This is a genomic window from Salinigranum rubrum (assembly GCF_002906575.1).
Classification (GTDB): domain Archaea; phylum Halobacteriota; class Halobacteria; order Halobacteriales; family Haloferacaceae; genus Salinigranum; species Salinigranum rubrum.
This window is the reverse complement of the sequence record NZ_CP026309.1, coordinates 3,512,937-3,568,170: the sequence shown is the minus strand read 5'-3', so window position 1 is coordinate 3,568,170 and position 55,234 is coordinate 3,512,937. Positions and strand designations below refer to the sequence as shown.

Here is a 55,234-nt window from a genome sequence, read left to right as displayed (position 1 = left end):
GACGATGTTCTCGATGCCGATGATGTCGAGCGCCATCAGGTGCTCTTCCGTCTGCGCCTGGGGGACGTTCTCCGTCGCGGAGACGACGAGGACGGCACCGTCCATCAGCGCCGCCCCCGAGAGCATCGTCGCCATCAGCGTCTCGTGGCCCGGCGCGTCGACGAACGACACCGTCCGCAAGACCTCGCTCTTCGACCCGTCAGGGCACTCCTCTTCCACGGTGTAACAGTCGGGCGCGTCGACGCCAGGGCACTCGCGGAACGTCGCGTCCGCGTACCCCAGTCGGATGGAGATGCCGCGCTTCATCTCCTCCGAGTGCTGGTCGGTCCACGAGCCAGACAGAGCCTGGACCAGCGTCGTCTTCCCGTGGTCGACGTGGCCGACGAGTCCGATGTTCACCTCCGGTTGCTGTGTTGTGTCTGTCACCATTGACCTCCTGAGAGTAATCTTGGGGAAGTTTCGCCCCGAACGACTGATAAATGTGCTGTTCTCGCCCTCTCCGTGGGGTGACGTACCGCGGTCGTCGACCACGGCCGTGAGGGCCAGCCTCGACCGGCGTGTGGTCCTCCGGCCGGTGTGGTTTTGTCCGCTCCGCACTCACTCTCACCCGTGCGGGAGTACGCCTTCGAACTCGCGCTGTGTGTCCACCTCGAAGCGACGACCGAGTGGGTCGTCGCCCGTCAGTTAGGGGGAAGCGTCGCCCATCCGGGCGGCCGCATCGTCGACGTCGTCGGCGTCGTCCCCGGCGCGGGGTTCGACCGCCGCGCCGCCATCACCGCCGAGACCATCCCGCCGCTCGCGCTCGAAAGCGACGTCGGCGTCGGCGCCGCCGTGCGACCGGAGCGCGCCTTCCACTGTTCCTCGCAGGTCGCCCGGCGGGTCGCCGACCGCGCAGTGGAACTCGGCTTCTTCGAGGCCGAACACCGCGGCGGGCACCGCCGCGTCCGCCGCGCCGTCCGCTACCCCGACGACTGGTTCGCCGAACTGGTCGCCGTCGAGAACAAGCCGGACCTCGGGTCGCCGGGCGACCTCGAATCGCAGCTCAGAACCGACGCGAGCCTCGGACTGTTCGACCGGGTGGTGCTCGCGACGGAGAGTTACGTGACCCGCGCTCACCTCAACCGCATACCCGACGCGGTCGGTGTGTGGCGGTTCGACCCCGACGAGAGGGAGACCGAAGTCGTCCGCGAACCGGAACCGCTCTCGCCGACGGCTACCGGCGTGGAACCCGTCGACTCCCACCCGCTCCGGACCGATGTCGCGTTCGTCTCCCCCGAGGAGAAAGCCCGCGTCAGGCGTCGGGTGGCGGAGCGCGCCTACGGCAAGGGGTGGCGACCCGAACCGCCGGGCTGTGTCCACGGTGCGGTGACCGCGGACGGGCGACCGTACTGCGAGCAGTTCGCACGGGTCGTCGACCCCGGCGCCGACTGTGGCGAGGGGTGTTCGGCGTTCGCGGCGGCCGACCCTCCCGCCGTCGACCGCCGCGCTCTCCGGGACGCACGGACGCCGTGGGTCGCCGACCCCGAGGGCGTCGCCCGGACACAGAGCGGGCTCGACCGGTTCTCCTGAGCGCGAACTCACTCGCGGCTGTACAGGTAGCCCACCGCCGAAACGACGCCGAACGCGAGGACGAACAGCGCCCCCTGCAGGAAGTCCGGCTCCGACCCCGTCGCCACGGCGAAGACCAGCCAGACGACGCCACCGACGACGGCGCTCGGAACGGCGGCACGGAGTGTATCGAAGACGTCGGGCATCGGTGTCGTGTCCGCGGCGCGGACGCGTAACCCTTCGGACGTCGTCGACCCCCGCCACTCAGAGGTCGTACTGCTCGCCGTCGACCGCCAGCGGTTCCTCGAACGCCTCGTCGGCGGGGTAGAAGTGGGCGGTGTGGACGAGTCGCGTCTCTCGGGCGCCGAGTTCGCGTGCGAGGTCGAGCGCCCCCTCGCGGGTCATGTGCTTCGACCCGAACGTTCGCGGAACGCCCGCTTCGTTCTCGTGCTTCCCGCCGAGCGGGTGGTACTCACAGAGCGAGGCGGGGACGATGGCGTCGGCGAGGAGGAGGTCCGGGTCCGACAGCACCGTGCGGGACTCGTCGGGGACGCCGTAGCTCGTATCGCCCGTCAGCGACAGTTTGGCCCCGGTCTCGGGGTCCTCGACGGCGAGGCCGTAACAGACCAGCGGCGGGTGGTCGACGGGAACGAGCGTACACTCGAACCCGCACGCCGAGAACCGCTCGAAGGGAGCGTGGTCTTCGACGGTGATGCGGTCGAGGTAGTCGTACTTCCGTCTGATGGTGTCGGCGACCGACTCTCCCGTGACAGGGTCGACCTCGCTCGCCGCGTGGACGGGCAGGTCGTCGAAGACGCGGTAGGCGTTTCCGAGGCCGTCGAGGTGGTCGAAGTGGATGTGTGTGACCACGGCCTCGTCGGGCAGAGAGACGTCGTGGGTGAGAAACTGCTGGCGGAAGTCGGGGCTGAGGTCGACGAGGAGACACTCCCCCGTTCGGGTGTTCTCGACGTGGACCGAAAAGCGCGAGCGCTCGACCCCCAGTTCGCGGGCGCGAGCGCAGGTGTCGCAGTCGCAGCCGACGGTGGGAGTGCCGGTCGTGTCGCCGGTGCCGAGGAGGGTGACCCGCATCTGTTCGGGAGCAAGAGGCGACGATGCTTAAGCGTGGGCGAAGCGTCACCGCGGGCGCCGGTCTCACTGTTGGCGCTGCTCGAACGCTCTCACCCACACCGGGACCGTCGTCTCGTACTCGCGGCCCGCGAGCGAGACGGTGGTCTCGACCCACCGTGGGGCCGCAGCCACGAGGTCCTCGAAGGGAACGTCGGTCGCCGAGACGCGGTTTCCCTGTCGGTCGTAGGTGATCGTCCGCGCGACCGTGACGGTGGGCACCCCTCCGCGCGACGTGATGCCCACGGACGCGTCGAGTTCCGCGTGCCCGAGTCTGTCGGCGGTCGTCTCCGCCACCGTACTGGCCGCGACGCTCGCACACCGCACGCGACCCCAGCGCTCGAACGGCACGGTGTCGTACACCGGTTCACGCTCGGGTGCGGAGCCGTTCTCGACCGCCTCGTGGTTCGTGTGGCGGTACGCGGAGACGTACTCCACCGCGTTCTCCTCGGGGAGGTAGGTGTACTCCTCGCCGTCGACGTACGCCTCCCGCGTCGAAATCGGCTCGCCCCGTGGACGGGTGGGTTCGGGCATCGTCGGTCCGGACGGCTGTCGCGTCGTGGTGGTCGGGTCCGACTTCGCTGTCGTCGCGGTCGACGGCGTCGACTCCGCCGTCGCCGCGGCCGGCGGGTCGACGCTCGTGCCGCCGAGACACCCCGCGAGGGTCGCCACGGCGACGCCGACCGTGTGGAGGAGGGACCGTCGGCTGGTGGGGGACATACGTCGGACCAGCGCAGCGACTGGTAAATCTCTTCTTCGCGTAGAACGAGTCGACAGCCCCGACGCCGCGTCCCGGCGTCGGTTCAGTCGTGGCTGTGGGTGTGCCCGTGGTCGTGCCCACTCTCCGCTTCGGAGCCGCCGTCGCCGGCGATGAGCGTCTCCTGGTCGCCGTCGATCATGTCCATGTTCTTGAGGTTGTCGCGCTCCTCGAAGTCGGCGACCGCATCCAGAATGTCCTCCTGCGTGAGGCTCATGCGTTCTTCCGTCAGGGCTTCGAGGACGGCCTCGCGCAGGACGAGGCGGAGGTCGCTTCCGGTGAGCCCTTCGGTCTTCTCGGCGACGGCCTCGGGGTCGAACTCCGCGATGTCCATCCGTCGGGTGACGATGCGGAGGATGTCGGCGCGCATCTGGTAGTCGGGCTTGGGGAAGTTGACGATCTCGTCGAAGCGCCGCCACGCCGCCGAGTCCAGTTGGTCGGGGTGATTCGTCGCCCCGATGAGGAGCACGTCGTCCCTGATGAGCGATATCTCGTCGATACACTTCAGCAGGGTGTTGACGGCGCGCTTCAACGCGGCGTGTTCGTCCGATCTTCGAGTTTTGGCGACGGAGTCGAACTCGTCGATGAAGAGGATACACGGCGACAGGCGGCGGGCGACCTCGAACGTCTTGTCGACGTTCTTGGCCGTCTCGCCGAGGTACTGGCTCGTGATCATCGAGAGCTTCACCTCGACGAACGGGAGGCCGAGTTCGTGTGCGAGCGCCCGCGACACCGTGGTCTTTCCTGTCCCCGGCGGACCGACGAACAGCAGCTTCCCGATCTCGCGGAGGCCGATCTCGGCGAGGTAATCGCGGTGTTCGATGGCCTTGACGATCTTGTCGATCTCGCCCTCCTGATCGGCGGTGAGCACGAGGTCGTCGAGCGTCATCTCGATTTCCTCGGGCGCCCGCACGGAGACGAGGTCGAGCATCTCGGCGTCCTCCTCGTCGTCGAAGTACGAGTCGAGCAGGCTGTCGATCCAGACCCGGTCCGCCTGGATCGGCCGGTTCGACCGCCGCGCCTCCTCGTGGGTCACGTCGACGTCGACGTCGTCGCGGTCCTCCACCGCGGCCGCGATAGTGGGGTTCGTGGCGAACCGCTCGCGGTCGGCGCGCTTGACGAGCCACTCGAGCGCCATCTCCGGTTGCGTGAGGGTGATACGTCCCGCGAACTCCTCCTTCTGGGTGAACATGAGGTCCGAGACCGCCCCCCAGGGGTCGTCGACGCCCGTCGCCTGTCGCGCCGTCTCCTCGGTCGCCACCAGCGGCCGCTCGACGCCGCCGACCTCGTCCTCTTCGTCGGATTCAGCCCAGAAGACACGCCGATACCGCGGCGGGAGGTCGTTCGCGTCCAGTTGCCGGTTCTCGCTGTAAATGTGGGCAGTCAGAAGGAACTCAACCACGTCGAGGGCCCGGTCACTCATCCGTTCTTCGTTGCTACCACAGGCGCATAAGACCGTCGAAGCGCGTCCAGTCCGCGCGCCGGCACGCGTCCGTGAGCGACGACGGAGCGATACGGGCAGTCCGGCGGGTGGACGAACGAACAGTTATTGATCGAAAAATATGGCCCTTACGCGGCTTAATACCTTATATTCCACTGGGAATAGCTAATCTGTCCGGTAGTGTGTTCTACAATTTTACTTTCACAACGGTCAGAGTTATATCCTTCCGCATATCCACGTTTTGGCGAACACATGAATCGGAAGCACGTCGATATCGAAGACAGATGAACACGTTTCGGGCTCCGACCCGCGTGGGTGTTCTCGCCGGATGAGCGACCCCGTCCCGACGACGTGCATGCGGTGTGCCGTCGGCTGCGGGCACGTCCAGCAGGGTGTGGACGTCGGCTACGGACTCGACACGGTTCGTGGCGACCCGGCACACCCGGTGAACCGCGGACTCGCCTGTGGCCGCGGGGTCAGCGAGTCGGCCGACCCCGACGGGGAGTGGCTCACCCGCCCGCTCGTCCGCGAGGACGGCGAGTTGGTGAAGACGAACTGGACGGACGCGCTCTCGACGGTTCTCAAGCGCGTGGTCACCGAGGCGACCCGCGACCCCGACTCGGTCGCGGTGCTGGGGAGCGGACAGCAGACGAACGAGGCCGCCTACGCCCTCGGCAAGGTCGCTCGTGGTGCCATCGGCACTCGACACTACGACGCGAACACGACGCTGTGCATGGCGTCGGCCGTCACGGCGTACTACGACGCCTTCGGGAGCGACGCGCCCCCGCCGACGTACGACGACATCCCCGACGCCGACACTCACCTCGTCTGGGGTGCCAACCCGGCCGTCGCACACCCGGTCATGTTCCGGTGGGTCGCCGATTCGAGTGAGCGCGGAGAACTGATCGTCGTCGACCCCGTCCGCACGGAGACGGCCGACGTCGCGGACACGCACGTCCAGCCCCGTCCCGGCGGCGACTACGCGCTCGCCCGCGCCGTCCTCGCGCGGTGTGTCGAGACGGGACGCATCGACGAGGCGTTCGTCGACAGGCACACCGCGGGGTTCTCCGACCTCCTCGCCGACCTCCCGTCGGTCGCGGATGCGGCGGCCGACGCCGGCGTCCCGGTCGACGCCGTCGACGACCTCGCCGCGTCGCTGTCGAACCCGACGCTCCTCTACTGGGGAATGGGCATCAACCAGTCGGTGCGAGGGACGGCCACCGCGGGCGCGCTCGTCGACCTCTGTCTGGCGACGGGTAACCTCGGACCCGGCACCGGCCCGTTCTCGTTGACGGGGCAGGCCAACTCGATGGGTGCGCGCGTCTGCTCGTCGAAAGGGACCTGGCCCGGCCACCGTGACTTCGAAGCCCCCGACCACCGTCGGGCCGTCGCCGAGACCTGGGACGTTCCCCTCGAGACGCTCCCCGACGACGCCGGTCCCGGCCCCGTCGGTATCGTCGAGTCGGGCCCCGCGGTCGTGTGGACGGTCGCGACGAACCCCGTCGCCGGCCTCCCCGACGCCACCGCGGCGCGCGAGGCGCTCGACGAGGCGTTCGTCGTCGTGCAGGACGCGTTCCGCTCCGAGACCTGCGAGGTGGCCGACGTGGTGCTCCCGGCGGCGACGTGGGGAGAGTGCGAGGGAACGACGATGAACATGGAGCGGACGGTCTCGCGGGTCCGCGCCGCGACCGAGACGCCGCCGGGCGTCTGGACCGACCTGCGCATCATCGCGACGGTCGGCGAGTCGCTCGTTCCGGGGCTGTTCGGCTCGGTGGACCCCGCACCACGGGAGGTGTTCGACGAGTTCGTCTCGCTCACCGCGGGCACGCCCGCGGACTGCTCGGGCCTCTCCTACGACCGGTTCGACGCCGAGTACGCGGTCCGCTGGCCCGCTTCGTCCACGGATGACGTGGGCGGCTACCGCTACCTCGTCGACGCCGACGCCACCGACGACGGGGACGGGGAGGAGCGGTGGTCGTTCCCGACGCCCTCCGGGAACGCCCGTTTCTCCGCGCGGACGCCCACCGAACTGCCCGAACCGGTGGACGACGACTACTCGCTCGTGCTCACCACCGGCCGGGAGGCGGACGGGTACAACACCGGCGTCCGCTCCCGGTTCGACGACGACCTGGTTCGAGCGCGGGTCAACCCCGAGACGCTCGAAACGTACCGCGACGCGGTCGCCCCTTCGGACAGTGACGACCGTCGAACCACCCTGGTCTCGCGGCGCGGGCGCGTCCCCGCCCTCCTCGTCTCCGACGCCGCCGTGCCCGCGGGACTCGTCTGGCTTCCCATCCATCACCCGATGACGAACCACCTCACAATCGACGCGGTCGACCCCGACTCCGACGAACCGAACTACAAACAGTGTGCGGTCCGTCTCGCGGCGCCCTCTGCGCGCGAGTCGCACTCGGAACCGGCCGCCCGCGCCCACCCGGACGGCGTCGTCGACGGGGGACTGCCGGGCATCGAGCCGAGCGACGACTGACGATGTCGGCGATAAAGGCGGACACGGGACGGGCCGGCATCGTCCTCGCCGGCGGCCGGTCGACGCGCTTCGCGGACGGCGACAAGGCGCTCGCCCCACTCGGTGGACGGCCACTCCTCACCCGCGCCGTCGAGGCAGTCTCGCCCGTCGTCGACGAGGTCATCGTGAGCTGTCGGGCGGACCAGCGTCCCGCGTTCGAGTCCGCGCTCGCGGGAGAGAGCGTCTCGTTCGTCGTCGACCCCATCGACGGCCTCGGCCCGGTCGCCGGCCTCCGGACGGCGCTCCGCGAGACCGAGCGGCTCACAGCCGTCGTCACGGCGTGTGACCTCCCGCTCGTCCCGTCGGCGTTCCTCGGTCACCTGCTCGACCGGGTCGAGCAGTCGACGACCGCCGGCGTCGTCATCCGAACCGGGGGCCGGACGCAACCGTTCCCGACGGCGGTCAACGTCCGCGCCGCCGCCGCCGCGGCGACCGAGGCACTCGACACCGGCGGCAACCTCCGCGACGTCGTCGAGTCGCTCGCGCCGGTCGTCATCCCCGAGCGCCACGTCGCCGCCACCGTCGGCATCGAGCGACTTCTGGACGTCGACACGCGCGCCGACCTCGCCCGCGCCGAGGAGATTCTCGCTCGCGGTGCTCCCCGCGGCCCCGCGGACGAACTGCCGCCGGGAGACGGCGGGATGCGACCGAACAGCCGACGATCATGACCACCGACGCGCCGTCCGAATCGACCGGGACGCCCGACAACGACGCGTCCGACAGCGACGACCTCACCACGTCGCGAGTCGACCGGCGACGGCACGCTTCTGCCGACGTCGCGCCCGAACTGTTCTGCGGCCGAGACGCCCGCGACGAGACTCCGGGACCGCTTATTCCCCGCAGGCGACGGTTTCCCCATCTGCCGCGTCCCGCGGGTCGACGACCGCGAGTTCCGCCGTCCCGACCCGGAGCGCCCGGTCGCCGACGAAGTACGCGGCCGTCGCCACGTGCCGCTTCTGAAACCCGGTCGCCGTTCCGCTGCTCGTATGGACCTCGTTGCCGTACGTCAACTCGACGCGCGCACCGACGAGGAATCCCCGTTCCACCGACCGGACGTCGGTCGACTCGTCCGAATCGAGTCTGACGTACGAGATGGCCGGTTCGAGTATCCGGACGCGGTTCCGCTGGAGCGCCTCCTCGAATTCGAGCGCGAAATCGACAGCCAGCGCCGGCGAGTCGACGGCCCCGAGCGGCGGATACGGCGGGCCGAATTCGGTCGTCGGGAGGTCGGCGTCGACTGCACAGGACGGGACGGCCGTCGTGGACCGCGACTCCGTGGTCGCCGTCGCCGTGACCGCCGGATTCGTCGCTGTCGACGACGCCGTCGCCGGCTCCGACCCGTCGTTGTCGTCGCCGAGACACCCGGCGAGCGCGACGGCCCCGACCCCGGCGAGGAGTCGGCGTCGCGTCAGGATGGAGGGCAGGGGCATACGGGCGGCCTCACCGGCCGAAGGCAAGTGCCTTGTGACGGCACAGTCGCCGTCGTCGGCGTTCGATCAGGCGACGGTCGAGCGGTCGCCGCCCGGATTTATACGCGCCGACCGTCGACACTTCGGTATGTCAACGCCCGTCGTCGCGGCCGCCTACCGAACCCCGCAGGGAAAAGACGGTGGTGTCCTCTCGGAGGTCAGGAGCGAGGACCTCTCGACGACTCTCGTCGACCACCTCCTCGACGTCACCGGCTTGGACCCCGCCGTCGTCGACGACCTCATGTGGGGCTGTGCCCAGCAGCGCGGGGAACAGGACGCCAACGTCGCCCGCGTCGTCGCGCTTCTGTCGGAACTGGGCGAGGGGACGCCCGCGACGACCATCAACCGCTGGTGTGCGTCGTCGATGCAGGCGGTCATCTCCGCCGCGGACGCCGTCGCGGCGGGGAACCGCGACTGTGTCGTCGCCGGCGGCGTCGAGAGCATGTCGCGCGTCCCCCTCTCGTCGATGCCGTACGACGAACTCCACCCGCGGCTGGCGAGCGAGTACGACCTCGCCGACCTGGAGATGGGCGCGACGGCCGAGAAGGTCGCCGAGGTGTACGACGTCTCCCGGGAGGCGCAGGACGAGTACGCCCTCCGGTCGCAGCAGCGGGCCGCCGACGCGACCGACTCGGGCCGGTTCGACGACGAACTCGTCCCCGTCGAAGTCGGGGCGGGGACGGTCACTGCGGACGAGGGAATCCGGCGCGACACCTCGCTGGAGGGGCTCTCGAAGCTCCCGCCGGCCTTCAGCGGGGGGGGAACGGTGACGGCGGGGAACGCCTCGCAGATATCGGACGGCGCGGCGCTCGTTCTCGTCACGAGCGAGTCGTTCGCCGCCGACTACGGCCTCGACGTCCTCGCCCGGGTCGGGACGAACCACGTCGCCGGCGTCGACCCGACGGTGATGGGTATCGGGCCCGTCCCGGCGACGCGCGGGCTCCTAGAGCGGGCCGGCCGGGACATCGACGACTACGACCTCGTCGAACTGAACGAGGCGTTCGCCTCTCAAACCATCTACTGCCGCCGCGAACTCGGCATCGAGGCGGAGAGATTCAACGTCAACGGCGGCGCAATCGCCATCGGGCACCCGCTCGGTGCCTCCGGGGCTCGACTCCCGGTGACGCTCGTCCACGAGATGCGGAAGCGAGGGGCTTCGCGAGGGTTGGCGACGCTCTGTGTCGGCTTCGGACAGGGCGCGGCGGTGGAGTTCGCGCGGTAGCGGTATTTTGGCCGAGCTTTTGGAGCGACCGAGCGGAGCGAGGGAGCGGGTAAACGGTCGTCGTGGGAGGGCGCGGCGGTGGAGTTCGCGCGGGAGTGAGACTCGAGCGGGGCTCCCGACCACGTCGACGAGCCTGCGGTCGGTCCTCAGCAGGCTCCGGTGGACGGACAGACGGCCGCAGAGCCGAACGCTCGACCGAGTGCCGCGCGCAACTCGCGGAGCTCCTGCACGAGTCGGGTGAACAGTTCCGGCTGTGCGGCGGTCGTCGTCGGCGTCGACTGCTGGTAGTCGACGAACCGGACGCTCACCGTGACCGGCCGTCCCGTGTCCTCGGTGATTCGCGTCCGCAACCGCTCTGCGAGCGCCTCGTACTCCGCGTCGCTGGACGAGCGACTCACCGTGACCGTCACGGACTCGGCCCGCCCGAACAGGTTCCCGTCGCTGTAGCCCGTCTCGACGCTGATGAGTTCGAGCGAGGCGTACTGGTCGGAGCCGATGACCGACTCGACGTCCTCGTTGACCGCCCGCTCGAACGCGATGTGCTGGCTCGTCGCGGCGACGGTGACGACGACGAGCACGAGGAACACCACGAGTATGAGCGCGTACGCGCCGGTTCGAGCGGAGACGGACACGTTCTCGCGGAGGCTTCCGAGGATCGACGACCGGTAGCCGAGCGAGACGAGGCCGATGTACGCGGCGAGGTTGATGAAGACGATGTTCATCAAGAGGAGAACGACCGCGCCGGCGAGCATGAGCGGCTGCCCCCAGACGATGCTGATGCCGGCCGTCGCCGCGGCGGGGACGATGGCGGCGGCGACGGCGACGCCGGCGATGGACACCGGCAGGTCGGTCGCCAGCGCGAGCGCGCCGGCGAACCCGGCGGCGACAGCGATGATCAGCGTTAGCAGGTTCGGCGTGGCGAAGGCGGCGACCTGGTCGATCCGGCTGACGACGAGCGACGCCGGGACGAAGCCGGTTCGCTGGAGGGTGACGCCCATCAGCACCGCACCGCCCAGCGCGATGACGAGGCCGACCGCCTGTGACGTGAAGCTGTCGACGACCATCTCGCGGTCGCTGATGACCGCACCGACGCTCGCAGAGAGCGTCGAACCGGCGAACGGGGCGATCACCATCGCCCCGACGATGACGATTGCCGAGTTGAGCAGGAGGCCGCCGACGGCGACGATGGCGCTCAACGCGGCGAACGCGATATACGTCGCCGTCTCCGGCTTGAGGTCGCTCGCCCGCTCGCGTATCTCGGGGTGGGAGATGGCGGCACTCCCGCGCGGGCCTTCGACGTACCGCTCGGTCAACTCGTCGACGTTCGACACCGTCGTTCGATCGGCGTCCGTCACCACGGTGTAGGTCGACTCATCGAGCCCTGCGTCGTACAGGGTTTCGAGCACCGCGTCGACGGCCCCGGAGGGGACCGGAATCTGGGCGAGGACCCCCTCGTCGGGCCCGGCTTCGTCGACGAGGACGTGGTCGACGTCGCCCTCCGAGAGCGCCCCTCTGACGGCGGGGAGGTCGTCGTTCGGGACGTGGATCTGAATGAGTCGCATTCACGTTCGTGAGCGCCCCCACCGGGATTATTAGTCGGCTGTTACACCAATTAACGAGAGATTCACCGGCGTCTCCGGCCATCGAGCGTCGCCCACCGCCGACGTGTGGTCTCCTCTTTGGTGTGCAAGCAGCAGTTGCTTTGGACGGAGTCGCTACTCATCACGCATGCGCGACCGGTGCCGTGAGAGTCACGACGCAGTGTCGAACGAGTGGACGCGACGGGGCGTACTGGCGGCGACGGCCGCCGCCGGAGTCGGTGCGGCGACCGGCGTCGCGGGTGCCCAGAGCGAGGGGGCCGAGATCACGACCTCGCTCGTCGTCCCCGACGATACGTCGAAACTGGGCAACGACGACTTCACCGGGCTCTTACTCCAGGTGATCGACCAGGGGAAAACCGACGCGAGCGACACCGACGTCGCCAGCTGTGACTCGCTCGAAGCCGACCGGATCATCTCGTATCAGCTGGCACTCACGGACGAGCGGGACGACACCGAAGAGTCGGTCGAAGCGACGGGATTCGCCTCCCGCTCGAACGACAACGTCCGCCCCGACCAGGAGTTCATCGTGAGCAACCAGGAAGCGTGCGGCGACGGCTACCTCGACCTGAGCCTCGAAGAGGTGACCCGAAGCGGCATCGACGTCGGTACCGAGTCGACGTCCACGTCGACACCGACATCGACGTCCACGTCGATGCCAGGGTTCGGCGCCGCGACGGCCGTCGCCGGCGTCACCGTCGCGGCCGCAGGCGCCGTCTGGCGGTCGATTCGGTCCTGACGACTGCGGACCGAGGTGTTCGCTCCGCGGGCTCTACGCTATTCTCCCCTAATCGTCGGCCGGTGCGGCACCGCCGGACCCGGCGAGCCGTCCGTCCGGGACGGTTCCCTCCGCGGTCCACCCGCGGGCCGTGTAGTAGTCGTCGAGCGCCTCCTCGATGCCCGGGAGTTCGTAGGGGAGGGTGTCGGCGTCGCGGTCCAGTCCCCGCTGATTGTTGAAGTGACGTTCGAGGTCGACGATGCGCGAGCCGACGGCCATCAGGTCGTCGAACTCCTCGCCGAGCAGTTCCGCGAGGCGCTCGTCGGTGACGAACCCGCGCGAGAACTTGCAGACGACGCCCGAATCGAGGACCGCGTGGTGGTTCTCCCGGTCGATGAGTCGCTGGGGTTTCGCGTCGAGTCCCGAGGGGTCCATCGCCTGGTCCTTGTCGACCAGCGGGTATTCGAGCGCGTAGAAGGTGGCGTACATGTGGTCCGCGCCGCGGTTCGCGACGGCGAACGAGAGGCCCTGACCCTGAAGCGTCCGACCGTCGTGGCCGGGGAACTCCAGCCCCTTGACGCTCCAGTTCTCCACCCCGAGTTCCTCGTGACAGCGGGCGACGCCCTCGGCGAGGAGGTCGCCCACGCCCTCGCGGTGGGCGATCTTCTCCACGGTCTCGTGGACGAGTTCGACGTTGCCGAACTCGTCCTCGCTCGCGAGGTACGCCGCGACCGTGTCCCCGGCGGAGATGGTGTCCATCCCGAGTTGGTCGCAGAGTTCGTTCGACTGCATCACGTCGACGATGTCGTCGACCGCACAGTTCGACCCGAACGACATCACCGTCTCGAACTCCGGCCCTTCGGTCTCGACACCCCGTTCTTCGTCCTTCGTCGGGAGCTTGCACGCGAACGCACACGCCGAGCAGGTCCCCTTCTTGAACTTCTTCTCCTCCACTCTGTCGCCGTTGATCCCCTCGACGCCCTCGAACTGCAGTTCCGAGAAGTATCTCGTGGGGAGGGCGCTCACCTCGTTGCCGAGGTCCGTGACGGAGGTGGTGCCCTGTCGCTTCATGATGTGGTCGTCCGTGGCGGCCTCGCGGTGGACGTCCATCTGGATCGGCGGGATGTCGACCTCTTGGGTCGAGTCCCCGTCGAACGTGATGAGTTTCACGCCCTTCGCACCCAGCACGGCACCGAGGCCGCCGCGGCCGAACGCCCGAGACTCGGAGGTCATGATGGACGCGAAGCGGACCTCGTTCTCGCCCGCGGGGCCGATGTTGGCGACGTGTTCCGCTTCGAGACCCTGTGACTCCTCGACGTACTCGACCGTCTCGGAGGTCGTCGCGCCCGCGAGGTCGGGGACGGGTTCGAACTCCACGCCCTCGTCGGTGACGTGAAGCGCGAGGAGTTCGTCGCTCGCACCGCGGAGTTCGACGGCACCGTAGCCCGTCGCGGTGAAGTTCCGCGACATGAAGCCGCCGGCGTTCGACGAGAACAGCCCGTCCGTCAGCGGGGAGACCGCCGTCGCGTTCATCCGCCCGGTAAAGGACATCTGCGAGTGCTGCATCGGCCCCGTGGTGAAGTACAGTCGGTTCTCTTCACCCAGGGGGTCGGCGTCGAACGGAACGCGGTCGTGGGCGAGTTTCGTTCCGACGCCCCGCCCGCCGATGAACGACGCGAGCACGTCGGTGATATCCGCCTCGCTCGTCGTTCGGTCTGTGAGGTCGATCGAGAGGAGTGGGCCCTTGGCGTGGCGCATGGTTTCAGTTGTCGGGAGCGGGCGATAAAGGTGGCGTCGTGCTTCCACCCTCCGTTCGTCGTGAACCGGTACGAATATGTCGGCAAGTGCACAATCAGGCGGGCATGAAGCGTCTCGTCGCCGTCGGAGTGGCGGCCGCCCTCGCGGGTGTCGGGATGGCGGCCGTCGAGGCCGGCCTCGTCGGCCAACCCGCGCTGGGCGACCCCGTCTGGCTCCTCCTCGGCGGGCTCGTCGTCGGCTACTGGGCCGTCTTCGTCCGCTGGGCCCGGTCGCAGTCGTAGTCGTTCTCCCGTGTTCTCTCGCCTCCGACCTCGGGGGTCAACGCCGACTTCGAACTCCCCCCGCACTGCTTGCTGCGAACGCGTTCGGAACAGTGCGGACAGCGACGTGTCGTGTGGTGAGACTCGCGGACCTCGAAGGCGTCGAGACGAGCGGAGAGCGCATCACCCGACGAGCGGAGATTCGACCGTGCCCCGTGCGGTCTACGTACCAGTCCTTCCCGGATGCACCGTTTCACTCACGGAACACGCTCGCTCGGTAGCTCACTCGTCCCGAACACGGTTCTCTCGGCCTTCGTCGACCCTCTGGCCCCGCCCGACGTGTGGCTTCCGCGAGAACTCGACTACTCGACTCGGTTTCGCTCGATATCAGTTCTCGGGGTGGACGAACGTCATCGCCTCGCGGACGTTCTCGCGTTCGCCGAGAATGGTGATACGGTCGCCGTACTCGACGGTGAAGTCGTCCACCGGGACGCGCGCGTCGTCGTTGCGGGCGACGAGCGCGATGAGCACGCCGTCGGGGAGTTCGTCGCTGATCTCCTCGATGGTCATCCCGATGAGTTCGTCGGCCGTGAGTTCCACCTCCTGGACGTCGCCGGAGCGGCCGATTTCGCCCATCCAGTTCATCATCGCGGGGCGCTCGATGTAGTTGTCGAGCGCCTGCGCCGTCGCGAGCGTCGTCGAGATGGTCCGCACCCCGAGTTCCTCGAACGCCTCGACGTTCGAGGGGTTGTTGACGCGCGCGAGGATTGTCTCGGGCGCGAACTTCGAGTTCGACAGCTGTGCGACGAGGAGGTTCACGTCGTCGTCGCCGGTGGCGGCGACGACCACCTTCGCCTTCTCCGCGCCCGCGGAGCGGAGGACGTCGGTGTCGGTGCCGTCGCCGAAGTGGACGGCGAAGCTCTCGTTGCGGGCGGTCTCGACGGTGTCTCGGTTGTTCTCGATCAGTACGACGTTCTCTCCGCGGTCTTCGAGGCGCTCGGCGAGCGTTCGGCCCACCTTACCGCCTCCGATGACGAGTACACGCATTGGAATCACGTCCAGGTATTCAGCGATCCGTCGGGCGAAGCCTCCCTCGAAGACGACGGTCATGAGGATGACGAGGAAGACGGTGCCGACGAGGAGGTCCGCGGCCTCGGTGAGCCCCTGCGCTCGGAGTTCGATGGCGAACAGCGTCGCCACCGACGCGGGGATGATGCCGCGCGGGCCGACGAAGCTCATGAACCACTTTTCGGGGGTCGTAAAGCGGTCGCCGATACACGAGGCGAACACGACGACCGGGCGGATGACGAGCGCGACGGCCACCACCACCCCGAGACCGGCAGCGCCGAGTTGAATGAGCGTCGAGAACTGCAAGAGCGCCGCGAGCGCGATGAAGACGAACGAGAGGACGATGAGGGTGATGTCGCCTTTGAACTCCGAGATGTCGTGCTCGTAGGGAACGTCGAGGTTGCCGAGGAGGACGCCCGCGGTGGCGACGGCGGCGATGCCGGCCTCCGTGACGATGGCGTCCGCGGCGCCGTACGCGACCAGCGCGCCCGCCAGCACGAGCAGTCGCGCGTTCTGCGGGGCGTTCCCCGGCGAGAGGTCGACGTACTGTAAGAGGTAGTAGACGACGGCGGCGACGATGACGCCGACGAGCATCCCGATTCCGAGTCGCTCGGCGAACAGGGTCACGAAGACGCCGGCGCCCGTCTCCTCGGCGATGAGCGCCTCGAAGATGACGACCGCGAGGATGGCGGCGGTGACGTCGTTGACGATACCCTCCGTCTCCAGCGCCGCCTCGACGCGGTCGCGCGCCGGGACGACTTCGAGGATCGGTGCGATGACGGTCGGCCCCGTCGCGACGAGGAGCGCGCCGATGAGGAAGGCGACGAGCCACGCCGCTCCGAGCAGGTAGTGGACGGCCGCCGCGGTTCCGACGAGCGCGATGGCGGCCCCGACGGTGACGAGTCGCACCGTCGCCGCCGGTGCCTCCCGGAGCTTCTCGATGCGGAGGTGGAACGCCCCCTCGAAGACGATGATGGCGACCGAGAGGCCGACGATGTCCGAGAGGCCGCTCCCGAACACGTCCGGGTTGACGACACCGAGCACCTCGGGGCCGAGCGTGATGCCGGCCGCGATGAGGAAGACGACGCTCGGGACTTGGAACCGGTCGGAGAGCACCTGCGAGATGACGCCGATACCGATGATGGCTGCGACGATGGGGATGAGGCTCACTCCGCCACCGGTTGCCATTCACTTCGCCTCCATGTACGGCGGTCCAAGCCCCCCTCGGACATAAAGCCATAGATTGTCCGTGGCAGGCGGTTCTCAGGTGCCGGGAGTCGCGAGGAAGTATAACTCGCTCGACATCCTCTCTCCGGTATGTACCGCACCGTTCTCATCCCGACCGACGGAAGCACCGGTGCAGGCCGTGGCGTGACCGCGGGCGTCGACATCGCGAAGCAGTACGGAGCGACGGTTCACGCGCTGTACGTCGTCGACGAACGCATCTACGGGCAGACGCCCGCGCTCTCCGACATGGAGTTGCGATTCGAACAACTGGAGGCCGAAGGTGAAGGCTACCTCGAAGAAATCGTCGCCCGCGCGACCGAGGCGGGACTCGACGTCGAGACGAGCGTCCAGCGCGGGATGCCACACGAGATCATCACCACCTATGCCGACGAGAACGACGTCGACCTCATCGTGATGGGTCGACACGGCGCCTCGGCGCACCCGGCCCCGCACATCGGCTCCTGCACCGACCGCGTCCTCCGGACGGCCCCCGTGCCCGTCCTCCCGGCGTGACCGGTCCGACGCACCGCACTCACGGCGCTCGGTTCGATCGGGTCGCTCCGGCTACGTCTCGCCGACGTAGTCGAGATAGCCCAGTACGCCCTTCGTGTTGAGGCGCTCCTCCGCACGGGCCTTTTCTGGCCCCCACACGTCGACCATGTCCGTGTGGTCCATGAAGTAGTCGATGACCGCCCCGTCGTCTGCGAGTTCGATGCGCTTCGAGCGGACGGCCTCGACCCACTCGACGAGGGTGCGTTTGTACTCGTCCATCACGCCCGCCTCGTACGCGCGTGCCCCGAAGTGGCCGTAACACAAGATGTCGGGGTCGAGCGCGGTGATGGTGTCCGCGTCGGCGAGACTCTTCTCGAGGTGAAATTGTGCGGGCGGCGACGTCGGTCGGACGTCGCCCGTCTCGGGGACGAAGATGCCCGCGGCGTCGGCCGTGAAGACGACGTCGTCGCCGTCGTCGTGGAGGAAACAGTGGTGGGGGGCGTGTCCCGGCGCGTGGTGGACGGTGAGCGCCCGGTCGCCCAGGTCGAGAACGTCCCCGTCGGTGAGGCCCTCGATACGCTCTTCGGGCACGGGGAGCGGTTCGTCGTAGTACTTCCACTGGTCCTCGACGGCCGCTTTCGTCCCCGCGACCAGGCGCGAGGGGTCGACGAGGTGCTCGACGCCGCGTTCGGGCGTCACGACCGTCGCCTCGGGGTACCGCTCGGCGAGGTAGCCCGCGCCGCCGGCGTGGTCCAGGTGGACGTGGGTCGCGACGATGTACTCGGGGTCGGCCCCGAGTTCGTCGAGCAGGTCGAAGACGTACTCGCGGTTCCGCCCGAGTCCGGTGTCGACGACGGCCGGGCGCTCCGCGTCGACGACGTACACCGTCCCGTACTCCGGGACGCCGTACGCGCCGACGTCGACGTAGTAGAGGTCGGTGCTGTCGGGGACTTCGAACCTGTCGCCGATGGCCATGGCCACAGGAGGGCGGCGGCGTGGCAAAAGGGTTCGGTCGCCGGCACGCCGCGTTACCGCCCCGGGCCGTGGACCGTCTCGACGGCCACCGACACCGATACGACCGCCGCCGATGAACAGGACGGGTGTGACCGCCTGCACCTACTGCGGCTGTGACGTCGAGATGCACGACCCAGTGGTCGTCTCGGAGGGCCTCGGTGACGACCGAGAGGTCGCCGGCCGGTTCTGCAACTACGGCTGTCTCGCAGCCCACATCGAGCGGGAGGGGCTGGCGACGGGTACGACCTGCCGGGTCGACCCGTGACGCCTCTCGCGGACGCCGGTCGAACGACACGGTTTTGCCGCCGCCGTCTGAACTCGAATCAAATGCTGAGCAGGCAGTACCTCCGCGAGCACCCCGACGAGGTTCGGGAGTCGCTCGAAGCGCGCGGGTACGACACCGACCTGGATCGACTCCTCGAACTCGACGACGAGTGGCGCAGCCTCAAGAGCGAGGGTGACGAACTCCGTCACGAGCGCAACGAGGTCTCGTCGAAGATCGGACAGTTGAAAGGAGAGGGGAAGCACGACGAGGCCGACGCGGCCATCGAGCGCTCGCAGGAACTCAAATCGCGAATCGGGGAGGTCGAAGCGCGCGCGGACGAACTCGAATCGGCGTTGGAGCAGCGACTGCTCGAACTCCCGAACGTCCCCCACGAGTCGGTTCCCGTCGGGGAGGACGAAGCGGACAACGTCGAGGTGGACCGGTGGGGCTTCGAAGACCTCCGTGATCTCCCGGGAGAGGTGGTTCCGCACTACGACCTCGGCGAGGACCTCGACATCATCGACGAGGCGCGCGGCGCGAAGACGACGGGCGCGGGCTTTTACTTCCTGAAGGGCGACGGTGCCCGACTCGAACACGCGCTCATCCAGTTCATGCTCGACGTCCACCGCGAGCAGGAGTACGTCGACGTCTTCCCGCCCATCCCGGTGAAGAGCCGGTCGATGCGCGGCACCGGCCAGCTTCCGAAGTTCAACGAGGACGCCTACCGCGTCGGCGGCGACGAGTTCGACGACTACACCGACGACGACCTCTGGCTCTGCCCGACGGCCGAGGTGCCGGTGACGAACATGTACGCCGACGACATCCTCCTCCGCGAGGACCTCCCGCTGAAGCACCAGGCGTACACGCCCAACTTCCGGCGCGAAGCGGGCGAACACGGCACCGAGACGAGGGGAATCGTCCGCGTCCACCAGTTCAACAAGGTCGAACTCGTCAACTTCGTCGAACCCGACGAGTCGTACGACCGCCTCGAAGCGCTCGTCGACGAGGCGAGCGAGGTGCTCGAACGGCTCGAACTCCCCTACAGAGTGCTTTCTCTCTGTACCGGCGACCTCACCTTCGCCTCGGCGAAGACGTACGACCTCGAAGTGTGGGCGCCCGGTACGGACGCCGACGACGGGCCCGAGATGGGGGGACGGTGGCTCGAAGTCTCCAGCGCCTCGAACTTCGAGGCGTTCCAGGCCCGCCGCGCCGGCATCCGGTACCGCCCCGAACACCACGAGTCGGCGGAGTACCTCCACACGCTCAACGCCTCCGGCACCGCCGTCGGGCGGGTGATGGTCGCCATCCTGGAGTACTACCAGAACGACGACGGCACCGTCACCGTTCCCGAGGCGCTCCGGCCGTACATGGGCGGACAGGAGGCCATCGAGGGACACGAGAAAGTCGGCGAGTCGGCGCTCGGTGCCGAGGACTGACACCCGTTCTCACCCGCCGGGAACCACCGCGGATGGGGTCGTGCTGGGCGTCGTACGTTCTCGTATGGCTCTTCGACGCACGCACGGTGCGCACCTCGCGGCCTGGGTCGTCACCGTTCTCCTCGTGGTTCCGCTGCTCGGCCTGTCACTCTGGGGTTCGTGGCGGCTGCTCTTCTGGGGCGTCGTCGCCGCGGCACCGCACGCCCACTACGGCCCCGCGGCCGGCACGACCGCTCCCGGTGCGATGCCTCCGGGCGTCGACGCGATGCTCGTCGGTGGGGCGGGTTCGAGCGCCGGCGTGTCCCTGACGATGCTCGTCGTCGTCGGCTTCCTCGTCCTCGTCTGCGTTCTGCTCGCGATGAGCGCCGTCGCAGCGCGGACGGATGACGCGCTGGCCACGCTCGAAGAGGCGTACGTCCGGGGCGAACTGGACGACGAGGAGTACACTCGGCGGCGTCGGACGCTCGTGGGCGAGCGTCCCGGCCGGACGTCCTGACCGCTTAGCACCCGAACGCGCTTTACCGGCGGCTCGTCTACCGACACCCGTGTCCGTCGACCTGCACGTCCGCTACGAGGGCGACGACGACCCAGACAAGTGCACGGCGCGAAAGCTCGCGCGGTTCGACCTCGCGACGCTCCACCGCTCCGACAGGGCGACGCCGTACGGCGTCGTGTTGAACCCCCACGCCGAGCAGGCGCTCTCGCCGGCGGACGCGACCGAGACGCTCGTCGCGCTCGACTGTTCCTGGGAGTCCGCGGGCGAGAAACACTTCTCGCTCCGCGGCGAACACCGCGCCCTGCCGTATCTCGTCGCGGCCAATCCGGTGAACTTCGGACGCCCGCTCCAGTTGACGACGGTCGAAGCGCTCGCCGCCGCCCTCTGTCTCTTCGGCGAGCGCGACCACGCGGAGCGAATCCTCTCGAAGTTCCGATGGGGGAGACGTTCCTCGAACTCAACGACGAACCGCTCCGCCGGTACGCCGACTGTGCGGACTCGACGGAGGTCGTCGCCGTTCAGGGAGAGTACCTCGACCGAGAGTGAGTCCGCGTGGCCCGTCTCCTCACGTCGTCTGGCGCTTGACCCACCCGCCGAGGGCGCCGGCGACCGCGCTGTCGGCTGCGAGCAGGAGGGTGATCGCCGCGAGCACGACGAAGGGGCCGAACCCACCGACCAGCGCCCCCAGCGGTCCCCCGGCGATGCCGCCGAGGAGGCTCCCGAAGAAGGCGACGACGACGGCGACGACCAGCCCCGCGAGCGACCCGGCGACCAGCCCGTGCCAGGCACCGCTCCCCGGTCCTCCACCCGCGAGATAGCCCGCGGCGAAGCCGCCGACGAGTCCGGCCCCGAGCTGTCCGACCCCCGGCACCGAGACGCCGGCCGTCCCGATGACGACGAGGAGGACGAAGCCGACTCCGACCGCACGCCAGTTCGTCATATACGCCCCGACGAGCGAGAGACGAATAACTGCGTTGGCATCGAATCAGGAGGTGCGAACAGGCGACACCGTCTCTTCCCGTGGACCCCGGTGTCGCACACCCGCGGTCGGTCCACGGTTCGTCGTCAGCGCATAGGTCGGTGAGGCCGCGGTATCGGACTTGAACTCTCGCCCCAGCGCCCGCCGACAGCAGGGTTTTCGTACGGTCGCCGTGAGTCAGTCCCGGCTGTCGCCACGGCGACGGCGACCGGGACATCGTTACAACAGGCCTTATCAGGCCACGCTCCGAGGTATCGGGTATGAGTGACCTGACAGCGACGCTGCACACGTCGAAGGGTGACATCACCGTCGAACTGTACGACGAACGGGCGCCGAACACCGTCGAGAACTTCGTCGGCCTCGCGACGGGCGAGAAGGAGTGGGAGGACCCGGAGACGGGTGAAACCCGGACGGACCCCCTGTACGACGACGTCATCTTCCACCGTATCATCGACGACTTCATGATCCAGGGCGGGGACCCGACCGGAACCGGACGAGGCGGCCCGGGCTACTCGTTCGACGACGAGTTCCACCCCGAGTTGCGACACGACGGCGCCGGGGTCCTCTCGATGGCCAACAGCGGCCCGAACACGAACGGTTCGCAGTTCTTCATCACGCTCGACGCCCAGCCGCACCTCGACGACCGCCACGCCGTCTTCGGAAAGGTGGTCGAGGGGATGGACGTCGTAGAGGAAATCGGCTCGGTCCCGACCGGACGGAACGACAAGCCGCGCGAGGACGTCGTGCTCGAATCGGTCGAAATCGAGCGCTGAGCCCCGCAGTCGGCTACGGACGGTCGGCGTCGGACCCGTCGCGGGGATCGGACGACTCCCAGTCGCCGGGTTCGACGAGGACCGGGTCGCCGTCGGTGCCGTGGCTCACGGCGATGCTGTGTCTCGTGTGACGGGCGTGGACCTCGGCCCACCGGTAGGCAGCCCGCGACGAGAGGCGCTCGACGCCGTCGGGGCAGTTTCGACACCGAGCGAGCCACGTCGCCGCGTCGTCGGGGAAGTGCCCCGTGTGCTGTTTGTGGTCGAGCGCGAACTGCTCGACCGCCTGGTTGCCGGCGGCGAGTTCGTCGAGTTCGTACGCGAGGTCCCACTCGCGACCGCATCGCGTACACGAGACCGTCGGGAGGTCGTCGACCGCGTCCACCGGGGCGTCGGCGTCGTCGGGGGCGGGGTGGTCGGACACGGTCGTGGTAGGGCCGCGAGCGCCTTCAACACTCCGCGTCGTCGCGCTCGGGTTCGTGGGTGTGGCCCAGAACGAACGCGGCGGCGTTCGAACAGAGCAGCGCGGCGAACCCCAGCGGGTGGTTCGCGGCGACACCCGTCGCGAGCAGCGGGAGGTACGTCAGCGGGAGGAGCACCGCGAACCAGAACGCGACAGCGCGAACTGTGCCCACGACCGGCTCGGCCAGCGTCGAACCGAGACGGCCGAAGGCGGCGGCACCGTCGACGACGGTACGGGTAACGTCCTGGAAGCGGGTACGGTCTGAGACGGACATGGTTGGGTTGGGGGACTCACCTCCCACTACGAGCGGGACCCACGTATAAGGGGAGAATCGTTGCCCTCAGTTCAGACCGTTTACGTCCTCGTTCGCGGTGGAACGATCGTTTCGAAACGTTTTACGAAGGACTGAGAGGACACGAGACTGTTTATCGAGTGATTAGAAGTGGTCTAAAGAACTCTTCGTAATCCCGGGCCGGCTGGACGGGACGCTCTGGGTCACGCCTCGGCGGCGGCCGAAACGGTCTCGGTCGTCGCCGTCGGACGGAGGGTATGAGCGAGGAGACGGAGACGAGCGACGAGGCGGACGAACGGTTCCTGCGGCGTGCGCTGGAACTCGCCCGGGAAGCCGCGGCGGACGGCAACACGCCGTTCGGTTCGCTGCTCGTCCGCGACGGGCACGTCGTCAAGGAGTCGACGAACACGACCGTGGCCGACGACGACATCACCGCCCACCCGGAACTGAAACTCGCCCGGTGGGCCGCGCGGGAACTCACGCCCCGGGAACGCCGGACGTCGACGATGTACACGAGCACCTACCCGTGCATGATGTGTTCGGGCGCGTTCGCCTACGCGGGGCTGGGACGACTCGTCTACAGCGTCGACGGCGCGACGGCGTCGGCGCTCGCGCCCGGCGGGAGGAACGAGAACCCACCCCGGACGGACCACCTCCGAGAGCGCGAGGGGGTGACGGTCGTCGGACCGCTGCTCGAAGACGAGGGGCGAGCGGTCCACCGCGAGTGCTGGGAATAGCACTCAGTCGTTCGGGGTCGGGGTCTCGGCCGGCGAGGTGGTCCCGTTCGGCGTCGTGGTCCCCGTCGCAGTCGTCTCCACGCTCGTCGCCGTCACGGTCTCTCCCCGCTCGTGCCACGCCGGCGGCGACACGGAGACCGACTCGTCGACGTGATACCGGAAGTTGAACTGGACGGTGACGGGCGGTTCGTCCGCGGCGGTGAGTTCGTACGAGACCGACAGCGACCGAACGAACCCCTCTTCGGTGACGTGGGCGCGGACGGCGTAGTCGTCGGCGTTCGGGTAGGTCGTGCCGGTGGCCTCGACGACCGCCGTCGGCCGCTCGGTGTGGATGAGCGTCCGTTCGAAGCTCGACTCGCTCGTCGAGAGGTACCACCGGATGTACCGGGACGCGCGCCAGCCCTGCTCGCCGGCCGGCGAGAGGTCGGTGAGCGCGTAGGTGGCGAGTCCCGCCCTGTTCGTCGCCGGTCGGTGGCGGACCGTCCCGTCGCCGTACGACGGCTGGGACGCGACGGGCGTGAAGCCGACCGGGACCCCGCGCCAGTCGACGTCCGCGACGAACGAGCGGCGCGAGGCGACGCGGACGGTCTCCGTCCCGCGAGCGGTGACCGTTCCGTTGACCGATTCGACGTACTCGAGTTCCCACCGGTACGAGCGGTTCCCGAGGAACGCCGCGTGGGCCGCGGCGAGCGCGTCGACGTCGGTGACGCCCTCGTTCGACACTCCCGGTGCGAACTCGGCGGGGAGCGAGGTGTTCGCCCCGAGCCACGAGTGGACAGTCCTCGCCGTGGCCGTCTCCGTCGTGGCCTCGTCGCCGGTCGACCCCGCTCCCGTTTCTATCGGCGTCGAGACCGAGACCGCCTCCGAGGCGTCCCACGCTATCGGGAGGGCTCCCGTCGTGGCTCCGGCCCCGGAGAACGCGACGACGGCCAGGAGCGCGAGGGTGCTCACGGCGACGAACCCGACCGTCGGCGCGCGACCGACGACGCGGGCGTCTGAGGAGTCGGCGGCGTCGGTGTCGACGCGCTCGTCGGGCGTCGGCGGATCGACCGCACTGACCGGCCGGCCGAACTGCTCCCGATACACGGCGTCGGCGGCGGTGCGGTCGAGCCCGTAGCGCGCGAGTCTGTCGAGGTCAGCCGTCGAGACGGCGCGCGCGTCGTAGCGCGCCGCCAGCCGAGCGGCCCGGGCAGGGTCGACGGCGACGACCCGGTCGACCCGGTTCCCCCGCTCCGACCGCCGTCGGTCGAGACGGGCGGCCAGCACCGACCACCGGGAGGCGACGAGGTACCGCTCGCCGTCGACGTGGACCACACACCCGTCGACTCGCGTCGTCGCCCCGCGTGCGGCGTACAGCGCCGCGACGAACCGAGCGCGGGCGCTCCGCGACCGGTCCCGAAGGAGCGCCGCGAGCGTCGGGCGGGACGTCATCGGCTCCCCTGACGACGGCCAGCCCGAAGAATCCACCCCCTGATTCGGCTCTGAACCGTCCCTCGCGGCGTCAGACCCCGGTCGCCGTCGCTTCAGTCGGCGGTGCCGTCGCGTTCTTCCCGCTCCCCGTTCCATCGAATTGCTCCGTCGCGGTCGGCACGCCCGTCCGGGTCCGCGTCTGTGTCGCGGTCGGTGTCTCGGTTCCCGGCGTCGACGCGTTCCCCGAAGACGGCCTCTCCGTGGGCGTCCCAACCGACGCCTCTCCGACGTACCACGCGGGCGGTTCGACCGTCGTCCCTCCGACGTTGCGGTACTGCATCGTCAGCCGGAGACAGGTCTCCCGCGTCTCGTCGCCGCGGAAGGCGACGTAACAGTACGACCCGGCGTAGTAGACGACGGTGCCGTCGGGCGCGACGTGGGCCGTCGCGGTGTAGTTCCGGACGGTGCTGGCGCTCGTCCCCCGGATGTCGACGACGTACAGTCGGGGGTCGCCGAGGATGGTCCGGACGACCGACGTCTCCTCGCCGTCGAGCAGGAGTGCGTAGTACTGGCTCGCGCGCTCTTCCTGGAGTCCGACCGGGCCTCGCTGTTCGATGGAACTCGAATCGATGCCGTCCGTCGCGGGTCGGTACAACCGCTCGCCGTCGGCGTACGACGAGCGGAAGGCGACGGGGCCGCGGGAGCTGAGGAAGCCGTCGGTCGTCACGCGCGAGGCGTACACCGTCGGGCGCTCGACGGTGACGAGTTCCGTCGCGCGCCCGCTCTCGTCGTCGTTCGCGTACTCGATGTAGGTGAGTTCCCAGGTGTACGAGCGGTTCGCCATCGCCCGCGCGTGCGCCTCGCCGAGCGCCTCCGAGTCGACGACGCCGTCGATGGCGAGCCCCGGTGCGAGTCGGCGTGCGTCGGGCGTCGGCGTCGACGTGTCGGGAGTCGGGCGAGGTTCGTCCGCGACGCCGGCCTCGTCCGGGGCCGCACCGGCCCCAGTCGCGTCGGATTCGACGTCACCGCCTCCGGCGAGGGTGCTGATTCCCGGACCCCCCACCGGCGACGCCACCGCCCCGAACGCCACGAGCGCGGCCACGACGAGCGCGGCGAGCACGGCCGATTCGGGCAGCCGAAGTCCCGACTCTCCCGTCCCGCGAGGGCGACCGTCCGACGCTCTGGGAGTCGGTGTGGAGGGCGCGCCGGCGGCCGCGTGGGCCGTGGGCGCCACGTCGCCCACGGCGCAGTCGAGGTGTTCGTGGAACAGTCGGTCGGCGACGGTCCGGTCGAGTCCGTACCGTGCGAGTCGGTCGAGGTCCGCCGGAGTCCACACGGGGACGCCGTACCGACCCGCGAGCGCGTCGGCCCGGGAGGGGTCGACGGCGACGACGACGTCGGGGGACGGCGAGCGAGGACGGACCCGTGCACGGAGGCGCGCCACGTGCCCGCTCTCGACGACGAGGTACCGGTCGCCGTCGACGACGACCCCGCCGGCATCGACCCGCGTGGTCGAACCGCGGGCGTCGTACAGCGCCGCGACGAACGCGGCGACGTCCCGGCGGGACCGCGTTCGAAGGAGCGCCGCCAGCGTCGGTCGGGTCGACATCGGTTCGGTGACCGTTGGCAGGGCCCGCGCAAGTATCCACCTGTCGACCGACCTCGTCGGTTCGCTCGTCCCTGTCTCGCCGGAGAAAACGTAATGCCGTCCTCGTCCGTATAGAGGCTGTGACAGTGCCGCTCGATCACGTGGGCGGCGTTCTCTCCCGCGTCGCCCTCTCCGCGTCGTCGCCACGGTTCGAGTGGTCGCTCTCCGTCGGGCTGATGCTCCTCGCCGTGGTTCTCGCCGTTGGCGTTGCCGTAGCCCTGTGGCATCGCCGCGACAGTCCGGGCTCGAAGACGCTGATCGTGCTGGCGCTCGGTGCGGGGCTGTGGTCGCTCTTCTACGCGCTGGAACTGAGCAGTCAGACCCTGGCAGGGACGCTCCTGTTCGGGCGGCTCTCGTACGTCGGTATCGTCGTCGTCCCGCCCGCCTGGTTCGTGTTCGCGCTCGTCTACACCGGCCGGAAGCGGTGGCTGGGGATGGGGCGACTCTGCCTCCTCGCCGTGCCTTCGCTGGTGACGATGGGCCTCGCCTGGACGACGCTCTCGACCGGGCTCATGTGGGCGAGCTACGAACTGGTTCCGGCAGCGGGGCTCTCGACGCCCGTGCTGTCGGTCGAGTACGGCCCGGCGTTCTGGCTGTGGGTGGCGTACTCGTATCTGTTGACCGGCACGGGAACGGTCCTACTCGTGCTGTCGGTGGCAGCAGCGCGGCTGTTCCGCGTCCAGACGGCCGCGCTCTTCGTCGCCGTCACGGCTCCTTGGCTAGGGAACCTCGCGTTCGTCGCGGGTATCGCCCCGCTCGACCTCACCCCCGTCGGGTTCGTCGTGAGCGCACTCGCCCTCGGCGGCGGCTTCCACCGGTACTCGCTGCTCGATATTCACCCCGTGACGGGCGGGGTGGCCCGGGCCGAACTCGTCGAACGCCTGCCCGACGCCGTCGTCGCCATCGACGCCAGAGAGCGGGTCGTCGACCTGAACCCGAGCGCGGAGGCGGTGCTCGACACGACGCTCGACGAGGCGACCGGCGCTCCGCTCGCGGCGGTCGCCCCGTCGCTCGCGTCACTCCTCTCCGGCGAGGAGCCGACGAGCGACTACGTCGTTCCCGAGACGGGACGCTCCTACGAGGTTCGCGTCTCGTCGCTGCGGACTGACTGGTCGACCGGACGGCTGGTGACGCTCCGTGACGTGACCGAACGCCGGCGCCGCGAGCGGGAGGTGGCCGTCCTCAACCGCGTCCTCCGTCACGACCTGCGAAACGACGTGGTCGTCATCGAGAACTACGTCACCCTGATCCGGCGCAACCCCGGCGACGAAGAGTACCTCGCCGGCCTCGCCCGGCGGGCGGCCGAGATGCGCGAACTCGTCGAGACGGTCCGGGAGGTCGAACGCCACCTCGACGCGGACGAGCCGACGCGGTCGACGCTCGACCTGGCGCGCCTCGTCCGCGAGCGGACGGCGGCGGTGGCACGCGAGCACCCGAACGCGACGGTCGAGACCGACCTGCCGGCCGACGCGTGGGTCCGCGCGCTCGACCTCATCGGGTCGGCCGTCGACAATCTCGTCGAGAACGCCGTCGAACACAACGACTCCGACGAGCCGTGGGTGTCCGTCTCCGTCGAACGGACCGTCGTCGACGGTGAACGGTACGTCGACCTGCGGGTGGCTGACGACGGGCCGCCCATTCCGGAGGCGGACCGCGCGGTGCTGGTCGGACGGGACCCGAGCCTCGACGACGCGAGCGGTCTCGGGCTGTGGCTCGTGAACTGGATCGTCACCGACTCCGGTGGGACCGTCGAGTACGAGCCGAACGGCCCGCGGGGGAACGTCGTCACGATCAGACTCGAAGCACCGGACGACGAGTGGTACGAGGCGACAGGGTCGACAGGCGTCTCCGACGCCGACTGGCACGAGCGGTCGACGGAATCGGAGTCGGAGTCACCGACCGATTCGAGCGGGTCACACCCGCACGGCTCGCTCTCCGTTCCGTCCTGAACGGTGGTGGGGGCGACGGACTCAGTCGTTCGCCGACGGTCCCGACTCCCGGGCGAACCGGTCGACGAGTTCGTCCGGGAGGCCCTCGGTGTCCCCGGCCTGAATCCCCCAGAGCGTCGCGTACAGCCCGGGCGTCGCGAGAAGGGCGTCGTGCGTGCCGCGCTCTACCACCCCGCCCCCGTCGAGAACGAGCACGAGGTCCGCGTTCCTGACGGTCGAGAGACGGTGGGCGATGACGACCGTCGTCCGCCCCTCGGTGAGGGCGTCGAGCGCCCGCTGGATGTACAGTTCCGTCTCGGTATCGACGCTCGACGTGGCCTCGTCGAGGACGAGTATCGCCGGGTCCTGGAGCATCGCACGGGCGATGGAGAGCCGCTGGCGCTGCCCGCCGGAGAGCTTGACGCCGCGCTCGCCGATGCGGGTGTCGTACCCCTCCGGGAGCGCCGAGACGAACGCGTGAGCCTCGGCGGCGCGGGCGGCCGCGACCATCTCCTCGGGCGAGGCGTCGAACGCCCCGTACAGGAGGTTCTCCCGCACGGTTCCGTCGAACAGGTAGACGTCCTGGCCGACGTAGCCGACGGCACGGCGGAGGTCCGCGAGCGAGAGGTCGCGGACGTCGACGCCGTCGACCCGGATGGACCCGCCGTCGACGTCGTACAGACGGAGCAGGAGCTTCGCCAGCGTCGACTTCCCGGCGCCGGTCGGTCCGACGAACGCCACCGTCTCACCGGGTTCGACGACGAACGAGACGTCCGCGAGGACCGGGTCGTCGACACGGTACCCGAAGGAGACGTCGTCGTACTCGATCCGGCCGTCGACCCGCTCTCGGGGGAGCGCGACCGGGGTTTCGGACTCGGCGACGAGCACCGGGCGGTCCGCGAGGTCGAAGATTCGCTCGGCGGAGGCGCGGGCGTTCTCGTAGGAGTTGACGATTCGGCCCGCCCCGGCGAGGGGGTCGACGAACCGCTGGGTCATGAAGAGGAACGTGACGAACTCGCCGACCAGCAGCGTGCCGGTAAACGGTCCGGGCGGGCCGGCGACGAGCCAGAGCCCGCCGACGACGAACGTGAAGGCGAACGCGATGCCGGCCATGAGTTCCATCCCCGGCTGATAGAGGTACTCGAGCTTGACGACGGCCCAGGTCTTCAGATAGGTGGTCCAGGAGGCGTCGCTCACTCGGGAGGTCTCGAACCCCTCGGTCGAGGAGGTCTTTATCACTTCGATGCCGTCGAGGTTGTTCTCGATTCTCGTGTTGAGGTCGCCGACGCTCTGGCGAAGCGCGCGGTACAGCGGACGGACGGTGCGCATGAACCACACGGTGAACGTCCCGAGGAGGGGCACGGCGACGAGCGTCACGAGCGCGAGTTGTGCGTTGAGATAGAAGAGGATGCCCGCGATGGCCGTGACCGTGACGAGAAGCTGGACGACTCCGCCCACCGTTCCGTTGAGGAACGACTTGAGGTTGCGGACGTCGTTGTTCAGGATGGACATCACCTGCCCGGTCTGTTTGTCGTCGAAGAAGCTCATGTCGAGCCCCTGCATCGCGTCGTAGGCGTCCACTCTCACTCGATGCTGGACGCGGTTTGAGAAGAGCGAGAAGCCGACGCCCTGCGCCCAGGTCAAAAGGACGGAGAGGACGAGCGCGCTCGCGACGAGCGCAGCCGAGAACCAGAGGCCCTCGACGCGACTCGTCGGGAGGTGTTCGGGGGGAACGAGCGGCAGGGTGTAGGGCGCGTTGCCGACGAACACGGCGTCGATGGCGACGCCGAGAACGAGCGGCGGGACGAGCGCGATGGTGCGGCCGAGCAGGCTGGTCACGAGCGCGAGCGCGAGGAGGTGCCACTCGGGCCGGCCGTACTGGTCGAACAGCCGAGCCATCGGGTTCTGTGGGTTCGTGTCTGGTTTCGGCGTGGGTATCGGAATCACCTGCTCCCGACGCTCGAGCGGTCTGCGTCGAGATTCACCTGAGGTAAGTGTTCGGTGAATAAGACGTGTGTGGTCGGTGAGTCGGCGAGGAGGCGAGACGCGTACTCATCAGGGACGTTTCCGATAGGTCGGCGCCGGGGACGGTGAACGGAACAGAGACCGCGCAGTGCACGGACGCGGTGATGCCACACCCTCCCCAGCCGATTCGTTCGTTCGTTCGTTCGTTTGCTCTACTCACGTCGCTCACTCATCCCTCGCGCGCGGCGTCCCGGACCGACGTCCGCGACGCCACGCGCCACCGCCCCGTTTCGTGTTTTGACGGTCGGCGTGCGGGAGTGAGCGACCGGAGGGAGCGAGCGGCGCGCGCGGTGTTCGTGAAGGAACTGAACGAAGGCTCGGAGCGACTTCGTCGCTCCGGTGGGTGAGGCTGCGGTTCATCGCGCCCGTGTGCCGCGCGGTTTTTGCTGGCCTGACCGGTGCTGTTCACGGCTCTCTACCGCCTCACCGATCTGTCACCCACCGTACCGAGACCCCGAAACTATCCGGACAACTACCACGCCCGGATACAGAGACGAAAGACGAAAGACCGGCGTCTCCGTACCTCCCACAATGAGCGACGCTCCCCTGAAGCCGAGCGACATCGGCGACGAGGCGAACGCCCCTCCCATCGAGGAGAAGCCGTACAAGATCATCTTCGAGGCGAACAAGTGCATCGGTGCGGGTCGCTGTGCCGAAGTCGCGAAGAACTGGACGATGAGCATCGACACGGGACTCGCCCAGCCCCGGTCGTACTACATCGCCGAGGACGAACTCGACGAGAACATCGAGGCGGCCGAGGTGTGTCCAGCGAAGAAGGACCGGGGGGTCATCCACGTCATCGACCGCCGCACCGACGAGGAAATCGCGCCCGACCCCGACGGCGATGGGACGCTCTCGGTCGACTGGTAACCGAAACCCACTTGCGGCGAAGGGAAAAACGAACGTGTGCGCGAGGGTGGCTGAGCTAGGCCAAAAGCGGCGGACTTAAGATCCGCTCCCGTAGGGGTTCGAGGGTTCAAATCCCTTCCCTCGCATTTTCGGGCTCGACCGCAGGGAGAGCCGTGAAAATCGAACGAAGGATTTGAATCAGGGAGTGAAGCGAACGGAGTGAGCGGAACGACCGTGGTTCAAAATTCCTTCCCTCGTATCGTTTCTGTGAGGTTCACAACACGTACAGAGCATCGACTCGTATCAACACCGAGGGCTGCTGTGGCGGGGCGACTGACTGTGAGTGGACGATAGCCGTTCACGAAGAGTTAGATTCGGCGATTAACGGGTCGTTAGCCGGTAGTATCAAAATCGAAACTATGCCTGATAGTCACAGAACGAGAACATGAATAGAAGACGGTACATCAGCGCGTGTGGTGTTACGCTCGCTGGTCTCACCGGATGTACGAGTGACGAACGACCGGAGCAGGTTACAGACACGCCCGGGTCGTCAGGCGGGGAATCCTCCGGAGAGGTGGATGAAACTACTGAGAGCGAGGGGCAAACGGCTACGTCGACCCCAGAACCCTCGAACCAAGTCGCCACTGCACAGATTGGGGAAGTTGTACAGGACGATACGCTCGCAATGGTGGTGAACGGCATTGAGGAGACGGCACAGATCGGTGAATTCCAGCAGGCCGAATCCGGCCGGACCTACGTTGTCGTCGACCTCGCTATCAAGAACGTCACGTCGGACGAGTTCATCAGTTTCTCCGGACTGCTACAGACACGACTCAAAGACGACGAGGATTACACGTACGATCAGACGTTCGCCTCGACAGGGAGGAATCTCGAAGGCGGACAGATCGCACCCGGTGAGGTATCTCGGGGTGATGTCGTCTACGAGGTGCCAGAGGACGCATCGGGACTCGTCATGCAGTTCGACTTTCAGGCACTCTCGCTCTTCAGGTTCTCCCGGGTCGAAATCGACCTCTCACAGTCCGCAGAGAGCACGACTGCGTTGGAACAGGACCTCCAGGTCGACACTTACGAACCCGGCGACTCGGTGAGTTTCAACGACACCGTCGTGACGGTCAACAGTGTCGAAACCGCAACCAGTATCGGGTCCTTCGCGGAAGCAGATGACGGAAACGAATTCGTCGTCGTGGACATTTCCACAGTGAACGAGACGTCGGAGGAACTCAACATCTCGATTGCACTCCAGATGCTTCTCAAAGGGGATAGCGGTTTCTCGTATCCTTTCGATATCTCGGCTTACTCTGCTCTCGACCGAGCATACGAACAGGGAAGTCCGCTCGCTCCCGGCGAAACGCGACGTGGAAAGCTCGCATACGAGGTTCCGGAGGGAATGAGTCCGCTTTACTGGGCGTTCGAGTTTAGCCTCTGGGTCGAAGGGACGAAGACGTTCTGGCAGATTCGATAGCGAGTCCCAGCGCACACCTCGGCGTGGATTCGCTCCTTCTCGTCCACTCTCACGCGACAACAGTTATATCGTCTGAACGACATATATGTGTGAACACGACACACAATCAGTCCAATAAACATGCCCCACGTCACCGACACCCCACCGCCGGAGATACAGGAGGACCTCGCTGGCCTCGACCGCGCGCTCGACGAGGCGCTTCCGCCACGGACAATCGACCGAGTCCTCCTCATCGCGACGTGGAACGTCCGTGCGTTCGGCGGTCTCACCGAGAAGTGGGTCGCCGCCGAGGACGACAGCCCGAAGCGCGACCTCCAGTCGCTGCACACCATCGCGGCCATCGTCCGCCGGTTCGACGTCGTCGCCCTCCAGGAGGTGAAGGGGAACCTGAAGGCGCTCCGGCACACGCTGAAACTGCTCGGGCCGAACTGGGGCCTCCTGCTGACGGACGTCACCCGCGGGTCGCCGGGCAACGACGAACGACTGTGCTTCCTCTACGACCGGCGGACGGTCCAGCCAAGCGGCCTCGCCGGCGAACTCGTCGTCCCGCAGGAACAACTCGACAAGCGGGACATCGAGGAGGGCGCGCTCCGCGAGCAGTTCGCGCGGACCCCGTACGCGGTCAGTTTCCGTGCGGGGAGCCAGACGTTCATCCTCGTGACGCTGCACGTCCTGTACGGCGAGTCGGCCGAGGCTCGCACGCCCGAACTCCGCGCCATCGCCGAGTGGCTCGACGAGTGGGCGCGCGACGTCAACGCCTGGGGGCACAATCTCATCGCGCTGGGCGACTTCAACATCGACCGCGAGGGCGACGAGCGGTACGAGGCGTTCACCGCGACGGGGTTGACGGTTCCCGACGACCTCAACGACGTCCCGCGAACCATCTTCACCGACGAGGACGAGGAGGGGAAGTTCTACGACCAGATCGCGTGGTTTACGGCCGGTGAGGGTCGCCCGGCGCTCTCGCTCGACTACCGGACGAGCGGGTCGTTCGACTTCCGGGAGGTCGCTCTGCCGCGCCGCGGCCTCAGCAACCGGTCGCTCTCGTGGCGCGTCTCCGACCACTACCCCCTGTGGACGGCGTTCGGGCTGTGACGACCCGTCGAACCTGCAACATCAACGACAAGATATTTGGCCGCGGCTCTAATGAAATGTAATTATGCGCGAAGCGTCGCCCGCACAGTCGTCGCTCGCCTGGACTGATCTCGTCTTGGCGACGATGGGTATCGTCCTCTTCGGGGCCTTCCTCGTCGGCCTCTTCTCGTCGGTCCCCCTCCGAATCGCCAGCAGCGTCGGGTCGGTCGTCGCGACGGCGACGTGGTTGGGGTCGGTCGTGGCGAATCCCGGCGCGCGCGGTCGGTGAGCGTCGGTCGAGCGGACGCTCGTCGGTCGGGAGACGTAACGAACCGCGCACTCGAACGTACACTGTCCATGCTCTGTTCAGGGGAGAGAGCCCCTGCTAGTCGGATTCTGTCTCGAAGAGAGTGGTCGCGGTCGCCAAATCGGCGACCGCGAACCGCCCTGAATTGGTCCCCGCTGACGCTTCGGCCCTCCAAAGCGAAGCGTCACTTACCACAAGCCCCCACGACGACTTAAGCGTGCCGCCAGCGGAACGTCTCTCGTGTTCTCACTGCCGTAATCGTGTTTTTCGAGTACCGACACAATGGTGGGACGCGCTCGGACAACGGGCTTTTCTCGAACCGGTCCCTCCGCCGCGGTATGAGCGAGTTACCAGGTCGTGTGCGGCGTGCGTTCGCCGACCACAGCGGCTTCGAGGAGGCGGGGATCGACGAGTACGTCTCGACGGCGACACCGTTCGACGCGACAGTGACCGTCGAGACCGACGACGACGGCCACGTGCGGTTCACGGTCGAGATTCGCGTCCCGACGCTCTCGGCTGTCGTCGACGGCGACGTCGCGGGCGTCGTCGAGGAGGGGTGGACCGAGACGTTCGAACTCCGCGTCGAGGACGTCGACGGCGTCACGAAAGCCGAGCGCGGCCTCGACCCCACGGTCCGTCACCTCGACGACGAACTCGTCGTGACCGTCACGTACACCGATATCAACGAGCGGCGAGGCGTCGACGACGCGGCCGCGCTCGTGACGTTCGTCGAGGGCACCTACGTGCAGGGCGTCATCCCGGGGTACGACTACACCGAACCGGTCACGTCGCTCATGTCGAGCGCGAAGGACGCGGGCGGGTTCTAGTTCTGTTCGACCGGCCGACGGCTCAGTCCATCGCGATGTACGTCTGGGTGTCCTCGATACCGTCGATCGCCTGGATGGCCGAGGCGATGTCCTTGACGTCGACGGGCGTCTCGACGTGGACCTTCACGATGAAGTCGACGTCGCCGGCGACGATGTTGGCGTCGACGACGCCGTCGCCGAGGTCGAGGATTTCGCCCTTGAGTCGGTCGGCCTCCCCGGTGTTGGCCTTGACCATGATGTAGGCGGTGACCACCGTCACGCACCTCCCGGAACGGCGGCGACCTCGTCACCGACGAGCAGTTGTCGCACCTCGCCGAGGACGGAGAAGTCGGCGAGGACGGCGACGCGGTCGCCGAGTTCGAGCGAGTCGTCGGGGAGCGGGACGCCCATCGCCTGGTCTTTCTTCCCGAACGCGAGGATGTGTGCTTTTTCGGGGAGTGCCACCTCACTGAGCGTGTAACCGCGCATCGGCGACTCCTCCGAGACGGTGAGAAGAACGACCTGGAGGTTCTGGGCGATGTCGGCGATGGCGCGGATCGACCCTCCCAGAAGCGCGTTCTTGGCGACGACGGCGCCGAGGCGTTCGGGGTAGACGATTTCGTCGACCTCCTCGGCGTACTTCTGGTATATCTCCTCGCGGTACTCCTCGTCGATACGCATGACGGTCCGACAGCCGTGGTGTTTCCCGATCATGCACGCCGCGAAGTTGACGTTGAGGTTGCTCGTGAGCGCCCCGAGCGCGTCGGCCTCCTCGATGCCCGCTTCGAGGAGGACGTCCTCGTGGGAGCCGTCGCCGGCGACCACGTCGAACCCGGCGGTTCGGCACCGCTCCTGGCGGTCCTCGTCGAGTTCGACGACGGTCACGTCGTGACCTTCCTCGATGAGGACGCGCGCAGTCCGAGAGCCCACACGTCCACCACCTATGATAACGAATCGCATGAGAGTCGATACATCGTACGACGGCAATAAGGTTGTCCCCGCCCCTGCTCCTCTCCCGGTGCGGGCGAACACTTTTTGCCCTGTTGTTGAGTACCACAGCACATGGTTCACGCGTTCATCATGGTGAAGACCGGCGCCGGGGAGTCCGAACAGTTGCTGGGGCCCGTTCGTGACCTCGAAACGGTCACGGAGGCACACATCGTCGCGGGGGCGTACGACATCATCGCCGAGGTGGACGCCGACGAGGTGTACGAGGTGCTGAAGGCGGCGTCGAGCGGCATTCAGGGGCTACAGGGCGTCACCGACACCAAGACGTACATCGCGATGGACGACTGACCGGGAGGAGACGTCGGGAGACGACCGGGGGTCGGGAGGGGTGTCGGACAACGGCTCAGTCGTCGTGACTCCCTTCGAGTGGGTGGCTCGCCTCGCCTCTCCGACAGTCCGCTCGCTGGTCGTCGAGATGCGGCGACGACCCCGCGTAGACGTAGTCGAACAGGTCGTCCGCTCCCGGCGGTTCGACGTCCTCCGCGGCGGCGACAGCCTCCGCGAGTTCCTCGTCGGCGCGCTCGCGCGTCTCCTCGACGAACGCGTCGTCGACGAGTCCCTCCTCGCGGAGGTACGCCTCGAACCGGTCGAGCGGGTCGCGCGTCCGCCACTCGGGGAGGTCCGGCTCTGCCGGTCGGTAGCGGTCGGGGTCGTCGGCGGTCGTGTGCGCGCCCTGCCGGTAGGTGAGCGCCTCGACGAGGACGGGTGAGCCGTCGCGCGCCGACGCGAGCGCATCCGAGACGGCCTCGCGAACCGCCAGGGGGTCGTTGCCGTCGACTTGGACGCCCTCGAAGCCGTACGCCTCGGCCTTCGCCGCGATGCTCTCCGAGGCGGTCTGGCGCTCGCGGGGGTAGGAGATGGCCCAGCCGTTGTTCTCACAGAAGAACACGGTCGGCGTCTCGAACACGCCGGCGAAGTTCATCGCCTCGTGGGTGTCGCCCTGACTCGTCGCGCCGTCGCCGAAGCAGACGAGCGCCGCTTCCCTGCTCTCCGGTAGTTCCGCGCCATCCCGATACCGACGGCGTGCGGCAGTTGGCTGGCGATGGGGACCGCCTGCGGGAGGACCGGGACGTCGTGGTCGGAGTGGTACTCGGGGTGGCCCCGCCGGAACAGGAGGATGTCGCTCATCGGGACCCCTCGGGCGATCTGGAGCGCGTTCGAGCGGTAGGTGGGGAGGAGCCAGTCGTCGTCGCGCATGGCGTGAGCGGCGCCCACCTGCGCGGCCTCCTGCCCGCGGAACGGAGGGTAGCCGCTCATCCACCCGCGGCGCTGGAGCGCGAGCGCCCGGTCGTCGAACCGCCGCGTCCGGACCATGTCCCGGTAGGCCGCGCGGGCGTCTTCGGGGCCGAGCCACGAGTCGTCGAGCGACCGGTCGGCGATGAGTCGGTGCATGGCCGGCGTTCCCCCGCCGGGAGCATAAATCCACACCCGATGCCTCCGCGTCAGCCGAGTAGGTGTCGCCTACTCCGGTCAGCGGGGCCTAACGCGACGGGAGCCTGCTCTTAACTAAGACGGTACTTCCCTATCGAATCCGCGAGAATGTCTATTGGAGAAGAGAGTCCCCCGATCTCACCTGTCGACGCGCCTCCTGGCACCGCCCCCGGTGCGACACACCTCGGAGGTGCGTCGTGAGCGCTCGGCGGGCAGTCGCTGTCGCCCTCGTCGTCACCGTCGTCGCATCGGCGGCATCGGTCGGTGCTGTCGCGCTCACCGGGTCGACGGCCGACCTCAACCTCACGAGCGTCGCGAACGACGGCCCGAGCACCGAAGTCGTCGACCACGACGGCGACGGCATCCCGTCGGCGCTCGAAACCTACCACGCCGAGCGGACCGTTGCCGACCCCGACGGTGACGGCGTCGAGCACTTCCGGGACGCCGACAGCGACGGCGACGGCCTCTCCGACGCCGACGAGGGCGCGCGTGACACGGACGGCGACGGCGTGCCGGACTTCCTGGACCGCGACAGCGACGGAGACGGTCTCTCGGACGAGGACGAACGCGCCCTCGGTACCGACCCGTTCGACCCCGACACGGACGGCGACGGCTCGAACGACCGCGTCGAACAGGGTCGGACCGACGCGCTCGACGCCTCCGACGGCGGGCACTACCAGACCGACACCGACGGCGACGGACTTGAGGACGACAGCGAGGTGTCTTCGAGCCCCGAACTCGACCCCGCGGACCCCGACACCGACGGTGACGGCCTCGCCGACGGCGACGAAGTCTTCGGCTTCTACACCAGCGACCCGCTCGCCTTCGACACCGACGGCGACGGCGTCTCGGACGGCGTCGAGGTCGACGCGGGAACCGACCCGGACGACCGGAGCGACGTGCCCGCTGTGAGTGACGGCGACGGCGACGGCCTCGACGACGCATACGAGACGCTCGTCGGAACGAACCCCGAGCGGGCGGACTCAGACGGCGACGGCCTCGCGGACGAGGACGAACTCCTCGGCGGACTGGACCCGCGCGACGCCGCGAACGAGTACCTGCGAACCGACTGGGACGGCGACGGCGTGTCGACCGTCGACGAGGTGGGTGCGGGGACGAACCCGTTCGACGCGGCCTCGAACTGATCTGCTCTGCCGCTCTCGGTCCCGGTCTGCGCCCGGCGCGCTCACCCTCGTGGCCTGCCGCCGACCGCCGACTCCGACAGGTCAAAGGTCGCTGCCTCCCTACCTCGAATATGGTCTCGGTCGTGACCCTCGTACTCCTGGGTGCCGTCCTCGTCGTCAACACCCTCATCGCCGCGGTGATGACGCGCTTCTTCCGCATCCGCCTGAAGACGCGGGCCGGATCGGTCATCTACGCGCTGCTTCTCATCCCGGTCGTGCTGTTCGTCACCACGATGCTGTTCGGGGCGGTCATCCCGGGGAACCTCGGGGTTTCGGTGCTCTTGGGGCTGTGGATCGGCATGCCGCTCGTCCTCGGGTTCACCATCGACGTGCTGTACGTGCCACCGCCCGAGGAGATCGAACTGCCGAAGACGACCTGAGCCGGGTCGAACTACTCGTTGACAGAGTCGAACGTCCCGACCGCCGTCTCGACCGCGCTCACGACGTCGGCCGCGACCCGCTCCTCGGGTCGGGAGGCGTCGACGCGGACGAACCGCTCGCCTCCTTCCCGGACGAGCCGTTCGTAGTTCTCTCGCACGCGCCGGAGGTAGTCGACGCGTTCGAGTTTGTTCGTCGCGCCCGCCCGTTCGGCAGCGGTCTCGGGGTCGACGTCGAGGTAGACGGTACAGTCCGGTTCCCGGGTGAAGGGTGCGTGAACCTCGCGGACGTAGTCGAGCGGGTCGTCGACGGCGAGCGGGTCGTAGGTGGCGAGCGTGGCGGCCTGATAGGCGTACCGCGAGTCGGCGAAGCGGTCCGAGACGACGAGACTCCCCGCTCGGAGCGCCGGGCGAATCAGGCGGGAGAGGTGGTCGGCGTGGTCCGCGGTGAAGAGGAAGAGTTCGGCGAGCGGGTCGGCGTCGTCGTCGCGGATCGATCGAAGAACGCTCTCGCCGTACCACGACTCGGTCGGCTCGCGGGTGAACGTCGCCTCGGGGAACTCGTCGCGGAGCCGCTCGGACGCCGTCGTCTTGCCGCTCCCGTCGAGTCCCTCCAGCGTGACGAGCATGGCGTGAGGCGCGCCGGGGCGACGAATAACCCTGTCGGTGCGGCGCGGACGGCTCTCTCTCCAGTGACGTCCAAGACCCCTCCGAAAGCCGCAAAACCGGGACACGGAAGTGGTCCTCTCGCGACAGCTTTACGTCGGTACCGCCGCAGGAGACTGTATGAAAGTCCTTGTCGCCGGCGGAAGCGGCTTCATCGGCAGCCACCTGTGTCGTGAACTCAAGGAGCGAGGACACAGCGTCACGGCGCTCTCGCGGAGCCCTGGCAACGACGAACTCCCGAGGGGCGTGTCGAAGGCGATGGGGAACGTCACCGCGTACGATTCGATTCAGGAGGCGTTCGAGGGGATGGACGTCGTCGTCAACCTCGTCGCGCTCTCGCCGCTGTTCAAACCCAGCGGCGGCGACGAGATGCACGACACGGTCCACCGACAGGGGACCGAGAACGTCGTCCGCGCCTGCGAGGAACACGGCGTTTCGCGGTTAGTGCAGATGAGCGCCCTCGGGGCCGACCCCCAGGGGGAAACGGCGTACATCCGCGCGAAGGGCAAAGCCGAGGAAATCGTGAAGAACTCCTCGCTCGACTGGGTCGTCTTCCGCCCCTCGGTCGTGTTCGGTGACGGCGGTGAGTTCGTCCCCTTCACGAAGAAACTCGCTCCGCCCTATCTGACGCCGCTGCCCGGCGGGGGCAAGACGCGCTTTCAGCCCATCTGGGTCGGTGATCTGGCCCCCATGCTCGCCGACGCCTGCGAGGGGGACGAACACGTCGGGCAGACCTACGAAGTCGGCGGGCCGGACAAACTGACGCTCGCGGAGGTGGCGAAACTCGCCCACGGCGCGGCCGGTCGTTCGGTGACCGTCGTCCCCGTCCCCATGGGACTGGCGGGCGTCGGCCTCAGCATCCTGGGGAAGGTCCCCGGCGCGCCGATGGGTGCCGACCAGTACCGCTCGCTCAAGTTCGACAACACGACCGACGACAACGCGATCGGCGCGTTCGGGCTGAGCGCGTCGGACCTCACGAGTCTCGAAGCGTACCTGGCGGGGTAGGGGAAGGACGGGCGTCGCGGACACGGACGCCCCGACGGAGTAAGCACGAGCGTCGCAATCGACTCTACGCGCGCGTGCGCTGGTTATCGAGGCTGAGAACATCAGTCGTCAGACGAGTGGCATACATCGGTCTGACATTCCCGCCTTCCTTCGCCGTCTCTTGGTTATTCCATGAATAATCAATGTTCTGATAGTCACAAGGCTTATGAGGTAATTCGTGTTGGTTTCTACCCAATGACGAGGGAACAGCACAGATGAAACTCGCGATGATCGGTTTCGGCCAGGCGGGTGGCAAAGTCGTCGACAAGTTCCTCGAGTACGACCGGAAGAACGACTCGAACATCGTCCGCGCCGCGGTGGCGGTGAACACGGCGAAGGCGGACCTCCTCGGCCTCGAGAACATCCCGCAGGACCAGCGCGTCCTCATCGGCCAGTCCAGGGTGAAGGGACACGGCGTCGGCGCGGACAACGAACTCGGTGCCGAGATCGCCGAGGAGGACGTCGACGAGGTACAGGGTGCCATCGACTCGATCCCCGTCCACGAGGTCGACGCCTTCCTCGTCGTCGCCGGCCTCGGTGGGGGGACCGGGTCCGGCGGCGCGCCCGTGCTGGCGAAGCACCTCAAGCGCATCTACACGGAGCCCGTCTACGGGCTGGGAATCCTCCCCGGCAGCGACGAGGGCGGCATCTACACCCTCAACGCCGCGCGGTCGTTCCAGACGTTCGTCCGGGAAGTGGACAACCTCCTCGTCTTCGACAACGACGCCTGGCGCAAGACCGGCGAGTCCGTGCAGGGCGGCTACGACCAGATCAACCGGGAGATAGTCACGCGCTTCGGCGTCCTGTTCGGCGCCGGTGAGGTCGAAGCCGGCCAGGAGGTCGCCGAGAGCGTCGTCGACTCCTCGGAGATCATCAACACGCTCGCCGGCGGCGGGGTCTCCACCGTCGGGTACGCCTCCGAGGAGGTCGAGCCGAAGGGGAAGTCGGGCGGGCTCCTCTCGCGGCTCACCGGCAGCGGCGACGACGGTGACGACGGCCTCGACAGCGCACACACCACCAACCGAATCACGTCTCTCGTTCGAAAGGCGGCGCTCGGTCGGCTCACCCTCCCCTGTGAAATCGAAGGCTCCGAGCGGGCACTCCTGGTGCTGGCGGGGCCGCCGGAACACCTCAACCGGAAAGGTATCGAGCGCGGGCGGAAGTGGATCGAGGAGCAGACCGGCTCGATGGAGGTCCGCGGCGGCGACTACCCCATCAGCAACTCGCGGCAGGTCGCGGCCGTCATCCTCCTCTCGGGCGTGACGAACGTCCCCCGTATCAAGGAGCTTCAGCAGGTCGCCATCGAAGCACAAGACAATCTTGCCGAAATCCGAGAGGAGAGTGATGCGAAGCTCGAAGGTCTGGTGAACGATGACGAAGACGAACTGGAGTCGCTTTTCTAGCCTCCTCCTCGCCCTGTTGGTCCTGCTTTCGGTCGCCGCACCCGTCGCCGCGCTCAGTGTCGGGAACGCGGACGTTCCGGAAGAAACAGCCGTCGGCTCGCAGGTCGAAGCGACGTTTACGCTGACCGAGTTGTATCAGAACCCGACCCTCGAACAGTGGCAGCTGCGCGGCGAGACCGAACTCCGCGACGTCACGTGGTCTCTCTCCTACGTCGACCAGACCGGCGCGACGGTCGGCCGCGAGGAGTTCGACGGACAGAACTTCTCCTCCTCGCAGATTTCGGCGTCCGACGGCACCGCGGAGGTCCGTATCCGCGTGACCGGGACGGCCCCGCCCGTCGAATCGTACTCGTACGACCCCGAACAGACGTTCGTGGTCGCGTCGCTGACGCAGGCGCGCGAGGGCGGCAACACGAACGCCCTCGACACCTGGGAGGCCCACCACTTCACGTCCGGGAGCGACCGGGCGCGCAACGCCCTCGACGACGCGCAGGCCGCCATCGACGCCGCCCGAGAGAACGGCGCGAACCCCGGCGAGGCCGAGAACACGTTCAACCAGGCCGTGAACGCCTACGAGTCGGAGAACTTCGACCTGGCCACCGAACTCGCGAACGAGGCACAGTCGCAGGCGCAGTCCGCCCAGCAGTCGCAGCAGACGTTCACCCTCGTGCTGTACGCGGTCGCTGGCCTCGTCGTGGTCGCCCTCCTCGTGGGCGGGTTCCTCTACTGGCGCTCACAGCAGGACAGCCACGACCCGCTCGGGTGACCGGGATGCGCGTCGTCGTCCCCTTCGACGCGACGGACCCGAAGACCCGACTCGCTCCCGTTCTGGACGCCACCGAGCGCCGCGAATTCGCCCGGTGTATGCTCCGTGACGTGCTCGACGCCGTCGTCGGTCTGTCGAGGGCGGACGCGGTGGCGGGCGTCGACGTCGCGGTGGACGTGGTCTCGACGGCCCCGCTCGACCCTCCCCTCGAACGCGACGTCGACAGTTCCGACTCCGATCCGTCGGTGACGGTCCGGGTCGACGACCGCTCGCTCGACTCGGTCGTCGACGACGCCATCGCCGAGACGGTCGGCGAAGGCGAGGCCGGAGCGAGCGAGCCGCTCGTCGTGGTGATGGCCGACCTCGCGCTCGCCACCCCCGACGCGCTCTCTCGCCTCGTCCAGCCCGACGAAGACGTCGTCCTCGTCCCCGGCCGCGGCCTCGGGACGAACGCCCTCGTCGTCCGCACGCCCGCGTTTCGGACCGACTTCCACGGGGCGTCCTACCTGGACCACCGGCGCGCCGCCGCCGACGTCGGGACGGTCGGGACCGTCGACTCGTTCAGACTCGCGACCGACGTCGACGAACCCGCGGACCTCGTCGAGGCGTTCGTCCACGGCGGCGAGCGGACGCGAGACTGGCTCACCTCGCGGTTCGAACTCGCCGTCAGCGAAGCGGAGGGCCGCGTCACCCTCGCCCGTCGGTGAGGCGAAACGGCGCGAGACACGTCACCCAGTCGGCGCCCATCGTTCCCGCCGTCGGGACGGAGACGGCGAACAGGAACGTCCCCACCGAGAGGCGGTCGAACTGCGGCAGGTCGGCCAGTCGCCAGCTGTACGTTCCGTTCGGCGGCACCGTCGTGACCCCGCTCCCGCTCGACCGTCGCTCGACGAGTTCGTACCGCTCCCCCGTGAACCGGTAGACGTCGGGGTTGTTCGGATTGAATCGGAGTCCGTCGCCGGTCCCGTTTTCGAGGACGAACCGAACGCTCCCGGCGTCGTCGAGAGCGACGCTCGGGCGGTTGGTGCGGACGGCGACGGACGCGTCGTCGCGCTCGCCCGGACAGACCGCCGTCTCGGGGTTCACGTCGGCGGGGGGACACGGGAGTTCGTCGAGGGGTGGTGATTCGTCGAGCGTCGGTGTGCCGGTCGACGCCACCGAGGCGGGCGTCCGTGCGGACGGCGGGAGGCGCGTGCCGCACCCGGAGACGGCGCCGACGAGGGTTGCGAGGACCGCGAGGGCCGGGCGGCGGCGCATACGACGACGACCGAACGGAACGGGGTATGTCTTGGGGCGGTCGGCCGAGTCCGGAGTCCACTCGGCGATTACGCCGAGCCGTCCGTCGAGCCTCGCGGAACCACGAGCACCGGTACGTCCACCGTCCGCAGCACCGTCGACGCGACGCTCCCGAGGAGTTGTCGCCGGAGATTCGACCGTCCGTGCGACCCCATGACGACGAGGTCGGCTCCCTCCTCCTCGACGTATCCGTGGATACCGCGGGCGACCCCGTCGAACTCCGTCGTCGTGACGACGTCGGTTTCGACGGTCAGGTCGGGGTCGGACTCCCGAACGTCGTCGGCGAGTCGGTCCACCGCCTCGTGGCCCCGCCGTTCGAGGCGAGCGACGAACTCCTCGTCGAGCCCGCCGGCGGCGAACAGCCCGCCCGCGGCCTGGAGGTCGACGACGTTCAGGACGCAGAGCGCCGCGTCGACGCGTCCGGCGAGTGCCGCTCCGTGGGGCGCGGCGGCCTCGGCGTTCTCGCTCCCGTCGGTCGGGACGAGGACGCGGTCGGACTCGGTCACGTCCAGCGGCCGCTCGTCCGGCACGACGAGCACGGGGACGTCGGTCCGGTGGAGGAGGTGCTCCGTGACACCCCGAGGAGCCGCTTCCCGAGTCCGGTCGCACCCTGGCGGCCGACGACGAGCAGGTCGGCGTCGCGCTCGGCGGCGAACTCAGCCACCTGCGCCGCGGGCGAACCCTCCCTGAGTTCCGTTCCGACCGGGAGCCCACGCTCCGATGCGAGCTTTTCGACCTCCGCGAGGACGGCCTCGCCGCGCGACCGGAGCCGGTCTTTCTCGTCGGCCGTCGACGTGAGTCGAAGCGCCCTCCGGCCGACGACGTGGACGACGTCGACGCGTGCGTCGAACAGTCGGGCGACGTCCAGCCCGTACCGGGCCGCCCGGGTGGCTTGCTCGCTCCCGTCGACGGCGACGACGATGTGAGAGTACATGATGTGAGTGGTGTTCGACCGGTGCGTTCTTCACCGTTTTCCCGTCCGACGAGGGCGTCGTGACCGCGGCGTTTCAGTGCGGCCGGGTGAGCCGGGTCGGCGTCGACCCGTTCGCTTTTGTCCCTCCGCGTCGGAGGGCGGATATGTTCCCCGGGGCCGAGGAGTACGGCGTCGAACTCACGGTCGACGAGCGGGCGGTCGACCGACTGCTCGCGGCGACGCCCGCCGACGTCGACCCTGCCCCCGCGCTCACCTTCTCGCGAAACGTCTTCCTCCCGCTGACGACCGCCTGCCGGTACACCTGCACGTACTGCACGTACTACGACGTCCCCGGGCAGGCGTCGCTCATGTCGCCCGAGGAGGTCGAAGAGATGCTGCGGATGGGCGCCGACGCCGGGTGTACGGAGGCGCTGTTCACGTTCGGCGACAAGCCCGACGCTCGCTACGAGGCGATTCACGACCAACTGGCCGAGTGGGGCCACGACTCCATCGTCGACTACCTGTACGAGATGTGCGAACTCGCACTCGACGTGGGCTTGCTGCCGCACTCGAACCCCGGCGACCTCGTCGAGTCGGAGTTCGCTCGTCTGAGAGAGGTGAACGCCTCGATGGGCGTCATGCTGGAGACGACCGCCGACGTGGCCGCACACTCCGGCGGGCGGAAGAAGACGCCCGGCCAGCGGCTCAACACCATCCGCGCCGCGGGCGAGACGGGGGTGCCGTTCACCACCGGACTCCTGGTCGGTATCGGCGAGACGTGGCGCGACCGCGCCGAGTCGCTCCTGGCGATTCGAGGCCTACACGAGCGGTACGGCCACGTCCAGGAGGTCATCGTCCAGAACGTCGTCCCGAACGAGCGCTCGTCGTTCGAACGACCCTCGGTCGAGACGATGCGCCGCGTCGTCGCCATGGCGCGCGTCGCCCTCCCCGAGGAGGTGTCGGTGCAGGTGCCGCCGAACCTCTCGCCCACCTCCTCGCTCCTCGACTGCGGCGTCGACGACCTCGGCGGCGTCTCGCCCGTGACGGACGACTACATCAACCCCGACTACGCCTGGCCCGCGCTCCGGGAGCTAGAGGACCTCGCGAGCGAGGCGGGCGTCCCCCTCCACGAGCGCCTCCCGGTGTACGAGCGGTACCTGGGCGAGGAGTGGGTCTCCGACCGCGTCCGCGCCGCCATCGCCGCCGACACCGATGCCGGCGCGCGGTACCGGGCGTGTCTCTCCGACGCGAGCGTCACGCGGGCGTGACGAGACTCGACGATAAACCGGTGATTGTTACCTGGGTCTCGGTCGCACACAGCGACGCACAGCCCGTGTCTTGCGGTGTGTGAGCACGTATCGCGTCCGGGTTCGGTGTGACGGTCCGTCGTAGACAGCGGCCCGACAGCGTCCCGACTCCGGAGCAGTGGCAGATGTGGCTCCTACGGGGACGGGCATACGCCTGGGCCACGATGCGGCGGGCATGGGAGTGGACAATGGTAACAGTACACACGTTGGTCGTCGGACGCGAATCCGGAGGTGGGTCGCGTGAACACCGTCGAACGGTGGAAGCAGGAGAAACACCCGCTCGACGTCGTCGAGGACCTCTACGAGTACGCTGCGGAGGGGCTGACCTTCGACGAGATAGAAGAGCGGGCGGGCGACGGCGAGTGGGAGCGGCTCAAGTGGGCCGGCATGTACAGCCACGGCCGCCAGCGGGGCTACTTCATGATGCGGACGAAGGTCCCCGGCGGGTTCCTCACGCCGGAGCAGGCCCGGGTCGTCGGCGAAGTCGCGCGCGACTACGCCACCGCGCCCGACGAACACGGCGGCGCGGAGCAGAACCCCGTGTGGGGCGACGCCTTCCTCGACATCACGACCCGACAGGACGTTCAGATGCACTGGATCGAGGTCGAAGACGTCCCAGACATCTGGGACCGGTACGACGAGGTCGGACTCACGACGATTCAGGGCTGTGGCGACTCCGCACGCAACGTCCTCGGCTGTCCCGCCGCGGGACTCGACGACCACGAGTGCTTCGACGCTCAGCCCGTCGTCGACGCCGTCTCGGACTTCTTCACCGAGAACCGGGAGTACGCGAACCTCCCGCGGAAGTTCAAGATGACGGTCACGGGCTGTCGGGAGGACTGCGCGCAGTCACAGATCAACGACGTCGGCCTGACGCCCGCGCGGAAAGTCGTCGGCGGAGCGGACCAGTACGGCTTCCACGTCCGCGTCGGCGGCGGCCTCTCGGACGGGCCGCGGATGGCCTCCGACCTCGATGTGTTCGTTCCGCCGGGGGATGCAGTCGAGTTCACGCGCGCCGTCGCGCAGACGTTCAAGGAACTCGGTAACCGCGAGAACCGTGGCGTGTGTCGGATGCGCTATCTCGTCCAGCAACTCGGTCCCGAGCGGTTCGAGGCGGCGGTCCGCGACCGCTGCGCCGTCGACCTCCCCACTCGGGGAACCGACCTCACCGGGGGTATCGCGGCGACCACGTCGGCGTCCACGAGCAGAAACGGGAGGGCCTGTACTACGTCGGCTTCAACGTCATCGCGGGGCGGATGGGCGGCGAGGAGTTCGTCCAGGCCGCCCGCGCCGCCGAGCGACACGGTACCGACGACGCCTCGGTTCGACTGGCGACCGACCAGAACTTCCTCGTCACGCACGTCCCCGAGGAGAACCTCGACGACCTCCTGAGCGAACCGTTCGCCAGGAAGTACCGTCCCGACCCCGGGCCGTTCTCGCGAGGCGCGGTCGGGTGTACCGGCTCGGAGTTCTGTAGCTACGGCATCATCGAGACCAAACAGCGGGTCCGGCGGTGGGCGAAGGCGCTCGACCGCCGCATCGACACGCCGGACGACCTCGAAGTGGTGCGGATGCACATGTCCGGCTGTTCGGCCTCCTGCGCCCAGCCGCAGATCGCCGACATCGGCTTCCGAGGCGAGACGGTGAAGCTCGACGACCCCGAGCGCACGACGAACGAGGAGGGGGACGCGGTCGTCGAAGGGATGGACTTCGGTCTGGGCGGGTCGCTCGGGAGCGACAACGAGTTCCTCGACTGGGTCGAGGCGGCGGTCCCGGCCGAGGCCGTCGTGCCGGCGCTGGAGGCGCTGTTCGACGCCTTCGCGACCGAGCGCCGCGAGGACGAGCGCTTCTACGAGTGGTGTCGTCGGGTCGACAACGACCGGCTTCGGTCGGTGATGCGGCAAGCGGACGCCGACGTGTCGGGGGGTGTCGCTGCCGATGACTGACCCCTCCCGACGGTCGACGAACGCCCCGGCCGACGTCGCGCCCGAACTCGTCGAAGACGAGACCGGACAGGAGGACGAGGACCCGGTCCGGTTCCCCCGCGTCCCCGACGGCGGCGGAAGCGACCCGCAGGTGCAGAACCCCAATGCGGTCACCGGCGACGGCTGGAAACCCATCCGGTTCCGACGACGGCGAGGGCGACAGCGACCACCCGAGACGTCGGCGGACGAGTCCGATATCGGGTGTGCCTGTGGCGAGTCGTGCGGGTGTGACTCGACGGGACGGGCCGCGACCGACGGTGGGTCCCGCCCGGAGAACGTCGACAGCGAGGGGAACCTCACGGACCTCTCCTTTACCCCTCCCCGGGAGGCAGCGAGCCAGGACGTGTACGACGAACCGGCCGACCGCCGCGTCCAACTCCCCGACGGCGTCGCCCCCGAGGACCTCGACACGCCCTCCTATCGGATTCGGAGCGAGATGAACGCTATCGCCGAACCCGACGAGAAGACGTGGTTCATGGAACTCGACGCGGCGGTCATCGACGAGGGGCGGTGTATCCAGTGTGGGACCTGCGTCGCCGCCTGTCCCTCCGACTCCATCGGTATCGGCGACGACGGCCTCCCGGAGTTGGTGAAGATGTGCACCGGCTGTTCGCTCTGCTGGGACTTCTGTCCCCGCGGCGGCCTCCGGTACGAGCGCCAGTGGAAGATAACCGGCGGCGAGGACAACGTGAAGGGCGCGGGCGACCCCATCACGGAGTTCTCCGCCAGAGTCGAGGAGCCGTGGCGCGAGAACGCACAGGACGGCGGCCTCGTCACGTCGGTGCTCATCCACCTGCTGGAGGCGGGCGAGATAGACGGGGCGCTCGTCGCCACCGAATCGGCGACGGAACCGTGGAAGGCAGAGCCGTTCCTCGCGACCACGCCGGAGGAACTCGTCGAGAACGCGGGAAGCTTCTACAACCAGACGATGGCGCTCGGCGCGCTCGACGTTTCGGACCTCGTGGCAGACATCGACGGTGACCCCGAGGACCTCTCGCTCGCGCTCGTCGGCACGCCCTGCGAAATCGAGGGCATCCGGGCGCTGCAGGACTTCGACTGGGAGTACGGCGCTCAGGAAACGGGCGTCCGCGCCGTCGAGTACACCATCGCGCTGATGTGTACGAAGAACTTCAACTACCACCGCCTCATCGGGGAGCAGTTGGAGGAACAACGAGGCATCGCTCCCGACGAAATCGGGAAACTCGACGTGCTCCACGGGAAGTTCATGGCGTACGACCACGACGGCGACCTGCTCGTCGAGGAGGACGTCGAGAACTTCCACGGCGCGGCGCTGAAAGGCTGTGACGAGTGTGCGGACTTCACCGGCTACTGCGCGGACCTCACGGTCGGCTCCGTGGGCTCCTCGGACGAGTATTCGAGCGTCATCGTTCGCACGGAACAGGGGCTGAAGGCGTGGAACCTCACCGAGGACGACCTGGACTACCACGACCTCGAAGACCGAAGCGCCGTCGGGAAGCTCCAGGGGTGGGACAAGAAGCAAGCGTTCGAGTCGCTCCGGCGCCCGTTCGACCCCGACGCGCCGCGGTTCATCGAGTACACCGAACACGCGGAGAACTACGGGACGGTACTGAACCCACACGAGTCGGACCACTGAGCGAAGACTCACACAGCCCTCCGCGCCGACCGCTCACCGCGACCGGACGAACGCGACGACCCAGAGGAGGGCGGCGAGCGGGCCGGGAATCGGCACCCGTCCCGAGAGCTGTGGGACGCGCTTCCGCACGAGGACGTACCCGAGTCCGACGACCAGCGCGCCCGCGACGACTGGCTCGACCGGCGGGCCGAAGACGACGAGCACCGGGACGGCCGCGACGGCGGCAACCGCGAGGTCGCCCGGCGAGCCGTCGTATCTGACGAGGCGGCGCGGCGCGACCCACCGCCGCTGGCGGTGCGAGTAGACGCCCCTGTCGGTCCGTGCGAGCCACGGCTGTGGCTCCGAGGACCCGCCGAGCAGGTCACAGAGGGGATGGAGTGCGGCACAGACGAGGAAGACGGCGAGACCGACGAGCCACGGAACCGGCGTCCAGAGCGCCAGCGCCGCCGCTGCGAGCGCGGGCGGCCACGCGAGAACGGGAAAATGCAGCGTCCGCCGGTGGGTGCCGACGACCATGTCGAGGTCGGGGACGAGGCTGCCGGCGACGGCCGCAACGGCGACCGAGGGCGCGAGGTCGGGCGCGGCGAGTGCGACCGGCGCGGCGACGAGCAGGCCGACGACGGCGTGTGTCGGGGCCATCATCGCCCGCTCACCTCCCGCTCGTCGCTCGTTCGGTAGCGTTGCATACGACGCAGTACGCAGGTCATCGAGACAGTTAGTCGTGTCGAATTCCGTGACGACTCACGACCCGCCACCGCCTCGCGGGAGCGTCACCGTCACGACGTTCCCCCGGGAGCCGTTCCGTGTGAACGACAGCGTCCCGTTGGACCGTCTGACGACCCAGTTGACGATCCAGAGACCGAGTCCCGTTCCGTGGGTGAGCGGGTCGATGACCCGTTCGCCGGTCAGCGTCGCGACCTCCATCTCCGGAATCGGGGGACCGTCGTCGGCGACGCGGATGTGGACCGTCTCGCCGTCGGGCTCGACGTTCAACTCGACGAGCGGGGCGTCACGGCTGTTGTGTATGACCGCGTTCTGGACCAGTTCACCGAGCGCTCGTTCGAGACTGTCGACGGCGCTGACCGGGGCGCGCTCGGGCAGTGCCGACTCGAGCCTGGCGCTCGGATGTCGCTCAGCCGCCGCGGTCAGCACCTGCTGTGCGACCGCCGCGGCGTCGACCGTCGTCGGAGCGGGTGGGTCGGTGACGACGTCGGCGATCTCCTGCTGTCTGTCGATCATCGACTGCAGCCGTTCCGCTGCGCGGAGGATCCGCGCGGCGGCCGACCGGTTCGCCCCGTCGACCGAACTGTGGAGGCGTTCGGCCCAGCCGTGGACGACGTTCACCTCGTTTCGGAGCGTGTGCCGAACCAGGTGGGTGAGCGCCGTGAGCTGTCGTTCGCGCCCCTTGCGCTCTGTTATCTCGCGGGTGATGCCGAGCAGTCCGACGACGTCGCCGCCCCCGTCGCGGAGCGGAATCTTCGTGGTGAGGAACCACCGACCAGACGAGGGGAAGAACTCCTCCTCGTCGACGACGGCTTCGCCCGTGTCTATGACCCGCAGGTCGTCGATGTACGAGTCGAGCGCCTCGCCGAACGGGACGACGCCGTCGACGTCTCTCCGTCCACGAAACGCGTCACCGGACGAGTGCAACCGTTCCTCGACGGGCCCGTCGGTGACGTGCGTGATCCGGCCTTCCCTGTCCTTCACGAAGACGTGTAGCGGAAAGTTCTCGAACAACTGGTCGAAGACGCTCGCTTTCCAGTGGTCGTCGGACCAGCCAGGGGGCGGGAGGCGACCGAGCGTCACAGAGCGCTGGCGGTCGGCTACGGCGGTGCCGACCGCGTCGCACAGCGCCTCGGTCGCCGCGTCCGAGCCGTCGGCGACGACCCGGGACGCGAAGCCGTCCGTGACCGCACCGACCGGGACGCGTCCGTCGGCCGCCTCGACGAACAGGACGACTGGAACGGCGGGTCGACGTTCGAGAACCCGCTCCAGGACGTCGACACCGGTTCCGTCGGGCACGTCGTACTCGCAGACGACACAGTCGATTCGGCCGTCGTCGTCGAGTTCGTCGACCAGTTCGGCCACGGACGAGATGGCGAACGTCTCGAAAGCCGACCCCGCGCGGAGGGCGTCGACCACCCCGTTCGGATCGTCGGGTCGAACGACCGAGAGCACGCGCCCCGACGGGGGGCTTTCGAGGTCCATTTCACTTATACCACAGTTCATATTGACATATCTCTTCTGTCTCAGATCCCGTCGTACGGACGGAGAACTCCGGCCTCAGCCGCTCGGTGGACCGTCTCGTGGCTGTCGAACCACGACTGAGACACACCGCCCACGACGACTAGTCGTCGTCAGCCGTCACGCTGGGGGGCGAGCGACTCAGCATCGGCGTCCCGTCCGCCCGCGGACCGAGATGGGGGCCGAACGGCGGGTCGTCCGGGCCGATCCGGTGTCGACGGCGGTAGTCGGTCGACCGCTCGACCAGCGGTCGGCCGACGGCCGAGACCATGTCGACGTAGTCGGCCACGGAGCGGAACTCGCCGTACTGGCCGCCGGCGCGTTTCGTGATCTCCTCGGAGAGGATGGTCCCCATGAGGTCGTTCGCGCCGCAGTTGAGGAGTTTGAGCGCCTTCGCGTTCCCGTACTTCACCCACGACGACTGGACGTTGTCGACGTTGTCGAGGAAGAGTCTCGAAACGGCGATCATGAGTTCGTCCTCGGCGTCCGAGGCGCCGCCGTCGACGACGCCCCGTCGATAGAGCGGGGTGTTCTGGTGGACGAACGAGAGCGGGACGAACTCGGTGATACCCCCCGTGCGGTCCTGTAACTCCCGAACGACGTCGAGGTGCATGACGCGATGTCGCTCGTTCTCGACGTGGCCGTACATGATCGTCGCGGTGACGTCCAGCCCCGCGTTCATCGCTCCCTCCATCGCCTCGACCCACCCCGCCGAGTCGATTTTCCCGGGGCAGATGACGTCGCGCACCTCGTCGACGAGAATCTCGGCCGCGGTGCCGGGCGCGGAGTCCAGCCCCGCTTCTCTCAACTTGCGATACACCGACTCGTACGACCAGTCGGTCCCCCGCCTGGCGTGATAGGCCTCCTCGGGCGTCATCGAGTGGAGGTGGACGCCGCCGACGCTCATCGCGTCTATCTGTTCGAGGTAGGTACCGGGGTCGACCTCGTACCGCTCCGGTGGCTTGTAGTTGACCTCCTGTGCGGGGCGGTCGTACGACGCGAGTATCTCGTGGTGCTCGTCGTCGAGGGCGAACGCCGGGTGGAGTCCGGACACCGAACACACCTCCGAGATGCCGTAGTCGAGCGTCTCCTCGACGATTCGGCGGGATTCGGCGGGCGGTTTGGTGAAACCGCCGTGTTCCTCGCCGCCCGTCTCGAACCGGTGGGCGGTGTCCTTGAAGTTGCAGAACAGACAGCCGGTGTTGCAGGCGGTCGTGACGTTGTTGTTGAGGTTGGCGACGAAGGTGACGTCCTCGCCGACGACGTCGGCCCGGCGGCGGTCCGCCGCTTCGAGGACGAGTTCCTTCCGACCCGGGTCGATTCCCTCGCTGTCGGTTCCCGTCGTGAGGAGTTCGACGCCGTCGTCGACGCTGAGGCGCTCGCCGGCGCGCGCCTTCGCCAGGGCGTTCTCGAACGACTGGTCCGTCTCCGGGACGTGCTCGAACCGCACGTCGGACGGGTCGGGACCGGATGCACCGTGCCCTGATGACATGCCCTCTGGGAGTCGCCCCGGGGTGAAAAGTGGGCCGGTCGAAGAACGCGGGGACGCGAACCACTATTTCCCCGCGGAGAGTGGTCCCCGCATGGACGGCACCAGCCGAAAGGACGACCTCCTCGCGGGCGGGTCGACGGTCCCGCTCGACCCCGAGACGCTGGCCGAGCGGGCGGCGGCCGCACTCGACCCGGGACCGCGAGCGTACCTCGTCGGCGGGGCCGAGACCGAAGGGAGCGTGCGGGAGAACCGCCGCGCGTTCGACCGGTGGCGAATCCGACCGCGGGTCCTGCGAGACACCTCGACGCGCGACCACCGGGTGACCGTCGGCGACGAGCGCCTGTCGCACCCCGTCGCCCTCGCCCCCATCGGGATGCAGTCGCTGTACGACGACCAGGCCGAGGAGGCGACTGCGCGCGCCGCCGGCCGGACGGGAACGGCGCTCTGTCTGAGCACCGTCTCCTCGGTGTCGCTCGAAGCCGTCGCGCGGGAACAGGACGCGGCCGCCGAAGCCGATGGGGGAACCGAGACCCCGGTTCGGTGGTTCCAGGCGTACTGGTCCGGCCGGGAGGTGACGGCGAGCATGGTTCGCCGGGCCGAGCGGGCGGGCTACTCCGCGCTCGTCCTCACGGTCGACACGCCCGTGACGGGGTGGCGGACCCGCGAACTCTCTTCGGAGTACGTCCCGTTCGACCATGGCCACGGTCTCGCGAACTACGCGTCTGACCCGGTCGTCCGCGAGCGACTGGGAGACGACCCCGACGACGAGGCGGTTGCGGCGGTCGTCGCGGAGTGTCTCGGCGACGCGAGCCTCGACTGGGACGACGTCGCGTGGCTCCGCGAGCGGACCGCCCTTCCGCTGTACCTCAAGGGAGTCATGCACCCCGACGACGCGGCGCGCGCGGCCGACGTAGCCGACGGCGTCGTCGTCTCGAACCACGGCGGCCGGCAGGTCGACGGCGAACTCGCGGCGCTCGACGCGCTCGAACCGGTCGCCGAGGCGGTCGACAACAGGGTGCCGGTCCTGTTCGACAGCGGGATTCGAACCGGCGCGGACGTCTTTCGGGCGCTCGCGCTCGGCGCGGACGCGGTGCTCCTGGGGAGGCCGTACTGCTCCGGCCTGACGCTCGCGGGCGAGGACGGCGTGAGAGACGTGGTTCGGAACCTCCGAGCCGCGTTCGACCTGACGCTCGAACTCTCGGGGTACGCCGCGGCCGAGTCGGTAGACCGCGAGGCCGTCGTCCGCGTCGCGCGCGGGTAAAGCGCGGCGTCAGAGCCGGTCGTCGACGAGTTCCACGAGTCTGGGCAGCA

Annotated in this window: 52 protein-coding genes, 1 tRNA gene and 4 pseudogenes (2 of these 57 only partly in view); 31 read left to right on the top strand and 26 right to left on the bottom strand. The window is 68.4% G+C overall.

The window, feature by feature from the left end:
• Positions 1 to 429: the start of a translation initiation factor IF-2 subunit gamma gene (locus tag C2R22_RS17470; protein ID WP_394342370.1), read on the bottom strand. 804 nt of this gene lie to the left of the window's left edge; 429 of the gene's 1,233 nt are visible here — the first part of the coding sequence; the start codon lies at positions 427 to 429; its stop codon lies beyond the left edge, outside the window.
• 180 nt (positions 430 to 609) lie between these two features.
• Between C2R22_RS17470 and C2R22_RS17465 the strand changes: the two genes are divergently transcribed.
• Entirely contained in the window at positions 610 to 1,569 is a 960-nt protein-coding gene (locus tag C2R22_RS17465; RefSeq protein ID WP_103426898.1) for a DUF5787 family protein, read from the top strand.
• Between the two features lie 8 nt (positions 1,570 to 1,577).
• On the opposite strand, the gene C2R22_RS25675 is transcribed toward C2R22_RS17465, so the two are convergent.
• The 4 genes from C2R22_RS25675 to C2R22_RS17450 form a co-directional block, all read right to left on the bottom strand.
• On the bottom strand, positions 1,578 to 1,754 hold the full coding sequence (locus C2R22_RS25675; protein WP_173862811.1) for a hypothetical protein: 177 nt from the start codon (positions 1,752 to 1,754) through the stop codon (positions 1,578 to 1,580).
• 58 nt (positions 1,755 to 1,812) lie between these two features.
• Positions 1,813 to 2,637 (bottom strand): MBL fold metallo-hydrolase, encoded by an 825-nt coding sequence (locus C2R22_RS17460; RefSeq protein ID WP_103426897.1) that lies wholly within the window; start codon positions 2,635 to 2,637, stop codon positions 1,813 to 1,815.
• 63 nt (positions 2,638 to 2,700) lie between these two features.
• On the bottom strand, positions 2,701 to 3,393 hold the full coding sequence (locus C2R22_RS17455; protein WP_103426896.1) for a hypothetical protein: 693 nt from the start codon (positions 3,391 to 3,393) through the stop codon (positions 2,701 to 2,703).
• A gap of 83 nt (positions 3,394 to 3,476) precedes the next feature.
• The gene (locus C2R22_RS17450) at positions 3,477 to 4,853 is read right to left on the bottom strand and encodes an ATP-binding protein (RefSeq protein WP_103426895.1); all 1,377 of its coding nucleotides are present in this window, start codon (positions 4,851 to 4,853) and stop codon (positions 3,477 to 3,479) included.
• Between the two features lie 373 nt (positions 4,854 to 5,226).
• Between C2R22_RS17450 and nasA the strand changes: the two genes are divergently transcribed.
• Both nasA and mobA read left to right on the top strand, forming a co-directional pair.
• Complete coding sequence (gene nasA / locus C2R22_RS17445; protein WP_103427733.1) at positions 5,227 to 7,359, top strand: assimilatory nitrate reductase NasA; 2,133 nt, start codon at positions 5,227 to 5,229, stop codon at positions 7,357 to 7,359.
• Positions 7,360 to 7,361: 2 nt separating this feature from the next.
• Entirely contained in the window at positions 7,362 to 8,066 is a 705-nt protein-coding gene (mobA, locus tag C2R22_RS17440; protein WP_245902805.1) for a molybdenum cofactor guanylyltransferase, read from the top strand.
• Between the two features lie 162 nt (positions 8,067 to 8,228).
• On the opposite strand, the gene C2R22_RS17435 is transcribed toward mobA, so the two are convergent.
• Positions 8,229 to 8,828, bottom strand: coding sequence for a hypothetical protein (locus tag C2R22_RS17435; protein ID WP_103426894.1), 600 nt, complete (start codon positions 8,826 to 8,828; stop codon positions 8,229 to 8,231).
• Positions 8,829 to 8,955: 127 nt separating this feature from the next.
• Here C2R22_RS17435 and C2R22_RS17430 point away from each other — a divergent pair, with 127 nt between their 5' ends.
• Positions 8,956 to 10,089: a thiolase family protein gene (locus tag C2R22_RS17430; protein WP_103426893.1), complete on the top strand. Its 1,134-nt coding sequence runs from the start codon at positions 8,956 to 8,958 to the stop codon at positions 10,087 to 10,089.
• Positions 10,090 to 10,235: 146 nt separating this feature from the next.
• Here the strand turns inward: C2R22_RS17430 and C2R22_RS17425 are convergent, their stop codons facing one another.
• Positions 10,236 to 11,651, bottom strand: a complete 1,416-nt coding sequence (locus tag C2R22_RS17425) for a DUF389 domain-containing protein (RefSeq protein WP_103426892.1) — start codon at positions 11,649 to 11,651, stop codon at positions 10,236 to 10,238.
• Between the two features lie 166 nt (positions 11,652 to 11,817).
• Here C2R22_RS17425 and C2R22_RS17420 point away from each other — a divergent pair, with 166 nt between their 5' ends.
• Positions 11,818 to 12,426: a PGF-CTERM sorting domain-containing protein gene (locus C2R22_RS17420; protein ID WP_103426891.1), complete on the top strand. Its 609-nt coding sequence runs from the start codon at positions 11,818 to 11,820 to the stop codon at positions 12,424 to 12,426.
• Between the two features lie 48 nt (positions 12,427 to 12,474).
• Here the strand turns inward: C2R22_RS17420 and C2R22_RS17415 are convergent, their stop codons facing one another.
• A complete protein-coding gene (locus C2R22_RS17415; protein ID WP_103426890.1) occupies positions 12,475 to 14,163 on the bottom strand; it encodes an aldehyde ferredoxin oxidoreductase family protein in 1,689 nt (562 codons plus the stop codon).
• A gap of 104 nt (positions 14,164 to 14,267) precedes the next feature.
• Between C2R22_RS17415 and C2R22_RS25670 the strand changes: the two genes are divergently transcribed.
• Complete coding sequence (locus C2R22_RS25670) at positions 14,268 to 14,444, top strand: hypothetical protein (RefSeq protein ID WP_173862810.1); 177 nt, start codon at positions 14,268 to 14,270, stop codon at positions 14,442 to 14,444.
• Positions 14,445 to 14,810: 366 nt separating this feature from the next.
• On the opposite strand, the gene C2R22_RS17410 is transcribed toward C2R22_RS25670, so the two are convergent.
• The gene (locus tag C2R22_RS17410) at positions 14,811 to 16,679 is read right to left on the bottom strand and encodes a cation:proton antiporter domain-containing protein (protein ID WP_103426889.1); all 1,869 of its coding nucleotides are present in this window, start codon (positions 16,677 to 16,679) and stop codon (positions 14,811 to 14,813) included.
• A 129-nt stretch (positions 16,680 to 16,808) separates the two neighbouring features.
• Here C2R22_RS17410 and C2R22_RS17405 point away from each other — a divergent pair, with 129 nt between their 5' ends.
• A complete protein-coding gene (locus C2R22_RS17405) occupies positions 16,809 to 17,231 on the top strand; it encodes a universal stress protein (RefSeq protein WP_103426888.1) in 423 nt (140 codons plus the stop codon).
• 51 nt (positions 17,232 to 17,282) lie between these two features.
• On the opposite strand, the gene C2R22_RS17400 is transcribed toward C2R22_RS17405, so the two are convergent.
• Positions 17,283 to 18,185, bottom strand: a complete 903-nt coding sequence (locus C2R22_RS17400) for an MBL fold metallo-hydrolase (protein WP_103426887.1) — start codon at positions 18,183 to 18,185, stop codon at positions 17,283 to 17,285.
• A gap of 112 nt (positions 18,186 to 18,297) precedes the next feature.
• On the opposite strand from C2R22_RS17400, the gene C2R22_RS17395 reads away from it, so the two are divergent.
• The 4 genes and pseudogenes from C2R22_RS17395 to C2R22_RS17380 all read left to right on the top strand — a co-directional run bounded on the left by C2R22_RS17395 (position 18,298) and on the right by C2R22_RS17380 (position 20,967).
• On the top strand, positions 18,298 to 18,489 hold the full coding sequence (locus tag C2R22_RS17395) for a hypothetical protein (RefSeq protein ID WP_103426886.1): 192 nt from the start codon (positions 18,298 to 18,300) through the stop codon (positions 18,487 to 18,489).
• Positions 18,490 to 18,551: 62 nt separating this feature from the next.
• Positions 18,552 to 19,925: a serine--tRNA ligase gene (gene serS, locus C2R22_RS17390; protein ID WP_103426885.1), complete on the top strand. Its 1,374-nt coding sequence runs from the start codon at positions 18,552 to 18,554 to the stop codon at positions 19,923 to 19,925.
• 64 nt (positions 19,926 to 19,989) lie between these two features.
• On the top strand, positions 19,990 to 20,421 hold the full coding sequence (locus C2R22_RS25935) for an SHOCT domain-containing protein (protein WP_103426884.1): 432 nt from the start codon (positions 19,990 to 19,992) through the stop codon (positions 20,419 to 20,421).
• A gap of 49 nt (positions 20,422 to 20,470) precedes the next feature.
• A pseudogene (locus C2R22_RS17380) lies at positions 20,471 to 20,967 on the top strand (DUF367 family protein).
• 19 nt (positions 20,968 to 20,986) lie between these two features.
• Here C2R22_RS17380 and C2R22_RS17375 read toward each other — a convergent pair.
• Entirely contained in the window at positions 20,987 to 21,361 is a 375-nt protein-coding gene (locus C2R22_RS17375; protein ID WP_103426883.1) for a DUF5518 domain-containing protein, read from the bottom strand.
• A gap of 299 nt (positions 21,362 to 21,660) precedes the next feature.
• Between C2R22_RS17375 and C2R22_RS17370 the strand changes: the two genes are divergently transcribed.
• Positions 21,661 to 22,173: a peptidylprolyl isomerase gene (locus C2R22_RS17370; RefSeq protein ID WP_103426882.1), complete on the top strand. Its 513-nt coding sequence runs from the start codon at positions 21,661 to 21,663 to the stop codon at positions 22,171 to 22,173.
• Positions 22,174 to 22,186: 13 nt separating this feature from the next.
• On the opposite strand, the gene C2R22_RS17365 is transcribed toward C2R22_RS17370, so the two are convergent.
• Both C2R22_RS17365 and C2R22_RS17360 read right to left on the bottom strand, forming a co-directional pair.
• Entirely contained in the window at positions 22,187 to 22,594 is a 408-nt protein-coding gene (locus C2R22_RS17365; protein ID WP_103426881.1) for a hypothetical protein, read from the bottom strand.
• A 25-nt stretch (positions 22,595 to 22,619) separates the two neighbouring features.
• The gene (locus C2R22_RS17360; protein WP_103426880.1) at positions 22,620 to 22,907 is read right to left on the bottom strand and encodes a hypothetical protein; all 288 of its coding nucleotides are present in this window, start codon (positions 22,905 to 22,907) and stop codon (positions 22,620 to 22,622) included.
• Positions 22,908 to 23,182: 275 nt separating this feature from the next.
• Here C2R22_RS17360 and C2R22_RS17355 point away from each other — a divergent pair, with 275 nt between their 5' ends.
• Positions 23,183 to 23,662 carry a nucleoside deaminase gene (locus C2R22_RS17355; RefSeq protein ID WP_103426879.1) on the top strand — a complete coding sequence of 160 codons (480 nt, stop codon included), beginning with the start codon at positions 23,183 to 23,185 and terminating at the stop codon, positions 23,660 to 23,662.
• Between the two features lie 3 nt (positions 23,663 to 23,665).
• Here the strand turns inward: C2R22_RS17355 and C2R22_RS17350 are convergent, their stop codons facing one another.
• Positions 23,666 to 25,093: a hypothetical protein gene (locus tag C2R22_RS17350; protein ID WP_103426878.1), complete on the bottom strand. Its 1,428-nt coding sequence runs from the start codon at positions 25,091 to 25,093 to the stop codon at positions 23,666 to 23,668.
• A gap of 70 nt (positions 25,094 to 25,163) precedes the next feature.
• Positions 25,164 to 26,681 carry a hypothetical protein gene (locus C2R22_RS17345; RefSeq protein ID WP_103426877.1) on the bottom strand — a complete coding sequence of 506 codons (1,518 nt, stop codon included), beginning with the start codon at positions 26,679 to 26,681 and terminating at the stop codon, positions 25,164 to 25,166.
• A 119-nt stretch (positions 26,682 to 26,800) separates the two neighbouring features.
• On the opposite strand from C2R22_RS17345, the gene C2R22_RS17340 reads away from it, so the two are divergent.
• Entirely contained in the window at positions 26,801 to 28,669 is a 1,869-nt protein-coding gene (locus C2R22_RS17340; protein ID WP_162562554.1) for a sensor histidine kinase, read from the top strand.
• A 21-nt stretch (positions 28,670 to 28,690) separates the two neighbouring features.
• Here C2R22_RS17340 and C2R22_RS17335 read toward each other — a convergent pair whose 3' ends face one another.
• Complete coding sequence (locus C2R22_RS17335) at positions 28,691 to 30,547, bottom strand: ABC transporter ATP-binding protein (RefSeq protein WP_103427731.1); 1,857 nt, start codon at positions 30,545 to 30,547, stop codon at positions 28,691 to 28,693.
• Between the two features lie 657 nt (positions 30,548 to 31,204).
• On the opposite strand from C2R22_RS17335, the gene C2R22_RS17330 reads away from it, so the two are divergent.
• The 6 genes from C2R22_RS17330 (at position 31,205) to C2R22_RS17305 (ending at position 35,213) form a co-directional block, all read left to right on the top strand.
• Complete coding sequence (locus tag C2R22_RS17330; RefSeq protein WP_103426875.1) at positions 31,205 to 31,543, top strand: ferredoxin; 339 nt, start codon at positions 31,205 to 31,207, stop codon at positions 31,541 to 31,543.
• Positions 31,544 to 31,583: 40 nt separating this feature from the next.
• Positions 31,584 to 31,668, top strand: a tRNA-Leu gene (locus C2R22_RS17325).
• Between the two features lie 299 nt (positions 31,669 to 31,967).
• Complete coding sequence (locus C2R22_RS17320; protein WP_103426874.1) at positions 31,968 to 33,005, top strand: DUF4352 domain-containing protein; 1,038 nt, start codon at positions 31,968 to 31,970, stop codon at positions 33,003 to 33,005.
• 120 nt (positions 33,006 to 33,125) lie between these two features.
• Positions 33,126 to 34,100 (top strand): endonuclease/exonuclease/phosphatase family protein, encoded by a 975-nt coding sequence (locus tag C2R22_RS17315; RefSeq protein ID WP_103426873.1) that lies wholly within the window; start codon positions 33,126 to 33,128, stop codon positions 34,098 to 34,100.
• 64 nt (positions 34,101 to 34,164) lie between these two features.
• The gene (locus tag C2R22_RS17310; RefSeq protein ID WP_103426872.1) at positions 34,165 to 34,368 is read left to right on the top strand and encodes a hypothetical protein; all 204 of its coding nucleotides are present in this window, start codon (positions 34,165 to 34,167) and stop codon (positions 34,366 to 34,368) included.
• A 356-nt stretch (positions 34,369 to 34,724) separates the two neighbouring features.
• Positions 34,725 to 35,213, top strand: a complete 489-nt coding sequence (locus tag C2R22_RS17305; RefSeq protein ID WP_103426871.1) for a DUF5813 family protein — start codon at positions 34,725 to 34,727, stop codon at positions 35,211 to 35,213.
• 22 nt (positions 35,214 to 35,235) lie between these two features.
• Here C2R22_RS17305 and C2R22_RS17300 read toward each other — a convergent pair whose 3' ends face one another.
• Both C2R22_RS17300 and C2R22_RS17295 read right to left on the bottom strand, forming a co-directional pair.
• Positions 35,236 to 35,466, bottom strand: coding sequence for an Lrp/AsnC ligand binding domain-containing protein (locus tag C2R22_RS17300; RefSeq protein WP_103427730.1), 231 nt, complete (start codon positions 35,464 to 35,466; stop codon positions 35,236 to 35,238).
• A 2-nt stretch (positions 35,467 to 35,468) separates the two neighbouring features.
• On the bottom strand, positions 35,469 to 36,152 hold the full coding sequence (locus C2R22_RS17295; RefSeq protein ID WP_103426870.1) for a potassium channel family protein: 684 nt from the start codon (positions 36,150 to 36,152) through the stop codon (positions 35,469 to 35,471).
• A 102-nt stretch (positions 36,153 to 36,254) separates the two neighbouring features.
• Between C2R22_RS17295 and C2R22_RS17290 the strand changes: the two genes are divergently transcribed.
• Positions 36,255 to 36,488, top strand: coding sequence for an Lrp/AsnC ligand binding domain-containing protein (locus C2R22_RS17290; RefSeq protein ID WP_103426869.1), 234 nt, complete (start codon positions 36,255 to 36,257; stop codon positions 36,486 to 36,488).
• Between the two features lie 55 nt (positions 36,489 to 36,543).
• Here the strand turns inward: C2R22_RS17290 and C2R22_RS17285 are convergent.
• Positions 36,544 to 37,592: pseudogene (locus tag C2R22_RS17285) on the bottom strand (thiamine pyrophosphate-dependent enzyme).
• A gap of 236 nt (positions 37,593 to 37,828) precedes the next feature.
• On the opposite strand from C2R22_RS17285, the gene C2R22_RS17280 reads away from it, so the two are divergent.
• Both C2R22_RS17280 and C2R22_RS17275 read left to right on the top strand, forming a co-directional pair.
• Positions 37,829 to 38,776, top strand: a complete 948-nt coding sequence (locus C2R22_RS17280; protein WP_103426868.1) for a hypothetical protein — start codon at positions 37,829 to 37,831, stop codon at positions 38,774 to 38,776.
• 110 nt (positions 38,777 to 38,886) lie between these two features.
• A complete protein-coding gene (locus C2R22_RS17275) occupies positions 38,887 to 39,195 on the top strand; it encodes a hypothetical protein (RefSeq protein ID WP_103426867.1) in 309 nt (102 codons plus the stop codon).
• 11 nt (positions 39,196 to 39,206) lie between these two features.
• Here the strand turns inward: C2R22_RS17275 and tmk are convergent, their stop codons facing one another.
• Positions 39,207 to 39,821, bottom strand: a complete 615-nt coding sequence (gene tmk, locus C2R22_RS17270) for a dTMP kinase (RefSeq protein ID WP_103426866.1) — start codon at positions 39,819 to 39,821, stop codon at positions 39,207 to 39,209.
• A 157-nt stretch (positions 39,822 to 39,978) separates the two neighbouring features.
• Between tmk and C2R22_RS17265 the strand changes: the two genes are divergently transcribed.
• From C2R22_RS17265 to cofC, 4 genes are all read left to right on the top strand, one after another.
• Positions 39,979 to 40,863 carry a complex I NDUFA9 subunit family protein gene (locus C2R22_RS17265; protein ID WP_103426865.1) on the top strand — a complete coding sequence of 295 codons (885 nt, stop codon included), beginning with the start codon at positions 39,979 to 39,981 and terminating at the stop codon, positions 40,861 to 40,863.
• A gap of 254 nt (positions 40,864 to 41,117) precedes the next feature.
• Positions 41,118 to 42,305 carry a tubulin/FtsZ family protein gene (locus C2R22_RS17260; protein ID WP_173862809.1) on the top strand — a complete coding sequence of 396 codons (1,188 nt, stop codon included), beginning with the start codon at positions 41,118 to 41,120 and terminating at the stop codon, positions 42,303 to 42,305.
• The gene (locus C2R22_RS17255; protein WP_103426864.1) at positions 42,274 to 43,071 is read left to right on the top strand and encodes a hypothetical protein; all 798 of its coding nucleotides are present in this window, start codon (positions 42,274 to 42,276) and stop codon (positions 43,069 to 43,071) included. Before C2R22_RS17260 ends, C2R22_RS17255 begins: the two co-directional genes overlap by 32 nt.
• A gap of 5 nt (positions 43,072 to 43,076) precedes the next feature.
• Entirely contained in the window at positions 43,077 to 43,778 is a 702-nt protein-coding gene (gene cofC / locus C2R22_RS17250) for a 2-phospho-L-lactate guanylyltransferase (RefSeq protein WP_103427728.1), read from the top strand.
• Here the strand turns inward: cofC and C2R22_RS17245 are convergent.
• Both C2R22_RS17245 and C2R22_RS27555 read right to left on the bottom strand, forming a co-directional pair.
• A complete protein-coding gene (locus tag C2R22_RS17245; protein ID WP_103426863.1) occupies positions 43,759 to 44,328 on the bottom strand; it encodes a hypothetical protein in 570 nt (189 codons plus the stop codon). The genes cofC and C2R22_RS17245 overlap by 20 nt on opposite strands.
• Positions 44,329 to 44,396: 68 nt before the next feature.
• Positions 44,397 to 45,301, bottom strand: a pseudogene (locus C2R22_RS27555) (universal stress protein).
• Positions 45,302 to 45,444: 143 nt separating this feature from the next.
• On the opposite strand from C2R22_RS27555, the gene cofG reads away from it, so the two are divergent.
• The 3 genes and pseudogenes from cofG to C2R22_RS17225 all read left to right on the top strand — a co-directional run bounded on the left by cofG (position 45,445) and on the right by C2R22_RS17225 (position 50,187).
• Entirely contained in the window at positions 45,445 to 46,548 is a 1,104-nt protein-coding gene (cofG, locus tag C2R22_RS17235) for a 7,8-didemethyl-8-hydroxy-5-deazariboflavin synthase subunit CofG (protein WP_103426862.1), read from the top strand.
• Between the two features lie 279 nt (positions 46,549 to 46,827).
• Positions 46,828 to 48,533, top strand: a pseudogene (locus tag C2R22_RS27550) (nitrite/sulfite reductase).
• Entirely contained in the window at positions 48,526 to 50,187 is a 1,662-nt protein-coding gene (locus C2R22_RS17225; RefSeq protein ID WP_103426861.1) for a Coenzyme F420 hydrogenase/dehydrogenase, beta subunit C-terminal domain, read from the top strand. The pseudogene C2R22_RS27550 and the gene C2R22_RS17225 overlap by 8 nt, the downstream one beginning before the upstream one ends.
• 33 nt (positions 50,188 to 50,220) lie before the next feature.
• Here the strand turns inward: C2R22_RS17225 and C2R22_RS17220 are convergent, their stop codons facing one another.
• The 3 genes from C2R22_RS17220 to cofH all read right to left on the bottom strand — a co-directional run bounded on the left by C2R22_RS17220 (position 50,221) and on the right by cofH (position 53,923).
• Positions 50,221 to 50,829 (bottom strand): hypothetical protein, encoded by a 609-nt coding sequence (locus C2R22_RS17220; protein ID WP_103426860.1) that lies wholly within the window; start codon positions 50,827 to 50,829, stop codon positions 50,221 to 50,223.
• A gap of 99 nt (positions 50,830 to 50,928) precedes the next feature.
• Positions 50,929 to 52,395, bottom strand: a complete 1,467-nt coding sequence (locus C2R22_RS17215) for a sensor histidine kinase (RefSeq protein WP_162562553.1) — start codon at positions 52,393 to 52,395, stop codon at positions 50,929 to 50,931.
• 139 nt (positions 52,396 to 52,534) lie between these two features.
• Positions 52,535 to 53,923, bottom strand: a complete 1,389-nt coding sequence (gene cofH, locus C2R22_RS17210; RefSeq protein WP_103426858.1) for a 7,8-didemethyl-8-hydroxy-5-deazariboflavin synthase subunit CofH — start codon at positions 53,921 to 53,923, stop codon at positions 52,535 to 52,537.
• Between the two features lie 91 nt (positions 53,924 to 54,014).
• Between cofH and C2R22_RS17205 the strand changes: the two genes are divergently transcribed.
• Entirely contained in the window at positions 54,015 to 55,184 is a 1,170-nt protein-coding gene (locus C2R22_RS17205) for an alpha-hydroxy-acid oxidizing protein (protein ID WP_162562552.1), read from the top strand.
• 9 nt (positions 55,185 to 55,193) lie between these two features.
• Here C2R22_RS17205 and C2R22_RS17200 read toward each other — a convergent pair whose 3' ends face one another.
• A protein-coding gene (locus C2R22_RS17200; protein ID WP_103427727.1) for an SIR2 family NAD-dependent protein deacylase crosses the window boundary here: on the bottom strand, positions 55,194 to 55,234 show its 3' end. The gene runs 652 nt beyond the window's last position; the window shows 41 of its 693 coding nt (coding positions 653-693); its start codon lies off the right edge, out of view; the stop codon is at positions 55,194 to 55,196.

Bases quoted from the DNA above. Each gene is read 5' to 3' on its own strand.
- C2R22_RS25675 (WP_173862811.1), bottom strand. From the start codon at position 1,754: ATGCCCGACGTCTTCGATACACTCCGTGCCGCCGTTCCGAGCGCCGTC.
- C2R22_RS17460 (WP_103426897.1), bottom strand. From the start codon at position 2,637: ATGCGGGTCACCCTCCTCGGCACCGGCGACACGACCGGCACTCCCACC.
- C2R22_RS17455 (WP_103426896.1), bottom strand. From the start codon at position 3,393: ATGTCCCCCACCAGCCGACGGTCCCTCCTCCACACGGTCGGCGTCGCC.
- C2R22_RS17450 (WP_103426895.1), bottom strand. From the start codon at position 4,853: ATGAGTGACCGGGCCCTCGACGTGGTTGAGTTCCTTCTGACTGCCCAC.
- nasA (WP_103427733.1), top strand. From the start codon at position 5,227: ATGCGGTGTGCCGTCGGCTGCGGGCACGTCCAGCAGGGTGTGGACGTC.
- mobA (WP_245902805.1), top strand. From the start codon at position 7,362: ATGTCGGCGATAAAGGCGGACACGGGACGGGCCGGCATCGTCCTCGCC.
- C2R22_RS17435 (WP_103426894.1), bottom strand. From the start codon at position 8,828: ATGCCCCTGCCCTCCATCCTGACGCGACGCCGACTCCTCGCCGGGGTC.
- C2R22_RS17430 (WP_103426893.1), top strand. From the start codon at position 8,956: ATGTCAACGCCCGTCGTCGCGGCCGCCTACCGAACCCCGCAGGGAAAA.
- C2R22_RS17425 (WP_103426892.1), bottom strand. From the start codon at position 11,651: ATGCGACTCATTCAGATCCACGTCCCGAACGACGACCTCCCCGCCGTC.
- C2R22_RS17420 (WP_103426891.1), top strand. From the start codon at position 11,818: ATGCGCGACCGGTGCCGTGAGAGTCACGACGCAGTGTCGAACGAGTGG.
- C2R22_RS17415 (WP_103426890.1), bottom strand. From the start codon at position 14,163: ATGCGCCACGCCAAGGGCCCACTCCTCTCGATCGACCTCACAGACCGA.
- C2R22_RS25670 (WP_173862810.1), top strand. From the start codon at position 14,268: ATGAAGCGTCTCGTCGCCGTCGGAGTGGCGGCCGCCCTCGCGGGTGTC.
- C2R22_RS17410 (WP_103426889.1), bottom strand. From the start codon at position 16,679: ATGGCAACCGGTGGCGGAGTGAGCCTCATCCCCATCGTCGCAGCCATC.
- C2R22_RS17405 (WP_103426888.1), top strand. From the start codon at position 16,809: ATGTACCGCACCGTTCTCATCCCGACCGACGGAAGCACCGGTGCAGGC.
- C2R22_RS17400 (WP_103426887.1), bottom strand. From the start codon at position 18,185: ATGGCCATCGGCGACAGGTTCGAAGTCCCCGACAGCACCGACCTCTAC.
- C2R22_RS17395 (WP_103426886.1), top strand. From the start codon at position 18,298: ATGAACAGGACGGGTGTGACCGCCTGCACCTACTGCGGCTGTGACGTC.
- serS (WP_103426885.1), top strand. From the start codon at position 18,552: ATGCTGAGCAGGCAGTACCTCCGCGAGCACCCCGACGAGGTTCGGGAG.
- C2R22_RS25935 (WP_103426884.1), top strand. From the start codon at position 19,990: ATGGCTCTTCGACGCACGCACGGTGCGCACCTCGCGGCCTGGGTCGTC.
- C2R22_RS17375 (WP_103426883.1), bottom strand. From the start codon at position 21,361: ATGACGAACTGGCGTGCGGTCGGAGTCGGCTTCGTCCTCCTCGTCGTC.
- C2R22_RS17370 (WP_103426882.1), top strand. From the start codon at position 21,661: ATGAGTGACCTGACAGCGACGCTGCACACGTCGAAGGGTGACATCACC.
- C2R22_RS17360 (WP_103426880.1), bottom strand. From the start codon at position 22,907: ATGTCCGTCTCAGACCGTACCCGCTTCCAGGACGTTACCCGTACCGTC.
- C2R22_RS17355 (WP_103426879.1), top strand. From the start codon at position 23,183: ATGAGCGAGGAGACGGAGACGAGCGACGAGGCGGACGAACGGTTCCTG.
- C2R22_RS17350 (WP_103426878.1), bottom strand. From the start codon at position 25,093: ATGACGTCCCGCCCGACGCTCGCGGCGCTCCTTCGGGACCGGTCGCGG.
- C2R22_RS17345 (WP_103426877.1), bottom strand. From the start codon at position 26,681: ATGTCGACCCGACCGACGCTGGCGGCGCTCCTTCGAACGCGGTCCCGC.
- C2R22_RS17335 (WP_103427731.1), bottom strand. From the start codon at position 30,547: ATGGCTCGGCTGTTCGACCAGTACGGCCGGCCCGAGTGGCACCTCCTC.
- C2R22_RS17330 (WP_103426875.1), top strand. From the start codon at position 31,205: ATGAGCGACGCTCCCCTGAAGCCGAGCGACATCGGCGACGAGGCGAAC.
- C2R22_RS17320 (WP_103426874.1), top strand. From the start codon at position 31,968: ATGAATAGAAGACGGTACATCAGCGCGTGTGGTGTTACGCTCGCTGGT.
- C2R22_RS17315 (WP_103426873.1), top strand. From the start codon at position 33,126: ATGCCCCACGTCACCGACACCCCACCGCCGGAGATACAGGAGGACCTC.
- C2R22_RS17310 (WP_103426872.1), top strand. From the start codon at position 34,165: ATGCGCGAAGCGTCGCCCGCACAGTCGTCGCTCGCCTGGACTGATCTC.
- C2R22_RS17305 (WP_103426871.1), top strand. From the start codon at position 34,725: ATGAGCGAGTTACCAGGTCGTGTGCGGCGTGCGTTCGCCGACCACAGC.
- C2R22_RS17295 (WP_103426870.1), bottom strand. From the start codon at position 36,152: ATGCGATTCGTTATCATAGGTGGTGGACGTGTGGGCTCTCGGACTGCG.
- C2R22_RS17290 (WP_103426869.1), top strand. From the start codon at position 36,255: ATGGTTCACGCGTTCATCATGGTGAAGACCGGCGCCGGGGAGTCCGAA.
- C2R22_RS17275 (WP_103426867.1), top strand. From the start codon at position 38,887: ATGGTCTCGGTCGTGACCCTCGTACTCCTGGGTGCCGTCCTCGTCGTC.
- tmk (WP_103426866.1), bottom strand. From the start codon at position 39,821: ATGCTCGTCACGCTGGAGGGACTCGACGGGAGCGGCAAGACGACGGCG.
- C2R22_RS17265 (WP_103426865.1), top strand. From the start codon at position 39,979: ATGAAAGTCCTTGTCGCCGGCGGAAGCGGCTTCATCGGCAGCCACCTG.
- C2R22_RS17260 (WP_173862809.1), top strand. From the start codon at position 41,118: ATGAAACTCGCGATGATCGGTTTCGGCCAGGCGGGTGGCAAAGTCGTC.
- C2R22_RS17255 (WP_103426864.1), top strand. From the start codon at position 42,274: ATGACGAAGACGAACTGGAGTCGCTTTTCTAGCCTCCTCCTCGCCCTG.
- cofC (WP_103427728.1), top strand. From the start codon at position 43,077: ATGCGCGTCGTCGTCCCCTTCGACGCGACGGACCCGAAGACCCGACTC.
- C2R22_RS17245 (WP_103426863.1), bottom strand. From the start codon at position 44,328: ATGCGCCGCCGCCCGGCCCTCGCGGTCCTCGCAACCCTCGTCGGCGCC.
- cofG (WP_103426862.1), top strand. From the start codon at position 45,445: ATGTTCCCCGGGGCCGAGGAGTACGGCGTCGAACTCACGGTCGACGAG.
- C2R22_RS17225 (WP_103426861.1), top strand. From the start codon at position 48,526: ATGACTGACCCCTCCCGACGGTCGACGAACGCCCCGGCCGACGTCGCG.
- C2R22_RS17220 (WP_103426860.1), bottom strand. From the start codon at position 50,829: ATGATGGCCCCGACACACGCCGTCGTCGGCCTGCTCGTCGCCGCGCCG.
- C2R22_RS17215 (WP_162562553.1), bottom strand. From the start codon at position 52,395: ATGGACCTCGAAAGCCCCCCGTCGGGGCGCGTGCTCTCGGTCGTTCGA.
- cofH (WP_103426858.1), bottom strand. From the start codon at position 53,923: ATGTCATCAGGGCACGGTGCATCCGGTCCCGACCCGTCCGACGTGCGG.
- C2R22_RS17205 (WP_162562552.1), top strand. From the start codon at position 54,015: ATGGACGGCACCAGCCGAAAGGACGACCTCCTCGCGGGCGGGTCGACG.